At 59.9% G+C, this 43,702-nt stretch carries 40 protein-coding genes and 1 other RNA gene; 18 read left to right on the top strand and 23 right to left on the bottom strand.

The features are described from left to right. Positions 1–148: 148 nt before the first annotated feature. Genes AUK77_RS10995 through AUK77_RS10985 form a run of 3 tightly spaced genes read right to left on the bottom strand, consistent with a single transcriptional unit; the run spans position 149 to position 1,260 of the window. Positions 149–769: an SOS response-associated peptidase gene (locus AUK77_RS10995; RefSeq protein ID WP_296129504.1), complete on the bottom strand. Its 621-nt coding sequence runs from the start codon at positions 767–769 to the stop codon at positions 149–151. Positions 770–817: 48 nt separating this feature from the next. Then, positions 818–1,078, bottom strand: coding sequence for a DUF2007 domain-containing protein (locus AUK77_RS10990; RefSeq protein WP_296129501.1), 261 nt, complete (start codon positions 1,076–1,078; stop codon positions 818–820). After that, entirely contained in the window at positions 1,078–1,260 is a 183-nt protein-coding gene (locus tag AUK77_RS10985) for a CPXCG motif-containing cysteine-rich protein (protein ID WP_296129499.1), read from the bottom strand. Before AUK77_RS10985 ends, AUK77_RS10990 begins: the two co-directional genes overlap by 1 nt. A 126-nt stretch (positions 1,261–1,386) precedes the next feature. Between AUK77_RS10985 and AUK77_RS10980 the strand changes: the two genes are divergently transcribed. Further along, complete coding sequence (locus AUK77_RS10980; protein WP_296129496.1) at positions 1,387–2,550, top strand: 1-acyl-sn-glycerol-3-phosphate acyltransferase; 1,164 nt, start codon at positions 1,387–1,389, stop codon at positions 2,548–2,550. A gap of 52 nt (positions 2,551–2,602) precedes the next feature. Here the strand turns inward: AUK77_RS10980 and AUK77_RS10975 are convergent, their stop codons facing one another. Then, positions 2,603–2,890, bottom strand: a complete 288-nt coding sequence (locus AUK77_RS10975; RefSeq protein ID WP_296129493.1) for a hypothetical protein — start codon at positions 2,888–2,890, stop codon at positions 2,603–2,605. Positions 2,891–3,129: 239 nt separating this feature from the next. Beyond that, entirely contained in the window at positions 3,130–3,714 is a 585-nt protein-coding gene (locus AUK77_RS10970; protein WP_296129491.1) for a YajG family lipoprotein, read from the bottom strand. A gap of 842 nt (positions 3,715–4,556) precedes the next feature. Here AUK77_RS10970 and mqo point away from each other — a divergent pair. Then, a complete protein-coding gene (gene mqo / locus AUK77_RS10965) occupies positions 4,557–6,059 on the top strand; it encodes a malate dehydrogenase (quinone) (RefSeq protein ID WP_296129488.1) in 1,503 nt (500 codons plus the stop codon). Positions 6,060–6,125: 66 nt separating this feature from the next. Here mqo and AUK77_RS10960 read toward each other — a convergent pair whose 3' ends face one another. The 3 genes from AUK77_RS10960 to AUK77_RS10950 form a co-directional block, all read right to left on the bottom strand. Further along, positions 6,126–6,488: a PilZ domain-containing protein gene (locus tag AUK77_RS10960; protein ID WP_296129486.1), complete on the bottom strand. Its 363-nt coding sequence runs from the start codon at positions 6,486–6,488 to the stop codon at positions 6,126–6,128. 60 nt (positions 6,489–6,548) lie between these two features. Continuing rightward, positions 6,549–6,971 carry a DUF4124 domain-containing protein gene (locus AUK77_RS10955; protein WP_296129483.1) on the bottom strand — a complete coding sequence of 141 codons (423 nt, stop codon included), beginning with the start codon at positions 6,969–6,971 and terminating at the stop codon, positions 6,549–6,551. A 66-nt stretch (positions 6,972–7,037) separates the two neighbouring features. Then, the gene (locus AUK77_RS10950; RefSeq protein ID WP_296129481.1) at positions 7,038–7,412 is read right to left on the bottom strand and encodes a tetratricopeptide repeat protein; all 375 of its coding nucleotides are present in this window, start codon (positions 7,410–7,412) and stop codon (positions 7,038–7,040) included. 149 nt (positions 7,413–7,561) lie between these two features. Here AUK77_RS10950 and AUK77_RS10945 point away from each other — a divergent pair, with 149 nt between their 5' ends. Next, positions 7,562–8,359 carry a tetratricopeptide repeat protein gene (locus AUK77_RS10945; RefSeq protein WP_296129479.1) on the top strand — a complete coding sequence of 266 codons (798 nt, stop codon included), beginning with the start codon at positions 7,562–7,564 and terminating at the stop codon, positions 8,357–8,359. 92 nt (positions 8,360–8,451) lie between these two features. Further along, positions 8,452–9,903 (top strand): pyruvate kinase, encoded by a 1,452-nt coding sequence (gene pyk, locus AUK77_RS10940; protein WP_296129478.1) that lies wholly within the window; start codon positions 8,452–8,454, stop codon positions 9,901–9,903. Positions 9,904–10,141: 238 nt separating this feature from the next. On the opposite strand, the gene AUK77_RS10935 is transcribed toward pyk, so the two are convergent. Genes AUK77_RS10935 through AUK77_RS10925 form a run of 3 tightly spaced genes read right to left on the bottom strand, consistent with a single transcriptional unit; the run spans position 10,142 to position 13,018 of the window. Next, positions 10,142–10,915, bottom strand: coding sequence for an enoyl-CoA hydratase (locus tag AUK77_RS10935; RefSeq protein ID WP_296129476.1), 774 nt, complete (start codon positions 10,913–10,915; stop codon positions 10,142–10,144). A 41-nt stretch (positions 10,916–10,956) separates the two neighbouring features. Then, positions 10,957–11,898 (bottom strand): iron-sulfur-binding ferredoxin reductase, encoded by a 942-nt coding sequence (locus tag AUK77_RS10930; RefSeq protein ID WP_296129473.1) that lies wholly within the window; start codon positions 11,896–11,898, stop codon positions 10,957–10,959. Further along, positions 11,891–13,018 (bottom strand): GGDEF domain-containing protein, encoded by a 1,128-nt coding sequence (locus tag AUK77_RS10925; protein WP_296129472.1) that lies wholly within the window; start codon positions 13,016–13,018, stop codon positions 11,891–11,893. The genes AUK77_RS10930 and AUK77_RS10925 overlap by 8 nt, the downstream gene beginning before the upstream one ends. 300 nt (positions 13,019–13,318) lie before the next feature. Here AUK77_RS10925 and AUK77_RS10920 point away from each other — a divergent pair, with 300 nt between their 5' ends. After that, positions 13,319–14,842, top strand: coding sequence for a fumarate hydratase (locus AUK77_RS10920; RefSeq protein ID WP_296129470.1), 1,524 nt, complete (start codon positions 13,319–13,321; stop codon positions 14,840–14,842). 90 nt (positions 14,843–14,932) lie between these two features. Here the strand turns inward: AUK77_RS10920 and AUK77_RS10915 are convergent, their stop codons facing one another. Next, on the bottom strand, positions 14,933–16,282 hold the full coding sequence (locus tag AUK77_RS10915) for a hemolysin family protein (RefSeq protein ID WP_296129467.1): 1,350 nt from the start codon (positions 16,280–16,282) through the stop codon (positions 14,933–14,935). Positions 16,283–17,230: 948 nt separating this feature from the next. On the opposite strand from AUK77_RS10915, the gene AUK77_RS10910 reads away from it, so the two are divergent. Beyond that, a complete protein-coding gene (locus AUK77_RS10910) occupies positions 17,231–18,559 on the top strand; it encodes a beta-galactosidase (RefSeq protein WP_296129464.1) in 1,329 nt (442 codons plus the stop codon). Positions 18,560–18,622: 63 nt separating this feature from the next. Here the strand turns inward: AUK77_RS10910 and AUK77_RS10905 are convergent, their stop codons facing one another. Together AUK77_RS10905 and AUK77_RS10900 are read right to left on the bottom strand one after the other, a co-directional pair. After that, positions 18,623–18,964 (bottom strand): FKBP-type peptidyl-prolyl cis-trans isomerase, encoded by a 342-nt coding sequence (locus AUK77_RS10905; protein WP_296129461.1) that lies wholly within the window; start codon positions 18,962–18,964, stop codon positions 18,623–18,625. A 49-nt stretch (positions 18,965–19,013) separates the two neighbouring features. After that, complete coding sequence (locus AUK77_RS10900; RefSeq protein ID WP_296129460.1) at positions 19,014–19,526, bottom strand: MarR family transcriptional regulator; 513 nt, start codon at positions 19,524–19,526, stop codon at positions 19,014–19,016. Positions 19,527–19,621: 95 nt separating this feature from the next. On the opposite strand from AUK77_RS10900, the gene AUK77_RS10895 reads away from it, so the two are divergent. Further along, entirely contained in the window at positions 19,622–20,491 is an 870-nt protein-coding gene (locus AUK77_RS10895) for an EamA family transporter (RefSeq protein WP_296129457.1), read from the top strand. 42 nt (positions 20,492–20,533) lie between these two features. On the opposite strand, the gene AUK77_RS10890 is transcribed toward AUK77_RS10895, so the two are convergent. The 5 genes from AUK77_RS10890 to AUK77_RS10870 all read right to left on the bottom strand — a co-directional run bounded on the left by AUK77_RS10890 (position 20,534) and on the right by AUK77_RS10870 (position 25,174). Continuing rightward, on the bottom strand, positions 20,534–22,798 hold the full coding sequence (locus tag AUK77_RS10890) for a TonB-dependent receptor (RefSeq protein ID WP_296129454.1): 2,265 nt from the start codon (positions 22,796–22,798) through the stop codon (positions 20,534–20,536). Positions 22,799–22,912: 114 nt separating this feature from the next. Next, positions 22,913–23,281 carry a DUF2946 domain-containing protein gene (locus AUK77_RS10885; protein WP_296129452.1) on the bottom strand — a complete coding sequence of 123 codons (369 nt, stop codon included), beginning with the start codon at positions 23,279–23,281 and terminating at the stop codon, positions 22,913–22,915. Between the two features lie 135 nt (positions 23,282–23,416). After that, positions 23,417–23,722 carry a ribbon-helix-helix domain-containing protein gene (locus AUK77_RS10880; RefSeq protein ID WP_108488900.1) on the bottom strand — a complete coding sequence of 102 codons (306 nt, stop codon included), beginning with the start codon at positions 23,720–23,722 and terminating at the stop codon, positions 23,417–23,419. Positions 23,723–23,846: 124 nt separating this feature from the next. Next, complete coding sequence (locus AUK77_RS10875; RefSeq protein ID WP_296129449.1) at positions 23,847–24,428, bottom strand: DJ-1/PfpI family protein; 582 nt, start codon at positions 24,426–24,428, stop codon at positions 23,847–23,849. 332 nt (positions 24,429–24,760) lie between these two features. Beyond that, positions 24,761–25,174, bottom strand: a complete 414-nt coding sequence (locus AUK77_RS10870; RefSeq protein ID WP_296129446.1) for a hypothetical protein — start codon at positions 25,172–25,174, stop codon at positions 24,761–24,763. Between the two features lie 211 nt (positions 25,175–25,385). Here AUK77_RS10870 and AUK77_RS10865 point away from each other — a divergent pair, with 211 nt between their 5' ends. The 7 genes from AUK77_RS10865 to AUK77_RS10835 all read left to right on the top strand — a co-directional run bounded on the left by AUK77_RS10865 (position 25,386) and on the right by AUK77_RS10835 (position 31,887). Beyond that, positions 25,386–26,075 carry a thermostable hemolysin gene (locus AUK77_RS10865; RefSeq protein ID WP_296129444.1) on the top strand — a complete coding sequence of 230 codons (690 nt, stop codon included), beginning with the start codon at positions 25,386–25,388 and terminating at the stop codon, positions 26,073–26,075. Continuing rightward, positions 26,059–27,531 carry an AMP-binding protein gene (locus AUK77_RS10860; RefSeq protein ID WP_296129441.1) on the top strand — a complete coding sequence of 491 codons (1,473 nt, stop codon included), beginning with the start codon at positions 26,059–26,061 and terminating at the stop codon, positions 27,529–27,531. Before AUK77_RS10865 ends, AUK77_RS10860 begins: the two co-directional genes overlap by 17 nt. Then, positions 27,531–28,184, top strand: coding sequence for an iron-containing redox enzyme family protein (locus tag AUK77_RS10855; RefSeq protein ID WP_296129439.1), 654 nt, complete (start codon positions 27,531–27,533; stop codon positions 28,182–28,184). Before AUK77_RS10860 ends, AUK77_RS10855 begins: the two co-directional genes overlap by 1 nt. Before the next feature lie 17 nt (positions 28,185–28,201). Next, complete coding sequence (locus tag AUK77_RS10850; protein WP_296129436.1) at positions 28,202–28,993, top strand: SDR family oxidoreductase; 792 nt, start codon at positions 28,202–28,204, stop codon at positions 28,991–28,993. An 11-nt stretch (positions 28,994–29,004) separates the two neighbouring features. After that, on the top strand, positions 29,005–29,655 hold the full coding sequence (locus AUK77_RS10845) for a tetratricopeptide repeat protein (RefSeq protein WP_296129433.1): 651 nt from the start codon (positions 29,005–29,007) through the stop codon (positions 29,653–29,655). Positions 29,656–29,744: 89 nt separating this feature from the next. Further along, on the top strand, positions 29,745–30,401 hold the full coding sequence (locus AUK77_RS10840) for a response regulator transcription factor (RefSeq protein WP_296129431.1): 657 nt from the start codon (positions 29,745–29,747) through the stop codon (positions 30,399–30,401). 1 nt (position 30,402) lies between these two features. Continuing rightward, positions 30,403–31,887, top strand: coding sequence for an ATP-binding protein (locus tag AUK77_RS10835; protein WP_296129426.1), 1,485 nt, complete (start codon positions 30,403–30,405; stop codon positions 31,885–31,887). A 55-nt stretch (positions 31,888–31,942) separates the two neighbouring features. On the opposite strand, the gene AUK77_RS10830 is transcribed toward AUK77_RS10835, so the two are convergent. Next, positions 31,943–32,719 carry an FCD domain-containing protein gene (locus tag AUK77_RS10830; RefSeq protein ID WP_296129423.1) on the bottom strand — a complete coding sequence of 259 codons (777 nt, stop codon included), beginning with the start codon at positions 32,717–32,719 and terminating at the stop codon, positions 31,943–31,945. A gap of 324 nt (positions 32,720–33,043) precedes the next feature. Here AUK77_RS10830 and AUK77_RS10825 point away from each other — a divergent pair, with 324 nt between their 5' ends. The 3 genes from AUK77_RS10825 (at position 33,044) to AUK77_RS10815 (ending at position 38,911) form a co-directional block, all read left to right on the top strand. Continuing rightward, on the top strand, positions 33,044–34,738 hold the full coding sequence (locus tag AUK77_RS10825) for an L-lactate permease (RefSeq protein ID WP_296129420.1): 1,695 nt from the start codon (positions 33,044–33,046) through the stop codon (positions 34,736–34,738). A gap of 78 nt (positions 34,739–34,816) precedes the next feature. Beyond that, entirely contained in the window at positions 34,817–35,962 is a 1,146-nt protein-coding gene (gene lldD / locus AUK77_RS10820; RefSeq protein WP_296129417.1) for an FMN-dependent L-lactate dehydrogenase LldD, read from the top strand. A 141-nt stretch (positions 35,963–36,103) separates the two neighbouring features. Continuing rightward, positions 36,104–38,911 carry an FAD-binding and (Fe-S)-binding domain-containing protein gene (locus AUK77_RS10815; protein ID WP_296129414.1) on the top strand — a complete coding sequence of 936 codons (2,808 nt, stop codon included), beginning with the start codon at positions 36,104–36,106 and terminating at the stop codon, positions 38,909–38,911. Positions 38,912–38,949: 38 nt separating this feature from the next. On the opposite strand, the gene AUK77_RS10810 is transcribed toward AUK77_RS10815, so the two are convergent. Continuing rightward, positions 38,950–41,865 (bottom strand): ATP-binding protein, encoded by a 2,916-nt coding sequence (locus AUK77_RS10810; protein ID WP_296129411.1) that lies wholly within the window; start codon positions 41,863–41,865, stop codon positions 38,950–38,952. A gap of 145 nt (positions 41,866–42,010) precedes the next feature. Here AUK77_RS10810 and ssrA point away from each other — a divergent pair. Further along, positions 42,011–42,401: a transfer-messenger RNA gene (gene ssrA / locus AUK77_RS10805) on the top strand. 137 nt (positions 42,402–42,538) lie between these two features. Here the strand turns inward: ssrA and AUK77_RS10800 are convergent. Both AUK77_RS10800 and AUK77_RS10795 read right to left on the bottom strand, forming a co-directional pair. Beyond that, positions 42,539–43,057 (bottom strand): DUF2514 family protein, encoded by a 519-nt coding sequence (locus tag AUK77_RS10800; protein ID WP_296129408.1) that lies wholly within the window; start codon positions 43,055–43,057, stop codon positions 42,539–42,541. Next, on the bottom strand, positions 43,054–43,587 hold the full coding sequence (locus AUK77_RS10795; RefSeq protein WP_296129406.1) for a hypothetical protein: 534 nt from the start codon (positions 43,585–43,587) through the stop codon (positions 43,054–43,056). Before AUK77_RS10795 ends, AUK77_RS10800 begins: the two co-directional genes overlap by 4 nt. Positions 43,588–43,702: the final 115 nt, after the last annotated feature.

Here is a 43,702-nt window from a genome sequence, read left to right as displayed (position 1 = left end):
ACCGTGAAAATTGAATCGTCTTCATGATCAATCCCTCGTATTCGGAGATGTCACGATTCAGTTTAGACCACTGCAACAGTTAACTCAGACAGAGCCATAAAAAAGGGCGTACGGTCATGCCGTGCGCCCTTCGCTTTGCAGGAACACATCAGGCTGGCGTTAGGCACTCCGGCGCATCCAGTTTCGGGTCATTGACCAAATTGGCCAGCACGCGCTCACGCAGCTGCGGTTGCGGGCTAACCAGTAAACTGTGCAATTCAGCCACTGGCGTATCGTCTGCCAACCACGCTTGCTGGGCCGCCTCACTCAAAATCAAAGGGCGACGCTGATTAGCAGCGGCGAGTGTTACCACCGCAACGCTGAGGTACACGTGCCCTTCAACCGGATACGCCTCCCACAATGCGGCAAAATGCAGCATGGGCATACCGTCACCCGTGAGCCAAAAAGGTCGCTTGCGGACCGAACCGCGCCACTCATAAAACCCGTTGGCGGGCAGTAACCCGCGCCGCTGGCGAAAGGCATCACGGAACATCGGCTGCTCTGCCAAGGTCTCTGCACGAGCCTGAGCAGGGGTTTTACTCATATCCGTTAGCCAGGGCGGCGTCAGCCCCCAGCGTGCGCGCGCCAATTGCCGCTCACCCGCGACAGTGCGCAGCAGCAACACTTGGCTATTGGGCGAAATGCTCCAGTGCGGCTGTTGATCAACAGGGAATCCCGCGGTGGCCGCAAAAGCAGGCGTCCAACGAAACAAGGCAAAACGTCCACACATGGGCAACTCGATAGCGCGTGAAATAGAACTCGCCGCCGCAAAAACTTGCTAACAAAGCAGTGTGCCTTGAATGCTTTCGGGCTCATCGCCAGTTATTGGCAGCGCGGCATTGTACGCGGCGATCAAGGCTTGCGCGCGCTCGACATCGACGTTATCAACCATCAATCCAAGCAGGCCACAAGCGGGCAGCTCACCCAGCGCACCGGCCAAGTGCCGCCCAGTGAGGTGCGCGTCAACACCCTCACTAGCCAGCATGCTCATTAATAACTCACCCTCCATTACATCCTGTGGCTCATAAATACGCTGCATCAGTCGTTCTCCCCGCGCACATCCAGACGCCAATCTTCACCATCTGTCTGCAAGGAAAATACGATGGGACGACAACACACCGGGCAGTCCTCGATGTATTCCTGATCGCCCCCAGACAAATCCAGCACAGCCTCAACTTCTTCACCGCAGTAGGGGCATTGATAGTCTTGATTTTCGAGCATCGCAGACTCCTTGTGACTTGGGCGTATAATTGCTGGTCTATAGCTGGCTCTGCAGTGGGCAACCCTTCTGATTGAGTAGACCCAGCGCCGTGAGCGTCTCCACAGCCACCACAACAAGAGATCATGATGGGCGAATTTGATGCGATCCGGCCTTATGCTGACGCCGAAGTACCAGCCGTACTGACGCGTCTGCTGGCGGACAATGCGTTTCTCGACATCCTCACCCAGTTTCGTTTTCCGCGCCTGGCGGCATCACTTGGCTGGCTGCTTAAACCACTTATAGCCTATCGGCTGCGCCATGAGTTTTGCGACGTCCAGTCTGTCGCACACTTGCAGACGCGCATTGAGCGTTATGTCGACCGCACCATTGAGCGCGCCACCGACGGCGTTACCTACTCGGGCATCGACAACCTGCAGGCAGACAAGGCCCACCTGTTTGTGGCCAACCACCGCGATATCGTCATGGATCCGGCCTTTGTCAACTATGCGGTCTACCATGCCGGCATGCCGACCCCGCGGATTGCCATTGGCGATAACCTGCTGCAGAAGCCTTTTGTCAGCGACCTAATGCGCCTGAATAAAAGCTTCATCGTGCACCGCTCGATCAGCGGGCGCCGCGAGAAACTAGCGGCTTACCAGTTGCTTTCGGCGTATATCAACCACTCGATTCGCAACGATGGTGAGTCGATCTGGATTGCGCAAGCCGAAGGTCGCGCCAAAGATGGTGATGACCGCACCGACTCGGCCATCCTCAAGATGTTCCACATGAGCCGCAAAGCTGAGCCTTTTGCCGATGTGATCAGCGCGCTGCGCCTGACTCCGGTGTCCATCAGCTACGAGTACGACCCTTGCGATCAAGCCAAAGCCCGCGAGTTGTTTATCCGCGAAAGCAGCGGCGGCTATACCAAAGCAGCTGGCGAAGATGATCAAAGCATTGGCTTGGGTATTACCGGCTACAAGGGGCGCGTGCATGTGCATTTCAGTGCCCCGGTCAGCCAAGGTCTGGACGACAGCAAACTGCTGGCCGCAGAAATGGACAGGCAAATTCTGAGCGGCTACCGACTATTCCCTGCTCACTATCTAGCTTATGCCCAATGGGCGGGCCGCGACCCGCAGTTGCAGGTACCCGCCGCGGCCGACCTGTTCCCCGCTGAAGAATTACAAAAGGCGCAAACCGAGTGGCAGCGCCGCCTGGACAATTGCCCACCCGAGCAGCAGCCCTACCTCATTCTGCAATATGCCAACCCGGTGCGTAATCAGTACCGCGTCAAGGCAGGGCTCGCGCTCTAACGCAAAAAGAAACGGCAGCCCAAGGCTGCCGTTTCTTCATTGCCGCAAATACTCACAAACTGCTACTGAGCCATGACAGCAGCAAGGCACTCAGCAAGCACACGCCACCAAAGCGATAAAAGAATTGATTGATGCGTTGTGTCGGCGTGTCCATCGCATAACCCGACGCTTCCACCGATTGCAACTCACTGCCAACCACTAAGCGACCCAATGCCCGCTGCTCGCGCAGGCGAGTGGCCAGCAGCAACCAGCTTCCTGCCAACGCGACAAACAACGCCAATCCATTGAGCCAAAGCCCAGGCTGGGCCTCAACTAACCACCAGAGCGCGTGCAAAGACATGCTCAACCTCGGTTTTTCAAGGGCAGGCATAACGCCTCGCCTGATTCACACCACGCACGACACAAAATCGAGCAGCCTAAATACGGCGGCGGAGTCTACCGAAGGTTACTCCCGACTGGCATCCGATCCGACGAAACGCGCTTGATACACTAAGACAGCAGAGCGGCCTTAAACACCGCGACAAATGTCAGGCAGAAAAAAGCCCGGAGATTATCCGGGCTCTTGCCTAACTCAACTGCTTACTGCGCGAGTATCTGGCTCACGGTTGGATCTTTGAAGGCGCGGGTCAGCGCATCGCTCAATACGTCGCTCACCAACTTGGTGTTGGTCGCCTGATTGGGTGCCATGCCAAAACGTTGATTAAGGGAAGCGCCATAACGACCACTGTAACGGCGGCTACTGTTCTGCACGTCCAGGCGGATACTGGCGGTCATGTCCGCTTCAGTCACATACAGACCTTCTTTCGGCGACTGATACTTGAGTTCGGCCAAGGTAAGAGTCAGTTGCGGAGCATTAAACGCGTTAGCGGTTGGCGTGAAACCCAACAGCCGCACGGCCGCTTCAGCCTGTGCTTGCAGCTTGGGCAGAATATCCGGCCCTGAGACACTGATATTGCTGGTATCAGGATAGAGGCCACCACGCGTACCCAATACAGGGGACGGACGACCATCAGCAACACGCACCACCACTGGCTGACCCTGACCCACTGCGGTCAACGGGCTGATCAGTTTGGGTTCTGGACGCAGTTGTTGTGGGCTATGGGCACAACCCACCAGAGTAAGGCTGGCAACAGCCACAAGACCTAACAGCAGACGATGCAGCATGCTCAACTCTCCATAAGTAGGTGGGTACAGATGGCGCGCAGTATAACCATGGGCCGAGACGCCTGACAGCACCGACACATAAGATGGAAAACCCGGTTACAGGTTCCCGCAACCGCGTTGTTAGGCGCGCTCGACATAAGACTTTAGTCTCCATCCCTGATGACTCTCTCACTGCGCAGCCTGCTTTCGCCATACGTGCCGATGTATACATAGGCCTTCAGCGATTTTCAGGGTAATTGCCGTGTATGACACCGCTCAGCCCTTGTTCCACAAGGCGTTGACTATGCAGTGGTGCAGTTGGGCCGCCGAAGAAAGCTGCATTGTTCCAACGATGCATGCGCCAAAATCGCACCATCAACAACCTGTGTAGCGCCGCAACAATTGTTGAAAGCCTGACCGGCGGGAGAAGAAAAGTCACACCAGGCGATCAATTTTCGTGCTTTACCCTTATAATCGCGCCCCGATTATAAGGTCGCCTCCTGATCGGGCCCCGCCGTCACGCTGATGCATCACTTCATCGGCTGCGCCCCAGAGAGTCGCCCACTTCGCGCTGCCAATCGGTCGCCGTTTTCCTGTAAGAAAAGCTGGCTATTACAGCCTGAGTTTCATACGTCATGGAATACGGGCCGGCAGACGCGGTTTGAGGTTCACGACTCCAAAAGAGCGTGAAAAACGGTTTGGAAAACTTCACAAGAGTGTGGCGAACATGAACGATCTCTCGGTTGGCATCTGCCCGCAGAAGCCTGCTTCCTGCAACCCTGAGCGTCTCGCCGACTGCTGATTGGCTGTGTAAACACAAGCTGACTAACGTCTTTTGAGTGCTGGTTTGCGGAGAAGTGGTAATGGCGCAGAACGATAACGAAACACTGGATGTGGTACTGGTGGGTGCCGGCATCATGAGCGCGACTTTGGCCGTGTTGCTGAAGGAGCTTGATCCGGCGATCAAGCTGGAAGTGCTTGAAATGATGGAGTCTGGGGCGGTTGAAAGCTCCAATCCATGGAACAACGCAGGTACTGGCCATGCTGGCTTGTGCGAGCTGAACTACACCCCCGAAAGTGCTGACGGTTCCATCGACATCAAGAAGTCGGTAACCATTAACACCCAGTTCGAAGAGTCCAAGCAATTCTGGGCCTACTTGGTCGAGAAAGGCCGTTTTGGTACACCGAAATCGTTTATTAACCCGATCCCACACCTGAGCTTTGTGCGTGGCCAGAAAGGCATCGACTTTCTGAAAAAACGCTTCGACGCCCTGACGGTGCACCATGCCTTTGCAGACATGGAATACACCGAAGACCGTGCCACGCTGGCGCAGTGGATGCCACTGATGATGCCGGGTCGTGACCCGAACGAGCCTATCGCCGCCACCCGCGTGATGGCTGGCACCGACGTCAACTTCGGCAATCTGACACAAAGCCTGCTGGCCCACCTTGGTCAACAAAACGACGCCAAGGTCACCTGCAAGCAAAAAGTAATCGGCCTCAAGCGCAGCGGCAAAGGCTGGCTGGTGAGCGTAAAAGACCTGCAAACCGGTCATCTGCGTGAGATTCAAGCCAAGTTCGTCTTCCTCGGCGCGGGCGGTGCTGCACTGCCCTTGCTGCAGATGTCGGGCATCCCGGAAGGCAAAGGGTTTGGCGGCTTCCCGGTAAGTGGTCAGTGGTTGCGTTGCGATAACCAGGACGTGGTCAAACAGCACCATTCCAAGGTTTACAGCCAAGCAGCGGTAGGTTCACCGCCCATGTCTGTACCGCACCTGGACACGCGCGTAGTGGATGGCAAGACCTCGCTGCTGTTCGGCCCTTATGCCGGGTTCACCACCAAGTTCCTCAAGCGCGGCTCATTCCTTGATCTGCCGCTGTCGATCCGTTTCAACAACATCGGCCCTATGCTGGCCGTTGCACGCGACAACTTTGACCTGACCCGCTATCTAGTCAAGGAAGTGCTGCAATCAGAAGATCAGCGCCTGGAAACCCTGCGCGGCTTCTACCCAGAGGTCAAAGCAGAAGACTGGCGCCTGGAGATTGCTGGCCAACGCGTGCAGATCATCAAAAAAGACGCCAAAAAAGGCGGTATTTTGCAGTTTGGTACTGAATTGGTGGCAGCTGAGGACGGTTCGATTGCCGCCCTGCTGGGCGCATCGCCGGGCGCTTCGGTGACCGTTTCGATCATGCTTGATCTGATCAACCGTTGCTTTGCCGAGCAGGCCAAAAGCGAGCAGTGGAGCAGCAAGCTTAACGAGATTTTCCCGGCACTGGGCGCTGTATTGGCCAACGATGCCGAGCGATATCGTGAGGTACAAGCGCGCTGTGATGCGCTGCTACAACTGCAGCAAAGCGCCAACGCGTAAGCACACTGAAATGCAAAAAAACCGCCTACTTGGCGGTTTTTTTGTGGATTGATTTCACACAACGCACTAAGCAGAAGCGGCCATCGGCCTAAAACTGAAGTAATGGCGCAATGCATCGACCATCTGCGCATAGTCGGCAGGCGGCGACACCAGAGAGAAACCCGAATCAAAGTAGCCAGGCGTAACGTCTTCACGGCACCAGTGACAGGTGGCGGAGAAGTCAATGTAATGCAGCGTTTCATGGCCCGGAATTTTCAGGCGCATATCAAAGCGAGCGTCGACCAGCAGCGGCAACTGGCTGATCAGCAGCAACCCATCCAGCGAGACATTACCGATGTAGCCCATGGGCTTGTCAGTGATGCGATTGAACACCTTCAGGTAGTAAGGCAGTTGATGGCGCTCAATGCTGCGCTGAACATAGTTGTGCATAGTGGCAAATCGCTATAGATGTCCATTGAGTATGGCCTCACTACTGCGCTTTAACCAGATTTAGGCACAGCGCTCCGTCACCTGACGTTGCAGTTGCTGACGGGCGGTATCCACTTGCTGGTCACTGTAATAGCTACGCTCGCCAGTTTCGTCGGTTCGGTAATAACTGTAACCCTCAGGAATATTCGCAAGACGGCGACGTAAGTCCTGACACTCTGCCGCACGCTTGGCTTGACGCTCTTGCGCCTGAGCAGACGCGTGCGCCTGCTCTTCACGGCGCGCATCATAAAAACGACTGGTGCGCTCTTCACGCTCGCGGGTCTGCTGATCACGCTCAACAACCTGCGGGCGGACTTCAACCCTCTCAGCACCACTGGCAGCGGGTCGCTGGCCAAAATGAACCTGGCCGTTGGCATCGGTCCAGCGATAAATCTCGGCAGTAGCCAAACCCGGCAACACTAACAAACACAACCAAAAGCGCATGGAGTCCCTCCCATTACCAATCAATACCGGCAAGCATAGCCGCCCACATACTTGTGCAGCCAGCCATCACGGCTTGACTGGCGTAACCTTGACGGCCGCATCACCAGCTGCGTGCCCCAGTTGGCGTAGGGTTTCCATGCGGGCGCGGGCGCGATAGGCATATTCACTGGCCGGGTAATGAGTCACGATAAACTGGTACGTCTGCAACGCATCGACGAATAAAGCCTGTCGCTCTAGGCATTGGCCGCGCAATAGCGAGATTTCGGGCTGCATGTAACGGCGCAAACGGCTATTACGCTCAGCCTTGGAGAGCAATAAAATCACTGTTTCACACTCGCCGCGCTCATACGCCTCATAGGCATGATCGAGCTGACGATCAAATGAATAACGATTACAACCCGCCAGTAAGACCACAACACACACAGCTAATACGATGCGCATAAACCCCTCCTTTGATGGCCAATGTATCGACTGGACATGAAAATTCTGCAGGCACATATCCTCCGATGGGTATTGCTGCACCTTGCTTGGTCTCGCTGCAGCGCAATGACTAGACTGGCAAGCATCGGCCCATGCGCCCCGGAGTTGTCATGTACGCACCGTCCCGCCTGCTATTGCTGCTTTGCCCGCTTCTTCTGAGCGCCTGCTCGCCCACCACACCGCTGTTTATTGCGCAGATCACGACCCAAGAAATCGTTGAGTACAAGACACTTAAGAACAACCGCATGCTGGCAGCCATTGAGGATGAAGGCGATTTGCTGACTTACAGCGCGCAAGCCATCCGCGATGCCAAAAGCGAACAGGCTGAACAACTGTACCTGACCGGATACCGTGACGAAAAACTCAGCGATGAAGTCCGTGCCATTTCGCTGTACCAAATTGGCCTGCTGTACATGAACCGCTTCAACGAGCAGCGCGATGACAACAAAGCGCTCAATTACTTTTATCAGGTGCTCAACCAGTTTCCCGCAAGCCGCGCGGCAGAACGTGCCGAAGCCCGTATCGTGCTGATTCGTGAACGCGAATTTGAGCCTGTGCATAAAACCTCACAAGAACTCCTGGCTCACTGGAAACCCGATCAGCAGTTTGACCTGTACAAACCCAGTCTTGATCAGGACATGACCCTGCTCTCACGCCGTGCCGTATTGAAAAACCGCGTCGATGAAGCCGAAGAGCTTTACCTCTTGGCGCTGAGCGACCCGGGGATTCCTGCCGATATCAAAGAGAAGGCGCTGTACCAACTGGGCCTGATGTACATGGCCGCTGATAATCCGCAGGCCAATCGTGAAAAAGCCATCACTTACCTGCGTCGCTTGCTGGTGCAATACCCCAACAGCGAGTTACGTAATAAGGCAGCACGGCATCTGGACCAGGCGCTCAATCGTTAGAAACCACGAAGTAGAAAGTAGTGCAGAGGAACAATGACTACAGGGTTGCGGCATAGTAGCCTCGTGCACAGATGCCAATCAGGAGCCTGTGCATGACCTTTCGCCGCACCAAAATCGTCGCCACCCTCGGCCCCGCCAGCAACAGTCCCGAGGTGCTTGAACAACTGATCATCGCGGGCCTGGATGTTGCCCGCTTGAACTTCTCCCATGGCACGCCTGACGAGCACAAAGCGCGCGCCGCGCTGGTGCGCGAGTTAGCCGCCAAACATGGCCGCCACGTGGCCCTGCTGGGCGACCTGCAAGGCCCGAAAATCCGCATCGCCAAATTCGCCAACAAACGCATTGAACTCAAGCTGGGCGACCGCTTCACCTTCTCCACCAGCCATCCGTTGACTGCCGGTACGCAAGACATCGTCGGCATCGACTACCCGGACCTGGTCAAGGATTGCGGCGTCGGTGACGAACTGCTGCTCGACGACGGCCGTGTGGTTATGCGGGTGGTGGAAGCCACCGCTGATGCCCTGCACTGCGAGGTGATCATCGGCGGCCCGTTGTCCGACCACAAAGGCATAAATCGTCGTGGCGGAGGCCTGACGGCGCCGGCGCTGACAGAGAAAGACAAAGTCGATATTAAGCTCGCTGCCGAGATGCAGTTGGATTACCTGGCGGTGTCCTTCCCACGTGATGCCGACGATATGCATTACGCGCGAAAATTGCGCGATGAAGCCGGCGGCACCGCCTGGCTGGTGGCCAAGATCGAACGCGCCGAAGCGGTGGCCGACGACGAAACCCTCGACGGTTTGATCCGCGCCAGCGACGCCGTGATGGTCGCTCGTGGCGATCTGGGCGTGGAAATCGGCGACGCCGAGCTGTGCGGCATTCAGAAGAAAATCATCCTGCACGCCCGCCGCCATAACAAGGCGGTGATCACGGCCACGCAGATGATGGAGTCGATGATCCAGAACCCGATGCCGACCCGCGCCGAAGTTTCTGACGTGGCCAACGCCGTGCTCGACTACACCGATGCCGTGATGCTCTCCGCCGAGAGCGCCGCTGGCGCTTACCCGCTGGAAGCAGTGCAAGCCATGGCACGTATTTGCCTCGGCGCGGAAAAGCACCCCACCAGTAAAAAATCCAGCCACCGTATGGGCACCGAGTTCGAGCGCTGCGACGAAAGCATCGCCCTGGCCGCCATGTACACCGCCAATCACTTCCCAGGTGTGAAGGCGATCATTGCGCTGACCGAAAGTGGCTACACCCCGCTGATCATGTCGCGCATCCGCTCTTCCGTGCCGATTTTCGCCTTCTCTCCGCACCGCGAAACCCAGGCACGTGCAGCCATGTTCCGTGGCGTCTACACCGTGCCGTTCGATCCAGCCGCCCTGCAACCGGCCGAGGTCAGCCAAGCGGCTGTGGACGAGTTGCTCAAGCGTGGCGTGGTGCAAGCCGGTGATTGGGTGATCCTGACCAAGGGCGACAGCTACCACACCATCGGCGGCACCAACACCCTGAAGTTGCTGCATGTCGGTGAAGCGCTGGTGTAACACTGCGCTGCAATGCAAAAGGCCGCTCATTTAAGGCCAGTGAGCGGCCTTTTTTGTAACCCGGATGAAATCCGGGAGAAGGTCAAACGGCTTATACCGGCCTCGCAGATTCCAGCTTTTTACATGCAGATGGCTGCTCAATCGGCGAAAGGATGAAACTTTATTTATACGGATGACACTTTATTTTCATCCCACATTTACATAGGGCGCGCGATACGCGCACCGGCATTCTCGTCCCTTAAGCGAACTTACTGAAATCCGGCGTGCGCCGCTGCATAAAGGCAGTCAGCGCCTCGATGGCTTCTGGCGAGCGCAGGCGCTGACCGAATAGCGCGCCCTCCTCTTCGATCACCCGACGCAACTCTTCGCGGCCCGGCGCGCGCATCAGGCGCTTGCTGTCTGCCACTGCGGCTGGTGCCAGTTGCTGAAAGCGCAGCGCCATCTCACGGGCCTTGCTCAGGGTTTCAGCACCGCTGTTCAGCGCTTCGTTGGCAATGCCCCAGGCAGTCGCCTGCTCGCCCGTAAAGCGTTGCCCGAGCAGCAGCAACTCAGCAGCGCGGGCATGGCCCAACAGGCGCGGCAGAATGAGGCTGCTGCCGTACTCGGGGCACAGACCGAGGTTAACGAAGGGCATTTTCAACACCGCATCACGGCTCACATAAACCAGATCGCAATGCAGCAGCATGGTTGTGCCGATGCCCACAGCTGGGCCATTGACCGCCGCCACAACCGGTTTGCTGAACTCAAACAGCGCCTGCATAAACTGGAACACTTCGCTGTTCAGCCCGGTTGGCGGCGCCTGGATAAAGTCGGCCACATCATTGCCGCTGGTAAAACAGCTATCGCCACCGGTAATCAGCACGGCACGCACGCTTTTATCTTGATCGGCCTGCACCAGCACCTCGGCCATGCCGCTGTACATGGCGCGGGTCAGGGCATTCTTTTTGTCGGGCCGGTGCATACACAGGGTCAGTAACCCCTGCTCGCGCTCGATCTGCAGGTGTTCGCTCATCATGATTCCTCGCGGCAGGCCTTCCGCGCGCGAAAAAGGACTCAGCGCGCGTGAGGCAAAAAAACGTCGGCAAAAACCTGATTACGCGGCACACCCAGCAAGAACAGGCGGCGCGCGAAGGTTTCTACGTTCTCAGGGTGGCCGCAGAGTAAGGCGATGGTCTGCCGTGAAACAAGGCGCAGTTCGGCCAAAGCAGCCGACAGCTCGGCCGCCAGTACCCACTCGACCTGGAGTTGTGCATGCTCGCTCGCCAGCGCGTTGAGCGCATCGGCCAGATAGTGTTCAGCCGGTTCGCGGGCAACATGCAACAGCCGAATCGCGCCCTGATGCCCCTGACGCAGGGCCTCACGCAATACGCCATACAACGGCGCAAGCCCGGTGCCTGAGGCCAATAACCAGAGAGGGCGACTGTGCCAGTCGGCGTCGTACTGCAAAGCCCGGCCTTGCAACGCCCCTAGGTGCAAGGTATCGCCCACCTGAAAAGTACGCGCCGCGCTGACAAATGCGCCTGAGTGCCGGCAGTCAATGTGCAGCTCCACCCACGGCGCTTCGCCCGGAATACTGGCCAACGAATAGGGGCGTGCAACACCACTCGGCGTCCACACTTGAATCGACTGCCCGGCGCTGTAACGCAGAGGTCGCTGTGGGATCAGGCGTAAACGCAGCACATGCGGACTCAACCAGTCATGGCTATGAATCACAGCAGCCACACCATCACGCTGTGGGTCAAACACCTCGACTTGCACATCGGCAACAACCTGACACTGGCAGGCCAGCCGCCACCCCTGCTCGCGTTGTTGTGCACCCAACGCTTCAGGCTTGGCATCCAGCAACTCACCCGCCACACAACGCACCATGCAGGCATGGCAGCTGCCCGCGCGGCAGCTGTACGGCACGGCAACGCCCGCATTGAGCAGGTTATCCAACAGGTTACTGGCAGCCGCCACAGGCAGCTGTTGCCCGGCCACGTGTACGTCAGGCATCCACATCTTCCCAGGTGGCAGCGCAGCGGTTACGGCCATTTCGCTTGGCCTGATAAAGCGCCTGATCGGCGCGGTGCAACGCTTCATCCAAGTCATCATCGGCGCTTAGCAGGGTCAAGCCGATCGACACACTCAGGTTGGACACCTGCAAACCCAGCGGTTCGGAACGGCTGAACGCCTCACGCAGACGTTCGCAACAGGCGGTGAACTGGTCGGCGTCAGTGTTGGGCAGCAACAAAACAAACTCTTCACCGCCATAGCGCGCCACCACATCCCCATCACGCAAGCACGCGCGGGCAACCGCCGCAAACGTCTGCAACACCCGATCACCCGCCGCGTGGCCGTGAAGATCATTGATTGATTTGAAGTGGTCCAAGTCCAGCAGTGCCAGACCGTGCTGACGCCCCTTACGAAGACTCTCCAGTTCACGCCCAGCTAAGCGCAGGAAATGCCGACGATTGAACAAACCGGTTAGCTCATCGGTGGCCGCCAAGTCTTCCAACTGGCGCATCATTCCGCGCAGGGTGTCCTGATGCGCTTGCAGGGCAAAGCGGCGCTGGCGCATACGCTGACGCATGGTTTGCGCATAACTGCCAAACAGGCACAGCCAGAACAACACTGCCGCCAACACACTGACCTGCATAAACGCGATGCGCGGATCGCTCAGTTGCAGGGTGTGGGCTTCGTAGAGATTAAGCCCGGCGAAGGCAAAAAAGGCCATGAGGGCGCAACGAGCAAAGACCCTGGGCGGGAGCTGAAACACGCCAAACAAGAGGATCAGCATATACAGCACCAGCATGGTGCCGCGCCCCTCGCTGAGGATGGCCATCAGCACCGTCTGCCACGCCAGCGCCACAATGACCTGAGGCTCGGTCAGGCTGGGATCGGCAAAACGCAGATTGATATCACTGAGAAACAAACCGAGAAAAATCAGCTGACTGATAACCACCAACGCCGAGACAACAAAAGCCGTCTGCAGGCTGATGGGCAACAGCCCAGCAAAGAAGCCTAACCAACACAGTAATCCCGTCAGCGCATACGTCGCCGCAGCCATGCCGAAACGCTTGCGCAGCAGGCTTTGCAGTGACCGCTGAATACCCCTTCGGCTGTCTAGGCTCATGGGTGTATGGGCTCCGTCCCATGCTGGCGTAAAGCCGCCACTCTACGCCTGTGATCACATATTGCCTAGGGTCATGCGGGTGGCCTGAGACGCGCGCGTTTATCGACCTACTAAATCGATAAGCGACCTTGGTCGAACCCCGCAGCGGTGTGCGCCTGCCGGTGTGCGCGGTATACTGTCGCGCCTTTTTATCTTGTGCTTTGGCCTTGCCCTTAGACCTTGATAGCCCTGCGCCGGGAATGCCCCAGCGTTCTGAGAAGTTCCTGCCCTACTCCTGCCCTAGAAAAAGGAGCGCCCAGCATGACCGTGATCAAGCAAGACGACCTGATCCAGAGCGTCGCCGACGCCCTGCAGTTCATCTCCTATTACCACCCCGTGGATTTTATCCAGGCCATGCACGAGGCCTACCTGCGCGAAGAATCGCCAGCGGCCAAAGACTCCATGGCGCAGATTCTGATTAACTCGCGCATGTGTGCCACTGGCCACCGCCCGATTTGTCAGGACACCGGCATCGTCACCGTGTTCGTCAAAGTCGGCATGGACGTACGCTGGGACGGCGCGACCATGAGCGTTGACGACATGATCAACGAAGGCGTGCGCCGCGCTTACAACCTGCCGGAAAACGTCCTGCGCGCCTCGATCCTCGCCGACCCAGCTGGCGCGCGGAAGAACACCAAGGACAACACCCCGGCCGTAATCCACTACTCCATCGTCCCCGGCGACAAGGTGGAAGTGGACGTCGCAGCCAAAGGTGGCGGCTCCGAAAACAAATCGAAGATGGCCATGCTCAACCCGTCCGACTCCATCGTCGACTGGGTGCTAAAAACCGTTCCCACCATGGGCGCTGGCTGGTGCCCACCGGGCATGCTCGGCATTGGCATCGGCGGCACGGCCGAGAAGGCTGCGGTCATGGCCAAGGAAGTGCTGATGGAGCACATTGACATCCATGAGCTGAAAGCACGCGGCCCGCAGAACAAGATCGAGGAAATGCGCCTCGAACTGTTCGAAAAAGTTAACCAACTGGGCATCGGCGCCCAGGGCCTGGGTGGCCTGACCACCGTGCTCGACGTGAAGATCATGGACTACCCGACCCACGCCGCTAGCCTGCCGGTGTGCATGATCCCCAACTGCGCCGCCACCCGTCATGCGCACTTCGTGCTCGATGGCAGCGGCCCGGCCGAGCTGGAAGCGCCGGATCTGTCTGCCTACCCAGAAATCGTCTGGGAAGCCGGCCCGAGCGCACGCCGCGTCGACCTCGACACCCTGACCCCGGAAGACGTGCAAAGCTGGCAGCCGGGTGAAACCGTCCTGCTCAACGGCAAGATGCTCACCGGCCGCGACGCCGCGCACAAACGCATGGTCGACATGCTGAACAAAGGCGAAGAACTGCCGGTCGATCTGAAAGGCCGCTTCATTTATTACGTCGGCCCGGTTGATCCAGTGCGTGAAGAAGTCGTCGGCCCAGCCGGCCCGACCACCGCTACGCGGATGGACAAGTTCACCCGACAGATCCTTGAAAGCACCGGCCTGCTGGGCATGATCGGCAAGTCCGAGCGCGGCCCGATTGCCATCGAAGCGATCAAAGACAATAAAGCCGTGTACCTCATGGCCGTGGGCGGCGCTGCTTATCTGGTTGCTCAGGCGATCAAGAAATCGCGCGTGGTGGCCTTCGCCGAACTGGGTATGGAAGCCATCTACGAGTTCGACGTGAAAGACATGCCTGTCACAGTGGCGGTCGACACCAAGGGCGAGTCAGTGCACATCACCGGCCCGGCCATCTGGCAGCAAAAGATCCACGACAGCCTGGCGGTCGAGATCAAGTAAGCACCGTTGAAAAACAAAAACCCGGCTTTGCGCCGGGTTTTCTGTTTATGGCGCGCCGGATTGCATATCCGACGCAGAGGTCACTGCCAATCAGCGGTGACTGGCCGCCTCGTGATCATCCGCTTCAATTGCTGCGGCATCCGACTCGGATTCGTCGGAGATATCCACCGGAGTCGCCAGCACCTTGTCGATGCGCTTGCCATCCATATCAACAACTTCAAACATCCAGCCGTCCCACTGGACACGGTCACTGGTTGAAGGCACGCGCCCAAGCAGCAACATGAACATGCCTGACACGGTGTGATAACGACCCTTGTCTTCCTCAGGTACTGTTTTCAACACAAGGCGATCTTTCATTTCCGGAATCGGGATCGCACCGTCGAGCAACCAGGAGCCGTCGTGCCGTTGCACAGCCCATGAGTCCTCCGCGTTATTAGGCGTGAACTCACCGGTAACGGCTTCAAGAACGTCTTGCAGCGTAACGATGCCTTCAAGCTCGCCGTACTCATCGATGACAAATGCCATTTGCATACCGCTGGCGCGGAATTGTTCGAGCAACTCCATGCCGGTCAGCGTTTCCGGTACAAACACACAGGGTTGCAGTTGCTCGGTAAAGTCCGGTTTTTCACCTTTGGCCAGACAGGCGAAGGCCTTCTTGGCGTGAATAACGCCCAGCAGATTATCCAAGCCGCCGTCGCACACGGGGAACCGCGAATGCTCGGATTCAATCATGGCTTGAATGTTGTCTTCAGATGCTTTGCGCACGTCGACAAACACCAGATCAGAACGTGGGATCATCAATGAGCCCAACTGCCGGTCATCAAGGCGGAATACGTTCCTTACCATCGCGTGTTGATGCTGCTCGATCACACCAGACTCGGAGCCTTCCTCGAGCATGGCGTGAATTTCTTCTTCTGTGACGCCGGAATTATTGATTTGGCGAACACCCATGATTCGCAAAATGGTGTGGGTAGACCAGGTCAGCAACATGACAAACGGACGCGTCATAAATGACAAGGTCACCATCGGTCGTGCAACCAGGCGCGCAATGGCCTCCGGGTTGAGCTGACCGATACGTTTGGGAACCAACTCACCGATCACGATCGACACATAGGTGATGACAATAACCACACCAGCAGTCGCGGCAATGCCTGCGGTACTGGCGGGTACACCTTGGGCCTGCAACCAGATGGCCAAAGGACCGGCAAGCACAGCCTCACCGACGATACCGTTCAAGATACCAATCGACGTGATACCAATCTGAATCGTTGATAGAAACTTGGTAGGGTCTTCTGCCAGTTTCAATGCGATCGCTGCGGCCGAATCACCATCCGCTGCAAACTTCATCAAACGAGCCTTTCTGGCTGCGACCAGAGCGATTTCTGACATGGCAAATAAGCCATTCAGAACAATCAACAGAGCCAGCGCGAAAAATTCCAACTTAATCTCCTGCGTGCATCAAAAGTGCACATTCTGCTATCCACGCAATGCCATTCGAAGACAGTGCAACATCAATCAGGCATGCCTTAAACACGATATGGTTTTGACCAAACGGTAGCTGCCTGCTCAAGCGGCCGCTTGAGGCGAATAATTGCCCGCCCAAAAAACAGACGCAGGCGTGACGTAGCGAATCAACCTGATGAGGCTCGACGCTTGGGCTGGACTATAACGGGGGGATGCAGCGGAACGCGGAGGAGAGAAGCAACTGCTGGACATAGGCATTCTTCGACAGTGCAAATGCTTGCTGTTGAAGTGACTACTGGGGGGTTCCTGAAAGGTTGTCATACACAGGGTTTCAAAAGTACGGGGCAACATATTAAGGCCGAAGTTGCACTCGTATGAAGCCATTTTTTAACAATTTTTGTTGCGCTCTAAACCCGGCCATGGCCCAGCCGCCGAAGCCGTTCAAGCCTTCACGAGAGGCCTGACACCTTTGTTCAGTGCAACGGATATCTCAAAACGGTGAAATGTACGGCCCGACAAGCCGTACATGCGACATCCCATCAAGGGCGTATCTGGCAAACAAAGCGATGAGCCAACGGGACTGATACGCCATGTCGCAGGCTCTAGATGAGCCTTGGCTGATCTCCCGCGCCTAGAACTACAAATGCCCGTTAATCCTTGGTTTGCCGTGCCATCTTAGGCATTTCAGGCAACACGCCTCATCTGAACTACAAGCCCAAACAGGGCCGCCATCCGCGCAGGTTGTTTCTGACACAGAGGGCAAACAGCCATATATAGCGACAATTTATTGACCATAAAAAACGACATTAAACCGTCAGTCATACCGATATAGCCCTTTATCGCGCCGGCCACTTACCGGCTATGGGCATGGTTTCAAAGCGCCTAGGCTGGGCCTTTCATGCACCAGTAACTGGGAGAGCAGCCATGTCAAACCTACTTTGTAATGCCCTGCAACGCCTCACTGCCATCGGCCTCTTCGCCCTGCTGACGTGCAACTTGGCCAATGCAGCACCGTCACATTCAATGAAAGGGCCGCGCCCGGTGATCTGGTCCGATTTTCTGGGCATGAATGCGCAACTGCCGTGGTTTCCGGAAAATACCTATCGCCAGCAAATCAGCAAACTCAAGGAACTGAACCTGCACTGGGTGCGTTTAGGGCTGCACTGGGATCGACTGGAGCCAAGTCCGGGGCAATGGCAACTGCATGAGCTGGACCGGCTGATGCAAGTCATGAGCGATGAACAACTCAAACCTTTGGTGTATCTGGTTGGCTCAGCCCCCTTTGCCTCTTCAGCGCCCAACGGCGTGAGCAATGCGGATCAATACCCGCCCATCAATGCGCAACTGTTTGCCAGCAGCTTCAGCTACCTGGCCAACCGTTACCCGCAAGTGAGCGCCTGGCAGGTGTGGAACGAGCAAAACATCCCATCGTTCTGGCAACCCGCCGAAGACCCAGCGCACTACCGCAACCTACTGGAAACCAGCTTGCAGCAACTCAGCAGCACGCAACCCACAGCAACACAGGTGATTGGCGGGCATGCTTACTACAGCCAAATGCCATTGCGTGGTGGTTTGATGCTGGAGGCGTTGCTGCAACAAGGCAGCCTCAAACCAGATCGTGTCACGGCCTACCATCCCTACACCCAGACGCCCGAGGGTGATGTACCCGCCAGCGGTGACTTTCTCAGCAATGCAGGCACGCTCAATCAGCACCTACGCCGCAATGGTAGTGGGCCGATTTGGGCAACCGAGTTTGGCTGGTCGAGCTATGCCGGGCCCGTGGAAATGCAGCCGATCATCGGCGAACTGGGCCAAGCCGACTACATGCTGCGCCGCCTGGCCCTGATGAGCGCGATGGACTTCGACAAGGTGTTTCTCTTTACCCTGAGCGACCTGGACGCGCGGGCCACCGTGCGTGATCGCAGTTACGGTTTATTGCGCTTGGATGGCAGCGAAAAACCGGCTTACGGTGCGCTCAAGCGCCTGCTGCAGATTACCGGACCACAGCTAACGCCTCTTACCCCACCGGCATTCGCCAACGCGCCCCAAGGCATGATCAGCATCGCCTGGCAGCGCTCCGATGGCCGCTGGCTATGGCTGTTCTGGGCGCAAGAAGCGGGCACGGTACGCCTCTTACGCAACGGCCAAGGCACCTTGCATAACCCCCTGCACGGCACCGAGCAGAGCGTGCGCGCCACGGGTGGCGGCATCACCGTAAACGTCAGCCGTGAACTGCAAATTTTACTGCTCTAGAGGATGCCACCCGTGCGACCGAGGGCTGCACGGGTGGCGAGTGGGCGCATTGGCGACGCGCCCTCAGTCGTCGCGCGTCAGCACTTCCAGCAACTCAATCTCGAAGATCAGGTTGGAATGCGGCGTGATATGCGCACCGAACTGACGTTCGCCGTAGCCCAGATGCGAGGGCACGAAGAGTTTGCGCTTGCCGCCGACCTTCATGCCCATCAGCCCCTGATCCCAACCCTTGATGACCCGGCCGGTGCCGATCACGCATTGGAACGGCTTACCGCGCACGAGCGAGGAGTCGAACAGCGTGCCGTCCTCCAACCAGCCCTGGTACTGGGTGGTGATCAACGCCCCCTTGACCACCGCTTTGCCATCACCCACCTGCAGGTCTTCGATTACCAACTCGTTACTCATCACTCACCTCACTTTGCGTCGCCTGCTCGGGCGTGGACGTATTGAACATTCATGCAACCGGCGGTTCCAGCAGCGCCAGCAACGCGGCCAACTGCGCTTCCAATTCCGCGTATTGTGCCGGGGCCAGCGGGGCCACCAGACGCGCCAGGTTATCGACATGTGCGGTCACTGCTCGGTCGATCAACGCCAGGCCGGCCGGCGTCAACTGCACCAGCATGCTCCGGGCATCATGGGGGTTGGCCACACGGCTGACCCAGCCGGCGGCTTCCAGTTGCTGCAGCTGCCGGGTCATGGTGCCGGAGGTGATCATCAACGCCGAATACAGTGCAGTCGGGGCCAAACAATGGGGCTCACCCGCACGGCGCAAGGTGGCCAGCACATCGAACTGCCAAGCGCTCAGCCCAAAGGTGCTGAATACCGCATCCAGCTCGCGGCGTAGCAAGGCGGCGCAACGGCCCAGCCGGCCAATCACGCCCATTGGGCTGACATCCAGATCAGGCCGCTCACGCTGCCATTGTTGAAGAATGGCATCGACGGCATCCAGCGGGCGCACTTCGGTCATGCTGACACTCCAATTTTTATCTTGAATTCAAGACAAGTCGATATTAGCCTCGTATTTTATCTTGAATGCAAGACAACTGCATGGAGTGCGTTGCCATGAATAACACGTGGCTGAATGTGTTGATGACCGCGTTGGCCCCGGCCATCTGGGGGTCGACCTACATCGTCACCACCGAACTGCTGCCGCCGGATCGTCCCTTTACGGCGGCGCTGCTGCGTGCGTTGCCGGCGGGCTTGCTGTTGGTGCTGTACAGCCGTTACTGGCCGGCACGCCGAGACTGGCCGCGCCTGCTGGTTCTGGCGGCATTGAATATTGGCTTCTTTCAGGCGTTGTTGTTTGTCGCGGCTTACCGCTTGCCGGGCGGTCTGGCGGCGGTGGTCGGGGCGATTCAACCGCTGCTGATGATGGGGCTGGTGTGGTCGCTGGATCATCAACGGCCGGCCAGCGCCGCCGTAGTGGCCAGTGTGGTGGGCATTGCCGGGATGGCCGCGCTGCTGTTGGCACCGGGCGCCCGCTGGGACCTGATCGGCATTGTCGCCGCCTTTGTCGGCACCGCCTGCATGGCCAGTGGCACCTACCTGACGCGGCGCTGGCAATTGTCGCCGCCTCTGCTGGCGTTTACCGGCTGGCAGTTGTTGCTGGGCGGCCTGTTGCTGCTGCCGCTGGCCTACTGGATAGACCCACCTCTGCCCACGCTCAGCCCACAGCACTGGTTGGGCTATGCCTACCTGTGCGTGTTCGGCGCGCTGCTGGCGTATGGCCTGTGGTTTCGCGGCATTGCCCGCCTGGCACCGGTGGCGGTGTCGTCGCTGGGCTTACTCAGCCCGTTGGTGGCGGTGTTGCTGGGTTGGTTGTTACTCGATCAGCGACTGACCGGGATCGCACTGCTGGGCTTGGTGGCGGTGCTGGGCAGCATCCTCACTGTGCAATGGGCCAGCCGTGCACCGGCCCGCGCCCATACCTGAACCGGCAGGGCGCAGCACCCGCGGGCGCTGCACCCTCGCGCGTTAAAAGCGCAGGCTAAAGCCGGTGTAGAACGAGCGGCCCATGCCCGGCACCGCCGTGCCCCAAGGAATGCCATTCATCGACATGGTGCGGCCCTGCGCGGTGTAAGCGCCGCCGGTTGGCAGGTAATAGAACTTGTCGGCCAGGTTCTCCACGCCCACATCCACCCGCAGGTTGTCCCAGCTGTGGCTCAACCGCAGGTTGAACAGGCTGTAGCCCGCCGTCTGGATTTCATTGCGCACCGTCGAACCATCGTTTTTGGCTTGAACGCTGACCATTTCCAGGCTGTTGCTCCAGCCACCCTGTTGTTGCGTCAGGGACAGCGTGGTGTTGAGCGGCATGATGTTGTAGAGCGCATCGCCCGTGTCACGGTTTTTGCCGTTGCTGTAATTCACCACCGCCTGCACGCCCCACTGCCCCAAGTCATTGCGCAGCAGCGGCATACGCCCGGCCACATCGACGCCATAAATGCGCGCGGACTGGTTGCTGTACTGCAGCACGTTGAACTGGTCAGCAACGACCGTTTGGCCTGGCAGGGCCTGCGCATCGATGAAGTCGTTGATGTAGGTGTAGAACGGCGTGACCTTAAGCTCATGACGGCGATCTTCGCTGTGCCAGTCCAGTGTGACCGAAGCGATGTGCGCGGCTTCCGGCTTGAGGTCGACATCGCCGACATAACCGTTACCGTCGCCGACAAAGTTATTCATGGTCGCAGCCATGGCCCAGGTGGACCAGGTGTAACGCTCATACAGATTGGGCGAGCGCACCTTGCGCGCCACACCGAACTCAAGGTCGAGATGGGCGTCATGGTTGTAACGGGCCAGGGCGGTCAGGTCGATGTTGTGGTCACGCTGGCTGCGATCACGGGCATTGAAGGCGGCCGAATCACGGCGCTGATTGTTCAGCATCATGCCCATGCCGTTGGTATCGGCGTAGCCTTTTACCTCGCCGGCATCGGTGGCGACGTGCTCATAGCGCAGACCGAGCAAGGTCAGCCAGGCGGGGTTGATCTGCCGCTCCCACTCGCCAAAGACGCCGATGCGGTCACGCTCACCGTCGTTGATGTTCTCAAAGGTGCCGGGCCACATGCCGCCACCGGAGGCCGGCCAGTAGTCATTCAAACGGTAGCGCTGGTATTCGCTGCCGATGCGCAGCAGATCATGTTCGGTCAACTCGACCGTGGCCTTGAGGTTAAGGCCCAGGGTTTTGCCTTCACTCTCCATCGGCATACCGGCGGCGCAGGTGGCGCTGATCGGGCTGCAGGCACTGCCCGCCCCGGAAGCACTGCCATACCAGAAGCGCTTGTCCGGACCGAAGTCCATCTTGTGCTCGACCTGTTCGTGATACAGCTGCGTTTCAAGACGGCCCCACTCGAACTGCGCGGTATGGCGCAGGTTGATGCGTTGCTGACTGTTGTCAGTCATGTCCATGCGCTGGTTGGGGAACAGTTCTTGCGGCACCTGCTGATAGCCCAAGGTCAGCGCCAGCACGTCCTCACCCAGCTTGTAGGCCATGCCCAACTCATGGTCACGGCGCTCGAAGGCACTGGACGCCACTTCATCCAGCGCCGCGCCCTCTCCCACCCGCCCCGTGGCGGTGCTGTCTTTAAAGTCAGACCCGGCCATGTAGTTGTTGGCCTTGCTGTAACTGCCGCTGTAACGGATGTGGAACACCTCGCTGGCGTGCATCACCGAGGCATTGCCGCCGCGTGCGTCGTTATTACTGCGCCAGAAACCACCCACCTCACCTTGATTAAGGCTCTCGGCTCCGGCCTCAGCGAAAACCGGCTCCTGACTCTGCGCCACGATGGTGCCGCCAATGCTGTCACCGCCCAAGCTGACCGGAGTAATCCCGGCCAACACCTGCAACTTGCCCAGGTTGCTGGGGGCCACGTAAGACAAGGCCGGGTTCATATGGTTGGGGCAGGAGGCGATCAGGTCCATGCCATCGACCTTGATGCGCAAACGGTCATTACTCAGGCCGCGAATGGCCGGCAGGCTGGAAAAACCACCCGCGCCGTTAAGGCTCACGCCCGGCACATCGCGCAGCAGTGAAGCGGTATCAGAGGTTGCCGGAATCAGGCTGCTGATGCGCTCGGCGCTGGGCTGCTCGGTGGCTTCAACCGGGGACTGGCCTTGCACAAGGGTATCGGGCAATTGCAGGTATTCGGCCTGGGCTTTCGGGCTGACTTCAGCGGCAACTGCCAGGGCCAGCGGGCTCATCAAACTGATAAGGGCAACAGAACGGGCGTAACGAGGTGCAGACATAGGTAAAAATCCTGTCAGGCAATGCATTCACAGCAGCGCCCGCACCTTGCATAGGCATAGGCGCGGTGACGCTGAATCAAAAAGCAAGGTGAAACACACGCTGAAAAACGTGTGTCAGGCCTGACGAGGCGGTGCGCGCGATTGCGCACCGGGGAAGACACCGCCCGGCGGTAACGCGGGATCAGCGAAGGGAGAAACGGCGGGGGCTGCCACCACGCGCGGCGGCGCAAATGGCGAGGTGTTGAATAATGCCGGCGATGACAACAGGAGTGTGCAATAGCCGCATTTGGCCCACTCATCGGCATGCGCCTGCGGCATGTCGGACGCTTTATGGTCGCCGCACGCCAGCTCGTCGAGCCACTGCCAGTCCGTGGACGACTGCCCCAACGCCAACCCCTGCCCCAGCAAAGGCCCGAGCAGCAACAGGCACATGGCCGCAAGGCCAAGCCAGTTACCGAAGCGGTGGGAGTGTTTAGGCAACACAGGAAATACCCGAGCAAAGGGGGCGCGATAATAGCCGGAACCGCCACCGCGCAGGCCGCCTGAGGCAAACCGACGCAGCGAACAGATTGACCGCGCTATTAGAGCCGTGTCGCTCGGACGCGACACTGATCCAGGTCAGCCGCGTAACACACTCAAGCGCGCCGGGCTTTGCGCAACCGATGGCCGCTGACTCAAATACCGCGTGCAACTGACGCGCAAAAACGACGCGAAATTAACCACCTCACCGCGATAGTCCATGACCTCGTCATACAGCTTGGTGATCAGCTGATTGGTGGTCATGCCATCGACTTCGGCAATCTCGCGCAGGATGTCCCAAAACTGATTTTCCAGACGCAGGGTGGTGACCACGCCGCGAATCCGCAGCGAGCGGGCACGGGACTCATACAGAATCGGATCGGCTTTGACATACAGCTCGCACATGGCGGCTCCTCAATGACAGGGGCCTGCAAGCAGGCCCTCATACATACGTAGCCCGGATGCAATCCGGGACCCTAACGTGCAGGCGCTCCCGGACTTCATCCGGGCTACGGTCTTGCCCAAAGGTTTACAGCGTGATCTGCGTACCCAGCAGGCCGAGAAACGCCGCCAGCCAGTTGGGATGCGCCGGCCAGGCTGGGGCCGTCACCAAATTACCTTGAACATGCGCCTGATCCACGGCGATGTCGATATAGCGCCCGCCCGCCAGCGTCACTTCCGGGCCGCAGGCAGGATAAGCGCTGCACTCACGCCCCTTCAGCACGCCGGCTGCCGCGAGCAATTGCGCGCCATGACAGACCGCGGCAATCGGTTTACCGGCGTGATCGAACGCCTGCACCAGCGCCAGCACCTGCGCATTCAGGCGCAAGTACTCCGGGGCGCGGCCACCGGGAATGAGCAGCGCGTCGTAATCGTCGGCCTTTACCTGAGCAAAATCGAAATTCAAGGCAAAGTTATGCCCCGGCTTTTCGCTGTAGGTTTGCTCGCCTTCAAAATCATGGATGGCGGTGCGCACCGTCTGCCCGGCGGTTTTTTCCGGGCACACGGCGTGCACCTGATGCCCTACCATCAGCAATGCCTGAAACGGCACCATCACTTCGTAGTCTTCGACGTAGTCGCCGACCAGCATGAGAATCTTCTTCGCCGCCATGTGCCTGCTCCTTGAATGAACTGAGAAGGCCACAGTCTGCTGCCGATACAGCGGTCGCGGGTAATAGCCCGGTACTACAACGCAGATGGGTTGATCGACGGTCAGTGGTAGATACGATTGAGGAGCAAAGCGACGAAGCGCAACGAGACCTGTCACAACCCGTTGGGCTTCGCTGCGCTCAACGCCAACCTACCGGCGCATAGCCGCGATGAACCGGTTTATTCCAGCACGTAGGTTGGGTTGAGGAGCAAAGCGACGAAGCCCAACAAGACCTGTCACGACCCGTTGGGCTTCGCGGTGTTCAACGCCGGCTACAGCCGCGCTGGGCTGGCTTACTCCAGCACTTCCTCGTCACGTAGTAGCACGTAGGTGCAGCCGGTGTCGTCTTCCAGGTAGTCGTGCACATAGAACATCACAACTTCACCCTCGCCAGACTGAGCCGCCACGTAATCACCGATATCGACGGTGAAGTGATCAGTGCTGCCCGGCTTGGCTTCGCTCTCAATGCGCGCGTTGACGAACAACTCGGGCGCGCTTTCGCCGAAATAATCTTCGCGCTCCGCCGCGTCCCAATCCGCCGGTGCTTCGAAGGGGCCGCAGAACAGCACCTTGGCATCACCCAGATCCACTTCCTCAGCCTCAGGGTCTTGCTCATCGGCGCGGTACACGGTGCAGTCCTGCGCGTCAGGGTGTTGCAGGATGGCCCGACGGGCCGCCAGTTGTTGCTCAGTATCCATAGTGGGCATAACGATCTCCGAGCGTAGGCGCTTAAGGTCAGGACAAATCCCACCCGCAGTCAGGTTGCAGGCAGGCCCCAGCAGGCTAGGGGCTGTTGCGGTTGCAGCGCAAGCGATGAAATGCCAACGACGACGGCGATACGGATTTTTTTGCGACTTAATTTGCGGTTAAGCCTGCAGGCAGACACTCACACCCATGTTCACAAATGAGGTTCCTACCATGGAGCTGCCTTGGGTGTATTCAGACACTGCGCTTGCACAGATCGGTCGCGAACAGCCGTTCAACCTGTATCTGGCCAATCGGCAAAGCCCGCGTCGCGCTGCTATTGAAGCCTTTATCAGCGAGCGCTTCGCCGTCCATCACCGGGCGCATATCCGCCACTTCATGCCCAGCCTATTGAGCCTGGAAGATGGCAGCGGCCAGTTGCTGGGGGCCGTGGGTTTGCGCAGCGCGGCCGGTGCGCCGTTGTTTCTGGAGCGCTACCTACAACAGCCGGTGGAACAGGTGATCACCGCCAAACAGGGCGCGCAAACCGCACAACGCGCGCAGTTGGTCGAGGTTGGCAACCTGGCCGCCGCCAGCCCGGGTGCCGCGCGCCTGCTGATTGTGGCGCTGACGGATCTGCTGGTGGCGCTGGGTTATCGCTGGGTCTGCTTTACCGGCACCTTGGCTTTGCTCAACAGCTTTCAGCGCTTGGGCCTGACGCCTGTGGCGCTGGGCGCGGCCAACCCCGAATGCCTGGGCGATGAACAAGCCGACTGGGGCACTTACTACGACAACCGGCCACAGGTCATGGCCGGCGACATTTATGCCGGGCACCAGCGCCTGCTGCAACTGGGTGCTTACCCGCGCCTCGCCCATCAGGCTTTTTATGCTCTGGAGGACATGCCCCATGTGGCCTGCAGCTGATCGCTTTTTCGCCAGCCTGAGCGCCTTTGGCAACGCCGCGGCGTTGCGTGAAAACGAGCGCCAATTGAGCTACAGCCAACTGCTGCAAGAGGTCGACCAGCGCAGCAAGCAGCTGCTCGATCTCGGCGCACAGCGCGTCGCATTGGCGCTGGATAACGGCATTGACTGGGTGCTCTGGGACCTCGCTGTGCTGCATGCCGGGCTGGTCTGCGTGCCGCTGCCCGGCTTCTTTTCCAGCAGCCAGCAAGCGCACGTGCTGGACAGCGCTGGCATTGACTGCCTGATCGGCCCGACCAGCCCGCTGTATGACGCACTGGGTTTCAGCCCCAGCAGCGCTGGCCTTCAACAACGACCACGGGCGCAAGTCAGCGAACTGCCCGCCGGCACCTGCAAGATCACCTACACCTCGGGCACCACCGGGCAACCCAAAGGAGTGTGCCTGGACAGCGCCACGCAACTGGCCGTAGCGCAGAGCCTGGTGCAAGCCAGCGCCAGCTGCGCGGTCGAACGTCACCTGTGCGTGCTGCCCTTGGCCACGCTGCTGGAGAACATCGCCGGGGTCTATGCCCCGCTGCTGGCCGGTGCACAGGTTGAATTAATGCCGATGGCGCAGATCGGCCTGCTCGGTGCCAGCCAGTTTGACCTGCCGCGCTTTTTGGCCGCGCTGGCTCAGGCTCAGCCCAACAGCCTGATCCTGCTGCCGCAGTTGCTGCTGGCACTGGTCAGCGCCGCCGAACGTCGCTTGCCCCTGCCGAACAGCCTGCGTTTTATCGCCGTCGGCGGTGGCCGCGTCGCCAGCCAATTGCTGCAACGTGCCGAGGCGTTGGGCTTACCCGTCTTTGAGGGTTACGGCCTCTCTGAATGCGCTTCGGTGGTGTGCCTGAACACCCCGGAAAACCGCCGCATCGGCAGCGTTGGCCAACCTTTGCCGCACCTGCAGGTAAGCCTGGGGGCAGACGGCGAAGTGCTGGTCAAAGGCCCGCGTTTGCTCGGTTACCTGGGCGAGCCAAGCCCGGCAGAAGAATGGCTGGGCACCGGTGATCTGGGCCATTTCGACGGCCCGTTTCTGGTGCTGCACGGGCGCAAGAAGCACCAGTTCATCACCGCCTTTGGCCGCAACGTCAACCCGGAATGGGTCGAGGCCGAACTGGTTCAGCAACTGCCCATCGCCCAGGCCTGGCTGCACGGCGAAGCCCTGCCGGGCAACGTGGCGGTGCTGGTGCCGCGCTTCCCGAACACCCCTGACAGCCAATTGGCCGAAGCCGTGGCGACGGCCAACCAAGCCCTGCCCGACTACGCCCGCGTGCACCACTGGCTGCGCGCCGAACAGCCCTTCAGCAGCGCCAACACGCTGGCCACCAGCAACGGCCGGCTGCGCCGCACCGCCCTGTTTAACCACTACCAACACGCCATCGAACAAGTGATGACGACCGAACCCTGCTACGGAGATGCCTGATGAGCTTCTATGAATCCCTGCTCGAACAAACCAGCGCTGAACGCAACTACCTGCTCGGCGCCCCGATCATTGCCCAGGCCATGGCCGGCACCGTCAGCCTGAACAGCTACGTGGCCTTTCTCACCGAGGCCTATCACCACGTCAAACACACCGTGCCGCTGCTGATGGCTTGTGGCGCACGCCTGCCGGAGCGACTGGAGTGGCTGCGCGAGGCAATTGCCGAATACATCGACGAAGAAAAGGGCCACCAGGAATGGGTACTCAACGACATCGCCGCCTGCGGTGCCGACAAAGAAGCCGTGCGCAACGGCCTGCCGCACCTGTCGACCGAATTGATGGTCAGCTACGTGTATGACCGCATCGCGCGGCATAACCCGGTGAGTTTCTTCGGCATGGTCAACGTACTGGAAGGCACCAGCATCGCCCTCGCCACCCAGGTGGCGGGGGTGATTCAGGACAAGCTGCAACTGCCGAACAAGGCCTTCAGCTACCTCAGTTCCCACGGCAGCCTTGACCTGGAGCACATCGAGTTCTTCAAGAAACTGATGAACCAGTTAGACAACGACGATGACAAAGCGGCCGTGGTGCACACCGCCAAGGTGGTCTACCGCCTGTACGGCGATATGTTCCGCAGCCTGCCCCTGAGCACGTGAGTACCTGAGGACACCCTATGAAAATTTCTGAATGCCGCGCCGTCATCACCGGGGCCAGTGGCGGGATTGGCCAAGCGCTGGTCAGCGCCTTGCTCGCCGAAGGGGCGCAATTGCTCTTGGTCGGCCGTCAAAGCGCCGCTTTGCAAGCGCTGGCCCAGACGCACAGCGGCAACGTGGCCATCGTAGCCGCCGATATTCGTCAAACCAGCGGACGTGAAGACGTGTTGGCGGCGGCGCAGCGCTTTGGCGGCATCAATACGCTGATCAACGCCGCCGGGGTCAATCACTTCGGCTTGCTGGAGCAGCATGAAGAAAGCGCCATCGCCGAACTGATTGAACTCAACGTCACCGCCACCCTGCAACTGACCCATCGCCTGCTGCCGCTGCTGCGTCAGCAGGGCCGGGCGCTGGTGGTCAATCTCGGGTCGACCTTCGGCTCCATCGGCTACCCCGGTTTCACCGCGTATTGCGCCAGCAAATTTGCCCTGCGCGGTTTCTCCGAAGCCCTGCGCCGCGAGTTGGCGGACACACCCATGAAGGTTATTTACTTCGCCCCCCGCGCCACCCGCACCAGCATGAACAGCAGCGCCGTGGTGAACATGAACGACCAGCTCAAGGTCAGCATGGACGACCCGCACACCGTCGCCGCACAACTGCTGGCCACCCTGCGCCGCGAGGACGAAGAGCGCTACCTCGGCTGGCCAGAACAACTCTTCGTGCGGCTCAACAGCCTGCTGCCACGTGTGGTTGATCAAGCCCTGCGCAAACAACTGCCAATCATCCTGCGCTTTGCGCGCAACAAAGCCTGAGAGGACACCCCATGAAGCTTATCCGTACCATCGCCTGCACCCTGCTCTGCCTGACCAGCCTGCCCAGCTTTGCCCTCAGCGAGCAAGGTCAGACCCAGCTACAAACCCTGCAAGCACGCTGGGCCGAGATCAATTACCAGCTGCCCAAGGAGCAACGCGAAAAGGCCTTCGCCAGCCTCAGCGAGGACGCACAAAAAGCCGTGGCGGCCGAACCGGACGCCGCCGAACTGCAGATCTGGCAAGGCATCATCCTCAGCACCTACGCCGGGGCTAAAGGGGGCTTGGGGGCACTGGGGCTGGTCAAAGAAGCCAAGGCCAGCCTTGAGCACGCATTAACACTGGATGCACAGGCGCTCTCCGGCTCGGCCTATACCAGCCTGGGCAGCCTGTACTACCAAGTACCGGGCTGGCCGGTGGGGTTTGGCGATGACGAAAAAGCCGAGGCCCTGCTGCAAAAAGCCCTGAGCATCAACCCGGACGGCATCGACCCCAACTACTTCTATGGCGATTACCTGGCCCGTAGCAAACGCTTCGATGAAGCCAACGCTGCACTGGAAAAAGCCCTGCAAGCGCCCCCACGCCCGGGCCGCCAACTGGCCGACGAAGGACGCAAGCAGGACATCAACGCGCTGCTCAAGAGCATAAGCGCACAACGTCAATAATCACCTTACAGACCCAAGACCCGGCAACAGCAGACCCCAGTCGTCTGGTAGTCTCGCAGGGCGGTTATGGCCATCACGGAACACTCGAAATGCGCATTTTGCTGGTAGAAGATGACATCGCCCTCGCCGAGGGCATTCGCACCGCACTCAAGCCAGAAGGCTACACCGTCGATTGGCTGCAAGATGGCAGCAGTGCCCTGCACGCCTTGAGCACGGAAAGCTTCGAGCTGGCGATTCTCGACCTGGGTTTACCGCGCATGGATGGCCTGCAAGTGCTTAAACACCTGCGCGCCGCCGCCAACCCGGTGCCGGTGCTGGTACTGACCGCGCGCGATGCCACCAGCGACCGCATCGCCGGGCTGGATGCCGGGGCCGATGATTACCTTGTCAAACCCTTCGATGTGGCCGAACTCAAGGCGCGCCTGCGGGCGTTGCTGCGGCGCAGCTTCAATCGCCCGCAACCGATGTTGGAATACCGTGGCATCACCCTTGATCCGGTCAGCCAGTCCGTCAGCTATCAGGGCCAACCGGTGAACCTGCCGCGCAAGGAATTTCTCCTGCTGCACGAACTGCTCGCCCAGCCTGGCCGGGTGCTAACCCGCGACAAGCTGCAGCAAGCGCTCTACGGCTGGGGCGAAGAACTGGAGAGCAACGCGCTGGAGGTGCATGTGCATCACCTGCGCAAAAAATTCTTTAGCGAGCTGATACGCACCGTGCGCGGTGTTGGCTATCTGGTGGACAAATAACATGCCCAAGTTGTGGTGCTCGATCCGGGCACGTTTGCTGGTATTGCTGCTGAGCTTGTTGAGCCTGGCCATGGGCCTGATCAGCCACAAGATCTACAGCGACGCCAGTCATGAAGTGGAAGAGTTATTCGACGCCCAGCTGGCACAAACCTCACGGGTGCTGATGGGCCTAGCGCGGCATGAGTTATCCGCCGAGTCGCGCCGCGACCTGCAAACCGCCCTGGACGAGGCATTGTTGCTGAAAAACAGCAATCGCGATCTCGATGGCCTGCTCGGGCATCATTACGAAAGCAAGCTGGCGTTCCAGATGCTCAATGACAACGGCGAGCTGGTGTTCCAGTCAGCCAGTGCGCCCAAAGGCCTGCTCAGCGAAATGATCGCGCAGCTCGGCCTGACCCTGCCCGACAACGGGCTGACACAGAGCGAACGCCTCACTCGCCTGGCCAAATACCTGGTCGGCTATCACACCCTGACCCTTGACCAGCACCGCTGGCGCGTATTTGTGCTGCACAACAGCCTCGATCACCACTGGGTTTTGGTCGGTGAGCGCGAGGATGTGCGCGGCGAGTTGTCCGATAAAATTGCCCAGCGCAGCCTGCAACCCCTGCTGATTGGCTTACCGATACTCGCCTTGCTCCTGTGGTTGGCGGTGGGCTGGGGTTTGCAGCCTTTGCAGCGCATGGCCGAAGCGATCAAGGCGCGTGCGCCCGACAACCTGTCACCGCTGCTGTTTGGCCCGTTGCCACATGAATTGGAACCGATGGGCAGCGCGCTCAATCGCTTGCTGATGCAGGTCAACCAGTTGCTGGATCAGGAAAAGCGCTTTATTGCCGATGCCGCCCATGAACTGCGTACGCCCTTGGCGGTGCTGCGTATCCATGCGCAAAACGCCTTGGAAGCCCCCGATCCTGACGACCGCAATGAAGCGCTGCGCCAACTCGGTGGCGGCGTTGAACGGGCCACGCGGGTGGTGGCGCAGTTGCTCACCCTGGCTCGACTGGACCCGAATGTGGTGCAACTGGCCATGCGCGAACTGGACCTGCTGGATTTTGTCCGCAATGAGCTGGCCGAGCTGATTCCACTGGCGCTCGACCGTGAACAAGAGCTGAGCCTGCACGCCGCCGAACACGCTGATTACCACTTGCTGGCCGACGGCCCGAGCCTGGGCACCTTGCTGCAAAACCTCATCAGCAACGCCGTGCAATACACCCCGCCAGGCGGATCTATTCAGGTGCTGCTGGAGGACGAACCTGACGCCCTCACCGTGCGCATTCAAGACAGCGGCCCCGGCGTGCCACAGGCGCAGCGGGCCAAACTGTTCGAGCGGTTTTTCCGCTTGGGTACCGGTCAAGGGGCCGGGCTTGGGCTCTCCATCGTGCGCCGCGTAGTGGAGTTGCACCGGGGCAGCATCAGCCTGAATGACTCACCTCTGGGCGGTCTTGAGGTCGCGGTGCGTCTGCCGAAAACCCGCCCCCCAGTCCGTTAGGTTCACAGCAAACGAAGCGGTGGCGCAGGCCTAACGGATCAGTTCTCGCGGGTGACTAACGCGGTGTGTTGAGGCCCCGGCGCTGTGCCCGTTCTTCGCGACGGGCCTGCTGCTGCACGTCGGCCAGCACTTCCTGCACGTAATCGATATGCCGGTTGGACAGCGCGCGGGCGTCCTCGGCGCGGCCTTCGATAATCGCCTGATACAGCGCACGGTGTTGGTCGATCAACATGTCGCGGGTTTCATCACGCTGGGCATACATGCCGCCAATGTTGGTCACCACGTTGCGCTTGAGCAGGTCAAACAGCCCGCGAATGGTGTGCAGCAGCACGGCGTTATGGCTGGCTTCGGCAATCGCCAAATGGAAGTTGGCATCGGCCGCTCCCTCTTCAGCGCGGGTGACCTTGCCGCTGCGGCTGTAGCAATCCTGCAGCGCGGCAAAGGCCTCGGTCAGGCGCTGGCGATCCAGTTCGGTGGCGCGCTGGGCGGCGTAGAAGGCGCAGGAGCCTTCTAGCGTGTGGCGAAACTCAAGCAGGTCACGCTGAGCTTCGGGGTTACTTTCCAGCAAGTGCAACAGCGGGTCGCTAAAGGTCGAGCCAAGGGCTTCGGCCACATAGTTGCCACCGCCGTGACGGCTGACCAGCAAGCCCTTGGCCGCCAGCTTTTGAATCGCCTCGCGCAGTGAGGGCCGGGATACGCCGAACTGCTCAGCCAGAACGCGTTCAGCCGGTAGACGTTCACCAGCCTTGAGCGTGCCTTCAAGAATCATGGTTTCCAGCTGGCTGACGATATCGTCCGACAAACGGCGCTGACGCACCGATCCCACTTCCATACCCACACCCCACTGGTTTGACCACCTGCCATGGGCCTTTGCGGCCCGCTGCCGGCAAGCCTATCGCCGTGCCTTTACCCCCGCAAGGCATCGCCTTACGACCAAAGTCGTAAGGCAGCTAATTGACAGGTCAGAGGCCGCACTTTTACCCTGACCGCGCAGTCTTGTAAATTGGTATTACCAATTAACCACACTAAAAACAATTCCAAGAACCCACGAGGTCTACCCATGCCGGCTCTCTTGCACTTACCTGACGCTGCATTGCCACGCGATGCCTCCCTGCACCCACTCATGCGCATTGCGCAGCGCTAAGGAGAGAGCACCATGTCGACTGGTCTTCTTGCTCTACTGGCCTTCTCACCGATTCTGCTGGCCGCCATTTTGCTGGTTGGTCTGCGCTGGCCGGCCAAACACGCCATGCCACTGGTTTACCTGGTCACCGCTGCGGTGGGTTTGTTTGCCTGGGACATGAGTTTCAACCGCGTGCTGGCGTCCACCGTGCAAGGGTTGCTGATTACCCTCGGTTTGTTGTGGATCATCTTTGGCGCGATTCTGCTGCTCAACACCCTTAAACACTCCGGCGGCATCACCGCGATTCGCGCCGGCTTTGCCACCATCAGCCCGGATCGGCGCATTCAGGCAATCATCATCGCCTGGCTGTTCGGCTGCTTTATCGAAGGCGCCTCGGGCTTCGGCACACCGGCTGCCATCGCGGCACCGTTGCTGGTGGCCATCGGCTTCCCGGCCATGGCGGCTGTGTTGCTCGGCATGTTGGTGCAAAGCACACCGGTGTCCTTCGGCGCGGTGGGTACACCGATCATCGTCGGCCTGAACACAGGCATGGACAGCGCCACCATCGGCGCTCAGTTGGTTGCACAGGGCTCGTCCTGGGCGCAGTTCCTGCAACTGATCACCAGTGAAGTGGCGATCATTCACGCCATCGTCGGCACTGTGATGCCGCTGATTATGGTGCTGATGCTGACGCGCTTCTTCGGTGCCGAAAAAAGCTGGAAAGCCGGCTTTGAAGTGCTGCCGTTTGCCATTTTCGCCGGACTGGCCTTTACCGTGCCTTACGTGCTGACCGGTGTATTCCTCGGCCCCGAGTTCCCGTCACTGGGCGGTGGCCTGATCGGCCTGGCAATTGTCACCAGCGCTGCGCGCATGGGCTTTCTGCTGCCGAAAACCACCTGGGATTTCGCCCCGGCCGACCAATGGCCGGCCGAGTGGTTGGGCAGCGTGGAGATGAAACTCGACGACCTGACAGCCAAACCGATGAGCGCTCTGCGCGCCTGGCTGCCTTATGTGCTGGTGGGTGTGCTGCTGGTGATCAGCCGGGTATTCCCAGAAGTCGGTGCAGCGCTGAAGGGCGTGGCATTGAAATTCCCCGACCTGCTGGGCGAAACCGGCATCGGTGCCAGCTTCGATCCACTCTATCTGCCGGGCGGGATTCTGGTCACCGTGGTCATCGCCACTTTCTTCCTGCATGGCATGAAACTGCGCGAGTTGGGCGCAGCGGTGAAAGAGTCGTCCAGTGTATTGCTCAGCGCCGGCTTCGTGCTGCTGTTTACCGTGCCGATGGTGCGCATCCTGATCAACTCCGGGGTTAACGCCGCCGAACTGTCGAGCATGCCGATCCTGATGGCGCGCTGGGTGGCTGACAGCGTGGGCGGTATCTACCCGCTCCTGGCCCCGAGCATTGGTGCACTGGGCGCGTTTATTGCCGGTTCCAACACGGTGAGCAACATGATGTTCAGCCAGTTCCAGTTCGGCGTGGCCAGCAGCCTGGGCATTTCCAGCGCGCTGATTGTCGCGGTGCAGGCCGTTGGTGCGGCTGCGGGCAACATGGTGGCAATCCACAACGTGGTCGCCGCATCGGCCACCGTGGGCCTGCTGGGTCGCGAAGGCAGCATCCTGCGCAAAACCGTTTGGCCTACCCTGTACTACGTGCTGTTTACCGGCCTGATCGCGATGTTTGCGGTTTATGTGTTGGGCGTTAGCGACCCACTGATGGCGAGCTGATAAACGCCTGAATGCGCGCTGCTTGGGCGGCGCGCATTGACGTTTCGCTGCAACCCTTTTTCCTGCTTGGGTGATTCCATGATCATTTCTGCCTCCACCGACTACCGCGCCGCCGCGCAACGCCGGCTGCCGCCGTTTCTGTTTCACTACATCGACGGCGGTGCCTATGCCGAGCACACCCTTAAGCGCAACGTCGCCGATCTAGCGGACATTGCCCTGCGCCAGCGCGTGCTGCGCAACATGTCGGAACTGAGCCTGGAAACCCGCTTATTCAATGAAACCCTGAGCATGCCGGTGGCCCTGGCCCCGGTCGGTTTAACCGGCATGTACGCCCGTCGCGGTGAAGTGCAGGCCGCCAAGGCCGCCGCCGCCAAAGGCATCCCTTTTACCCTGTCGACCGTGTCGGTGTGCCCGATTGAAGAAGTCGCGCCGGCCATCGACCGGCCGATGTGGTTTCAGCTCTATGTGCTGAAAGACCGTGGCTTTATGAAAAACGCCCTGGAGCGCGCCAAGGCTGCTGGCGTCACCACCCTGGTTTTTACCGTCGACATGCCGGTGCCCGGCGCGCGCTACCGCGACGCCCACTCTGGCATGAGCGGCCCGAACGCCCCCGTGCGCCGCATGCTGCAAGCCATGACCCACCCGCGCTGGGCCTGGGATGTCGGCCTGCTGGGTAAGCCCCATGACCTGGGCAATATCTCTGCCTACCGGGGCAACCCCACGGGCCTGGCAGACTACATCGGCTGGCTGGGCAACAACTTCGACCCGTCGATCAGCTGGAAAGACCTGGAATGGATTCGCGAGTTCTGGGACGGCCCAATGGTGATCAAGGGCATCCTCGACCCCCAGGACGCCAAGGACGCTGTGAGCTTCGGCGCCGACGGCATCGTCGTCTCCAACCACGGTGGCCGTCAGCTTGATGGCGTGATGTCCAGCGCCCGTGCCCTACCGGCGATTGCCGATGCCGTGAAAGGCGATCTGGCGATTCTGGCCGACTCCGGCATTCGCACCGGTCTGGACGTGGTGCGCATGATCGCCCTCGGTGCGGACACGGTGATGCTCGGTCGCGCCTTTATCTACGCCCTGGCCGCTGCCGGTGGCGCGGGGGTGAGCAACCTGCTGGACCTGATCGAGAAGGAAATGCGCGTGGCCATGGTGCTGACCGGGGCCAAGTCGATCAGCGAAATCAATGCCGACTCGCTGGTGCGCGAACTGGGTCGCTAAGCCGTTATCCCCTCTCCCTCCGGGAGAGGGTTAGGGAGAGGGCAAGCACAAAACCGCACCCGAGCCGTCCCTCTCCCCCGCCCCCTCTCTCATTAGGGAGAAGGGAGACCACTCGCATTACCGCTGATCACCGGAGCCCCCATGAGCTTGCCCAGCGCCTTTCTCACCGCCGTCGAACGCCTGATCCCTGCTGAGCGGCGTTTCGACGACCCGCTGTCGACCCTGGCCTTTGGCACCGACGCCAGCTTCTACCGGCTGATCCCCAAGCTGGTGGTGCGTGTCGAGGCGGAGCTGGAAGTGGTTGACCTGCTCAAGCTGGCCAGCACCCATCAGGTGCCCGTGACCTTCCGCGCCGCCGGCACCAGCCTGTCTGGGCAGGCCATCAGCGACTCGGTGCTGATCGTGCTGGGCGATAACTGGAACGGCCGCGAAGTCCGCGGCCAAGGCAGCCAGATCCGCCTGCAACCGGGGGTGATCGGTGCTCAAGCGAATGCCGTACTCGCGCCCTTTCAACGCAAAATCGGCCCTGATCCGGCGTCGATCAACGCCTGCAAAATCGGCGGCATCGTCGCCAACAACGCCAGCGGCATGTGCTGCGGCACCGCGCACAACACCTACCACACCCTGGCTGGCATCCGCTTGGTGCTGGCCGATGGCACAGTGCTGGACACCGAAGACCCGCACAGCGTCACGCGTTTTTTTGCCAGCCACGCCAGCTTGCTCAATGCGCTGAACGAGCTGGGCAAACATACTCGCGCCAACAGCGAACTGGCGGCAAAAATCCGCCACAAATACCGTCTGAAAAACACCACCGGCCTGTCCTTAAATGCACTGGTCGACTATGACCAGCCCATCGACATCCTCAGCCACCTGCTGGTCGGGTCCGAGGGAACTCTGGGCTTTATCAGCGCGGTGACTTACAACACCGTGCCCGATCACCCGCATAAGGCCAGCGCCCTGCTGGTGTTCCCCGATGTCGAAAGCTGCTGCCGCGCCGTCACCGTGCTCAAACAGCAGCCGGTGTCCGCCGTGGAATTGCTCGACCGGCGCAGCATGCGTTCGGTGCAAAACAAACCCGGTATGCCGGAATGGGTCAAAAGCCTGTCTGACCACGCCTGCGCCCTGCTGATCGAATCGCGCGCCGCTAGCCAGAGCCTGCTGCACGAGCAGCTGCAACTGATCATGGCGTCCATCGCTGACTTTCCACTGGAAAAGCAGGTGGATTTCAGCGAAGACCCGGCCGTTTACAACCTGCTGTGGAAGATCCGCAAAGACACCTTCCCCGCCGTTGGCGCGGTGCGCCAGACCGGCACCACGGTGATCATCGAAGACGTCACCTTCCCCATCGAACAACTCGCCGAAGGCGTCAACCGCCTGCTCGCCCTGTTCGATAAGCACGGCTACGACGAAGCGATCATTTTCGGCCACGCGTTGGAAGGCAACCTGCACTTCGTCTTCACCCAAGGCTTTGACAGCGAGGCGGAAAAGGCCCGCTACGAAGCCTTTATGCAGGACGTCGCACACCTGGTGGCCGTGGAGTTCGGCGGCTCGTTGAAAGCCGAGCACGGCACCGGGCGCAACATGGCACCTTTCGTTGAATTGGAATGGGGCACCGATGCCTACCAGCTGATGTGGCAGATCAAGCGCCTGCTCGACCCACAAGGCATTCTCAACCCGGACGTGATCCTCTGCGAAGATCGCGACATCCACCTGAAAAACCTCAAGCCGCTGCCGGCCGCCGACGAGATCGTCGACAAGTGCATCGAGTGCGGTTTCTGTGAGCCGGTGTGCCCGTCGAAAGGGCTGACCTTAAGCCCGCGCCAACGCATCGTCATCTGGCGCGATATTCAGGCAAAAAAACGTGCCGGCATCGATACCCGCGAGCTGGAAGCGGCCTACCAATACCAGGGCATCGACACCTGCGCCGCCACTGGCCTGTGCGCGCAACGCTGCCCGGTGGGCATCAACACCGGCGATCTGGTGCGCCAACTGCGCGCCCGCGACGCCAACAGCCCGCGCAGCGCCGACTGGCTGGCCAATAACTTCCACCGCGCCCTGCAAGGCGCACGGCTGATGCTCTACGTGGCCAACAGCGCGCGCCGCGTCTTGGGTGCACCTTTATTGGCGCGCACCTCGGCGGCGCTGAGCAAAGCCAGTCAGGGCCGCGTACCGCAGTGGACACCCGCCATGCCGCAAGCGGTGCAGCGCCTGCAAGTGCCGGCCGTGATAGCGGATACCCGGCCACGGGTGGTCTATCTAGCCGCTTGCGTGTCCCGCGCCATGGGCCCGGCCGTGGGTGATCGCGAGCAAATGCCATTACTCGACAAAACCCGCGCGCTGCTGGAAAAAGGCGGCTTTCAGGTGGTATTCCCGGCCGAGCTGGACAGCCTCTGCTGCGGCCAGCCGTTCGCGTCCAAAGGCTATGCCGAGCAGGCCGAACGCAAAAAACAGGAATTGATCGACGCACTGCTAAAAGCCAGCCGTGGCGGCCTTGATCCGATCTACTGCGACACCAGCCCGTGCACCTTGCGGCTGATGCAGGACGGCCTCGACAGCCGTCTGAATTTGCATGACCCGGTGAAATTTATCCGCGAACACTTGCTCGACCGCCTGCACATCACCCCACAGGACAAACCGGTCGCCGTGCACGTCACCTGCAGCACCCAGCACCTGGGCGAGGCACAAGGGCTGATCGATATCGTTAGGCGCTGCACCTCAGAGGTGGTGATTCCCGAAGGCATTCACTGCTGCGGCTTTGCCGGCGATAAGGGCTTTACCACACCCGAGCTGAACGACCACGCCCTGCGCAGCCTGAAGTCAGCGGTGCAATACTGCGAGGAAGGCATCAGCACCAGCCGCACCTGCGAAATCGGCCTGAGCCAGCACGGCGGTATCGATTATCACGGGCTGGTGTATTTGCTCGACCGCGTCAGCCGCGCGGCGCCGTAATAGCCAACAGCGCGCCGAGCCCACAAGCCCGGCGCGTTTTATAAGGCCTGGCCGAGTAAGCGAAGGGCAATCTGCCGCACCTGCGCCAAGTCAATTGGCTTGGCAAGGCACGCCTGCGCCCCACGACGGCGGGCCTCCGCAAACAAGTTTTCATCGGCCACCGCACTGATCACCAGCACCGGCACCGCCTGCAAACGCGGGTTCTGGCGCATGGCATCGAGCACGTCCAGGCCATCGCCATCGGGCAGGTCGATGTCCAGCAACAGCAGCGTCGGGGTGCACAACTCCAACTCCGCCAAGGCGCGCTGCACCGAGCCGGCACCGCGCACAGTGGCAAACTCACGCAACGCTTCCTGGACCACTTTAAGGCAGGCGGGGTGATCTTCCACGCACAGCACTTCGGCCAATTGCTGTGGCTGCGCCGCAGCCGGTTCAGCCTGCACAGCCGCCTGAGCCGCCGGCGCGGCTGCACCGGGTAAATCAATCCAGAAGCGGCTGCCCATACCGGCACTGCTGCTAAAGCCAATTTCGCCGGCCATCAGATGGGCCAACTCACGGCACAACACCAGGCCGATGCCAGTGCCAGGAATGTTGGAGTTTTCACGGCCCAAACGCTGGAACGGCTGGAACAGGTTGCTCTGCTGCTCCGGCGTCAGGCCTGCGCCGTTGTCTTCCACCCACAGCCGCACGCAGTCGGAACGCACTTCGTAACCCATGCGTACCATGCCTTGCGCGCTGTTGTACTTGATCGCATTGGACAGCAGGTTGAGCAGCACCTGACGCACCCGGCGCATGTCGGCCTGCACATACAAACCGGCATCGGCTTCGGCCAATACGTGTAATTGCAGTTGCCGCTGTTGCACATCTGGCTGCACCAACTCGGCACAGCCGTGCAGCAGCGCGCCCACTTCCACGGGCTGCAATTTCAATTGCTGACGGCGGCTTTCGATGCTGGAGAGGTCGAGAATATCGTCCACCAATGAGGTCAGATGCCGGCTGGCATTGACGATCTCGCGGGCGTAATCGGCTTCTTGCTTGGCATCGGCTTTGTCCTGGGTTTCCAGTTCAATCAACTGACCGAAGCCGCATATCGCATTAAGCGGCGTGCGCAGTTCATGACTCATGCTCGACAGAAAACGGCTCTTGGCCTGGCTGGCGGCCTGCGCCTGCAAGCTGACGCGGCGCAAATCTTCCTGCACCTGCTTGAGGTGGGTGATGTCCACATGGGTGCCCGCCACCCGCAGCGCGCGCCCCTCGCTGTCACGCTCCAGCACCTTGCCGCGACTGAGCAACCAGACGTAATCACCCTTGGCATCGGCGTAACGGTATTCCGCCTCAAACCGGTCTTCACCGCTGCTGACAAACAACTGGCGCAAATGCCGAATGCGCTCCAGGTCGTCGGGATGCACGCGCTGGTTGAATTCGCTGAAAATCATGTGCGCCTGCGGCAAACCAAAGCGCTTGATAAAGCGTTCACTGAGGCTGATGGTCATGTTCGGCGATTCAACTTCCCAGAGGCTTTCCGTGGTGCTTTCCAGCACCAACTGCAAAATCCGCTGCGCCTCCACGCGCTGAGTTTCGCTGGCCTGGAGCTGTTCGCCGGTTTGCTGAACCGCCGTGGCCATGCTGCTCAACTCGTCGATCTGACTGGTCGGCGCAGCAGGGTGGAACTGGCCCTGACCCAGCCCGCGCATCATCTCGACAATTCCAGTAATCGGCCGTACCAGCTGCTCGCTCAACTGCCGCGAACGCATCCACATCAAGGCGAAGAACAACAGGTAAAACACCACCAAGCCGGCAATCAGCAAATAGCCGATATGCAGGTAGCGCTCCGCCAGGCGATTGGTCTCACTGAAAATATGCGTCTCATCCACCACCAGCAGCAGCTTCCAGCCGGTTTGCGGAATCTCACTCCAAGCAATCAGCTGCTTGCGCCCACCGAGGTCGACCTCCTGCACATTGCCCTGCCCAGCCGCCATCGCCGCCAGTAAGGGTTGCATGTCGGCGCGGTTGGCCAGGTTGAAATCTTCCGGTTTGAGCACCTCGCGGCGCACCGCTTCGGCGTAGGAATACTCGGTCAGCTCGCGCAGGCCAAAATCGTCTTCCCCCGCCGCAGGCAGGGCCATGATGTTGTGGTCGCGGCTGACCAGCATGGCATAGCCCTTCCATGGCACATCCAGCTCACCAATCTCGCTCAGCATTTGCCCCACGGTGATATCCAGGCCCACCACACCTTCGAGGAAATCACCGCGATACACCGGTGCCACCGCCGACATCATCCAACCAAGCCCGGCCGGGTCCAGGTAGACATCCGCCCAAGCCACCTTGCGCTCGGGGTTGTGCTTGGCATCGGCCAGGTAATAGAAGTTGTAGTCGGGTATCACCATGTCATGGGGATACTGCTCGGGCGTCATAAAGAAGGGATAAATGCGGTTGTAACTGTCCCAACTGTTGAAATAGGCCGCCGCCACCCGTGGGTTGGCCGCCTGAATTGAACGCATAAGCGGATCGACCTGCGACAAACGCAGCGCCTTGGCATGATCCTGCTGCGCCAGCGGCGTGCTGTTGGCATAGAAAGACGCCGCACGGCCATCATCACTGCGCGTGTAAAACACACCCGTCTCCGTCACGGCATGACGCTCACGCTCCAGCGCATCGGGCTGAAAACGCGGATCAAGCAACGCCTGCAGCGTGGCGTCACGGAAAATCTGCACCTGCGCCTCAACGGAGCGCAAGCGCCCATCAATCACCTGGCCTTCACGCACCACCGCCGTGGACAAATCCGTCAGCGCGCTCTGCTGCAAATGCTCAATCTGCGCGTCGCGAATGGCCGCATTGCTCAGCAAGTAAACCGTGATCAACACCGACTCCACCAGAATCAGCGGAATCAAGGCGCTCTGTACAAACGCGCGCCAGATCCATTGGCGAAGTGGGTAACGCGGCGCACCTGGCATACGGCAATCTCACCCAGAACGATAAAAACGGGGGGCCAATCATAGCCTGCAACACGCTCAAGCGGGCGGGCAGGCGCAAATGCCGGGTCGACGCTGTGGAACCTTTGGCGTAGACTCGCGTCCTAGATTGAGTAGCAACCGTTTCGGGGCCGATTAGGATTCGACGCCGGTAGTGAAACTCTAGGTGCATGCCGACTTGGTAACAGAAGTCGTAAATCCACTGTTGCAACTTTTATAGTTGCCAATGACGAAAACTACGAGGGCTACGCTCTCGCTGCGTAAGCGGCGCGACTAGTCCTTCTGGTAGCTTCGGCTCCAGCGATCACTAGGGGATGCCTGTAAACCTGAAGTGATTGTCATGCAGAACAGGATCGCCGCGTAGTACGTTGTGGACAAAGTGGCTAAAACTTACACAACTCGTCCAAAGCACCCTGCCCGTCGGGCGGCTGCGGATTAACTCAATAGACACGGCTAAGCATGTAGTACCGACAGCGGAACACTGGCGGACGGGGGTTCAAATCCCCCCGGCTCCACCAAACAAGGCCCGAAAACACTGGGCCGCAGTAGAAAAGGTTGCTGAAAGTTGTTGTGGATTAAGGCTGTTTTAGGCCCGACTCAGCGACTTTTCAGCAACCTTTTTTATTTGCCCCTTCCTTGCCCGCCCTGGGCACGCTTAACCATCCCCACCCAACGAATCAAAAGCGCGCTCACAACTGCTGCCAGCTATTCCCCGCTCATCGGCAACGGCTGCATAGAGTCCAGCAGCCTCACCAATCCGGCTGAGCAGGTCGGCTCGCACTCGGGCGGTGGTGTCGGCTGCCTGGCTGAGCTGGGCAGTGATGGTATTGCCGGCAGCTCGGCTGCGCTGCTCGGCAGCGGCGAGGCGCTGTTGCAGGCGCTCACGAGCGGCAGCAGCACCAGCAGCATCAGCGCGGGCCACTTGCAGTTGTTGTTCGGCATGTTGTTGCACCTCATCAAAGGCCGCGATGCGGCGTTTTGTTTCCTGCAGAGCGTCGGCCGCTGCAAGGCGGTCACGTTCGGCCACCTCGGTTTTGTAGTCAGCCAGCGCCGTGGCGGCTTGGGCGGCATCGGCTTGGGCCATGCTCACCCTCACCTGCTGGCCGCCGGCAATGATCACAAGCGCCAGCAGCCACCACGACCAACCGGGCAAACCTCTCAGCAGGCCGATCATCCCAGCACCTCATCCATGGCGCGGGCGTAGTTTTGCGCCCACTTGCGGCGCAGGGCGTACTTCTGCGCGGTGGTGCCGCGCGAGTAGGCACCGGGCCGCCAGTTGTCCAGGTAATACTGCCAAGCGCCTTCAACGTCACCCACGCCGGGCATGGGCTTGCGGTCCGTCCAATACAGCAGGCGGGCCATGGCAGCATCGAGCACATCGCATTGCTCAGGCAGCGCGTTAAAGATGCCGTCAATGGTCGGTTCAATGCCCAAGGCATCACACACCGCCACGGCATGCTCCCGACTGGCGTGATGGCGCAGCACACCGGCCACACCGCCGCCGCGTTCAAACTGGAAGATCCCGCGCGCAGGCCCGCATTGCCCTGGTCGGGCTGGCAACTGGCACTGCTCACGGTTGGGAGCTTCCTGCAGGTGGGTGGCCAATAGCAGCACGTCGACGGCATTGGGGCGCGCGTACATGGACGCCGGCAGCAGCGCCATGGCCGGCACGATGGCCTGGGCGCGGATTTCAGATAGGGTCATGCTTTTCTCCAGGCATGAAAAAGCCCGCACATGGCGGGCGCACTCTGTAACTACTTTCGTTATCTCCACTCGCCACCGGTGAAGGCCCTCACGGGGCGCTCAACCCAAGCGCTGC

Source organism: Pseudomonas sp. Ga0074129 (assembly GCA_001465025.1).
Taxonomy (GTDB): Bacteria; Pseudomonadota; Gammaproteobacteria; order Pseudomonadales; family Pseudomonadaceae; genus Aquipseudomonas.
This window is presented reverse-complemented; position numbering and strand designations above follow the sequence as displayed.

What these genes read in the sequence shown, in the direction of transcription:
- AUK77_RS10995 (WP_296129504.1), bottom strand. Translation starts at nt 769, where the DNA reads ATGTGTGGACGTTTTGCCTTGTTTCGTTGGACGCCTGCTTTTGCGGCC.
- AUK77_RS10990 (WP_296129501.1), bottom strand. Translation starts at nt 1,078, where the DNA reads ATGCAGCGTATTTATGAGCCACAGGATGTAATGGAGGGTGAGTTATTA.
- AUK77_RS10985 (WP_296129499.1), bottom strand. Translation starts at nt 1,260, where the DNA reads ATGCTCGAAAATCAAGACTATCAATGCCCCTACTGCGGTGAAGAAGTT.
- AUK77_RS10980 (WP_296129496.1), top strand. Translation starts at nt 1,387, where the DNA reads ATGGGCGAATTTGATGCGATCCGGCCTTATGCTGACGCCGAAGTACCA.
- AUK77_RS10975 (WP_296129493.1), bottom strand. Translation starts at nt 2,890, where the DNA reads ATGTCTTTGCACGCGCTCTGGTGGTTAGTTGAGGCCCAGCCTGGGCTT.
- AUK77_RS10970 (WP_296129491.1), bottom strand. Translation starts at nt 3,714, where the DNA reads ATGCTGCATCGTCTGCTGTTAGGTCTTGTGGCTGTTGCCAGCCTTACT.
- mqo (WP_296129488.1), top strand. Translation starts at nt 4,557, where the DNA reads ATGGCGCAGAACGATAACGAAACACTGGATGTGGTACTGGTGGGTGCC.
- AUK77_RS10960 (WP_296129486.1), bottom strand. Translation starts at nt 6,488, where the DNA reads ATGCACAACTATGTTCAGCGCAGCATTGAGCGCCATCAACTGCCTTAC.
- AUK77_RS10955 (WP_296129483.1), bottom strand. Translation starts at nt 6,971, where the DNA reads ATGCGCTTTTGGTTGTGTTTGTTAGTGTTGCCGGGTTTGGCTACTGCC.
- AUK77_RS10950 (WP_296129481.1), bottom strand. Translation starts at nt 7,412, where the DNA reads ATGCGCATCGTATTAGCTGTGTGTGTTGTGGTCTTACTGGCGGGTTGT.
- AUK77_RS10945 (WP_296129479.1), top strand. Translation starts at nt 7,562, where the DNA reads ATGTACGCACCGTCCCGCCTGCTATTGCTGCTTTGCCCGCTTCTTCTG.
- pyk (WP_296129478.1), top strand. Translation starts at nt 8,452, where the DNA reads ATGACCTTTCGCCGCACCAAAATCGTCGCCACCCTCGGCCCCGCCAGC.
- AUK77_RS10935 (WP_296129476.1), bottom strand. Translation starts at nt 10,915, where the DNA reads ATGAGCGAACACCTGCAGATCGAGCGCGAGCAGGGGTTACTGACCCTG.
- AUK77_RS10930 (WP_296129473.1), bottom strand. Translation starts at nt 11,898, where the DNA reads ATGCCTGACGTACACGTGGCCGGGCAACAGCTGCCTGTGGCGGCTGCC.
- AUK77_RS10925 (WP_296129472.1), bottom strand. Translation starts at nt 13,018, where the DNA reads ATGAGCCTAGACAGCCGAAGGGGTATTCAGCGGTCACTGCAAAGCCTG.
- AUK77_RS10920 (WP_296129470.1), top strand. Translation starts at nt 13,319, where the DNA reads ATGACCGTGATCAAGCAAGACGACCTGATCCAGAGCGTCGCCGACGCC.
- AUK77_RS10910 (WP_296129464.1), top strand. Translation starts at nt 17,231, where the DNA reads ATGTCAAACCTACTTTGTAATGCCCTGCAACGCCTCACTGCCATCGGC.
- AUK77_RS10905 (WP_296129461.1), bottom strand. Translation starts at nt 18,964, where the DNA reads ATGAGTAACGAGTTGGTAATCGAAGACCTGCAGGTGGGTGATGGCAAA.
- AUK77_RS10900 (WP_296129460.1), bottom strand. Translation starts at nt 19,526, where the DNA reads ATGACCGAAGTGCGCCCGCTGGATGCCGTCGATGCCATTCTTCAACAA.
- AUK77_RS10895 (WP_296129457.1), top strand. Translation starts at nt 19,622, where the DNA reads ATGAATAACACGTGGCTGAATGTGTTGATGACCGCGTTGGCCCCGGCC.
- AUK77_RS10890 (WP_296129454.1), bottom strand. Translation starts at nt 22,798, where the DNA reads ATGTCTGCACCTCGTTACGCCCGTTCTGTTGCCCTTATCAGTTTGATG.
- AUK77_RS10880 (WP_108488900.1), bottom strand. Translation starts at nt 23,722, where the DNA reads ATGTGCGAGCTGTATGTCAAAGCCGATCCGATTCTGTATGAGTCCCGT.
- AUK77_RS10875 (WP_296129449.1), bottom strand. Translation starts at nt 24,428, where the DNA reads ATGGCGGCGAAGAAGATTCTCATGCTGGTCGGCGACTACGTCGAAGAC.
- AUK77_RS10870 (WP_296129446.1), bottom strand. Translation starts at nt 25,174, where the DNA reads ATGCCCACTATGGATACTGAGCAACAACTGGCGGCCCGTCGGGCCATC.
- AUK77_RS10865 (WP_296129444.1), top strand. Translation starts at nt 25,386, where the DNA reads ATGGAGCTGCCTTGGGTGTATTCAGACACTGCGCTTGCACAGATCGGT.
- AUK77_RS10860 (WP_296129441.1), top strand. Translation starts at nt 26,059, where the DNA reads ATGTGGCCTGCAGCTGATCGCTTTTTCGCCAGCCTGAGCGCCTTTGGC.
- AUK77_RS10855 (WP_296129439.1), top strand. Translation starts at nt 27,531, where the DNA reads ATGAGCTTCTATGAATCCCTGCTCGAACAAACCAGCGCTGAACGCAAC.
- AUK77_RS10850 (WP_296129436.1), top strand. Translation starts at nt 28,202, where the DNA reads ATGAAAATTTCTGAATGCCGCGCCGTCATCACCGGGGCCAGTGGCGGG.
- AUK77_RS10845 (WP_296129433.1), top strand. Translation starts at nt 29,005, where the DNA reads ATGAAGCTTATCCGTACCATCGCCTGCACCCTGCTCTGCCTGACCAGC.
- AUK77_RS10840 (WP_296129431.1), top strand. Translation starts at nt 29,745, where the DNA reads ATGCGCATTTTGCTGGTAGAAGATGACATCGCCCTCGCCGAGGGCATT.
- AUK77_RS10835 (WP_296129426.1), top strand. Translation starts at nt 30,403, where the DNA reads ATGCCCAAGTTGTGGTGCTCGATCCGGGCACGTTTGCTGGTATTGCTG.
- AUK77_RS10830 (WP_296129423.1), bottom strand. Translation starts at nt 32,719, where the DNA reads ATGGAAGTGGGATCGGTGCGTCAGCGCCGTTTGTCGGACGATATCGTC.
- AUK77_RS10825 (WP_296129420.1), top strand. Translation starts at nt 33,044, where the DNA reads ATGTCGACTGGTCTTCTTGCTCTACTGGCCTTCTCACCGATTCTGCTG.
- lldD (WP_296129417.1), top strand. Translation starts at nt 34,817, where the DNA reads ATGATCATTTCTGCCTCCACCGACTACCGCGCCGCCGCGCAACGCCGG.
- AUK77_RS10815 (WP_296129414.1), top strand. Translation starts at nt 36,104, where the DNA reads ATGAGCTTGCCCAGCGCCTTTCTCACCGCCGTCGAACGCCTGATCCCT.
- AUK77_RS10810 (WP_296129411.1), bottom strand. Translation starts at nt 41,865, where the DNA reads ATGCCAGGTGCGCCGCGTTACCCACTTCGCCAATGGATCTGGCGCGCG.
- AUK77_RS10800 (WP_296129408.1), bottom strand. Translation starts at nt 43,057, where the DNA reads ATGATCGGCCTGCTGAGAGGTTTGCCCGGTTGGTCGTGGTGGCTGCTG.
- AUK77_RS10795 (WP_296129406.1), bottom strand. Translation starts at nt 43,587, where the DNA reads ATGACCCTATCTGAAATCCGCGCCCAGGCCATCGTGCCGGCCATGGCG.